This window comes from Paenibacillus sp. Marseille-Q4541 (assembly GCF_018310695.1).
GTDB lineage: Bacteria > Bacillota > Bacilli > Paenibacillales > Paenibacillaceae > Paenibacillus.
On record NZ_JAGXCY010000017.1, the window covers coordinates 57,672 to 101,345 of the forward strand.

At 42.8% G+C, this 43,674-nt stretch carries 34 protein-coding genes and 2 riboswitches (1 of these 36 cut by a window edge); of the genes, 26 read left to right on the forward strand and 8 right to left on the reverse strand.

The annotated features are described in order from the left end of the window. Together KFT32_RS16760 and KFT32_RS16765 are read right to left on the reverse strand one after the other, a co-directional pair. Positions 1–115, reverse strand: the beginning of a protein-coding gene (locus KFT32_RS16760) for a Fe-Mn family superoxide dismutase (RefSeq protein WP_211748383.1). The gene continues 1,136 nt to the left of window position 1, outside the view; only the first 115 of its 1,251 coding nucleotides appear in the window; its start codon is at positions 113–115; its stop codon lies off the left edge, out of view. A gap of 220 nt (positions 116–335) precedes the next feature. Further along, entirely contained in the window at positions 336–1,331 is a 996-nt protein-coding gene (locus tag KFT32_RS16765) for an alpha/beta hydrolase (RefSeq protein ID WP_211748384.1), read from the reverse strand. 412 nt (positions 1,332–1,743) lie between these two features. On the opposite strand from KFT32_RS16765, the gene KFT32_RS16770 reads away from it, so the two are divergent. Both KFT32_RS16770 and thiC read left to right on the forward strand, forming a co-directional pair. Next, on the forward strand, positions 1,744–2,493 hold the full coding sequence (locus KFT32_RS16770) for an IclR family transcriptional regulator (RefSeq protein ID WP_211748385.1): 750 nt from the start codon (positions 1,744–1,746) through the stop codon (positions 2,491–2,493). 133 nt (positions 2,494–2,626) lie between these two features. Beyond that, positions 2,627–2,737: riboswitch (TPP riboswitch) on the forward strand. Between the two features lie 287 nt (positions 2,738–3,024). Further along, positions 3,025–4,794 (forward strand): phosphomethylpyrimidine synthase ThiC, encoded by a 1,770-nt coding sequence (gene thiC / locus KFT32_RS16775; protein ID WP_211748414.1) that lies wholly within the window; start codon positions 3,025–3,027, stop codon positions 4,792–4,794. Between the two features lie 99 nt (positions 4,795–4,893). On the opposite strand, the gene KFT32_RS16780 is transcribed toward thiC, so the two are convergent. Further along, positions 4,894–5,928 carry a hypothetical protein gene (locus tag KFT32_RS16780; protein ID WP_211748386.1) on the reverse strand — a complete coding sequence of 345 codons (1,035 nt, stop codon included), beginning with the start codon at positions 5,926–5,928 and terminating at the stop codon, positions 4,894–4,896. A 118-nt stretch (positions 5,929–6,046) separates the two neighbouring features. On the opposite strand from KFT32_RS16780, the gene KFT32_RS16785 reads away from it, so the two are divergent. After that, positions 6,047–6,901, forward strand: coding sequence for a manganese catalase family protein (locus KFT32_RS16785; RefSeq protein WP_211748387.1), 855 nt, complete (start codon positions 6,047–6,049; stop codon positions 6,899–6,901). A gap of 145 nt (positions 6,902–7,046) precedes the next feature. On the opposite strand, the gene KFT32_RS16790 is transcribed toward KFT32_RS16785, so the two are convergent. Both KFT32_RS16790 and KFT32_RS16795 read right to left on the reverse strand, forming a co-directional pair. Then, positions 7,047–8,486 carry an amidohydrolase gene (locus KFT32_RS16790; protein WP_211748388.1) on the reverse strand — a complete coding sequence of 480 codons (1,440 nt, stop codon included), beginning with the start codon at positions 8,484–8,486 and terminating at the stop codon, positions 7,047–7,049. 21 nt (positions 8,487–8,507) lie between these two features. After that, a complete protein-coding gene (locus KFT32_RS16795) occupies positions 8,508–9,800 on the reverse strand; it encodes an MFS transporter (RefSeq protein ID WP_211748389.1) in 1,293 nt (430 codons plus the stop codon). A gap of 186 nt (positions 9,801–9,986) precedes the next feature. On the opposite strand from KFT32_RS16795, the gene KFT32_RS16800 reads away from it, so the two are divergent. Then, positions 9,987–12,092: a helix-turn-helix domain-containing protein gene (locus tag KFT32_RS16800; RefSeq protein ID WP_211748390.1), complete on the forward strand. Its 2,106-nt coding sequence runs from the start codon at positions 9,987–9,989 to the stop codon at positions 12,090–12,092. A gap of 83 nt (positions 12,093–12,175) precedes the next feature. On the opposite strand, the gene acnA is transcribed toward KFT32_RS16800, so the two are convergent. Beyond that, the gene (gene acnA, locus KFT32_RS16805) at positions 12,176–14,902 is read right to left on the reverse strand and encodes an aconitate hydratase AcnA (protein WP_211748391.1); all 2,727 of its coding nucleotides are present in this window, start codon (positions 14,900–14,902) and stop codon (positions 12,176–12,178) included. A gap of 339 nt (positions 14,903–15,241) precedes the next feature. Between acnA and KFT32_RS16810 the strand changes: the two genes are divergently transcribed. From KFT32_RS16810 to KFT32_RS16855, 10 genes are all read left to right on the forward strand, one after another. Next, positions 15,242–16,249: an amidase domain-containing protein gene (locus tag KFT32_RS16810; protein WP_211748392.1), complete on the forward strand. Its 1,008-nt coding sequence runs from the start codon at positions 15,242–15,244 to the stop codon at positions 16,247–16,249. Positions 16,250–16,379: 130 nt separating this feature from the next. Further along, on the forward strand, positions 16,380–17,474 hold the full coding sequence (locus KFT32_RS16815) for a D-alanine--D-alanine ligase (protein ID WP_211748393.1): 1,095 nt from the start codon (positions 16,380–16,382) through the stop codon (positions 17,472–17,474). A gap of 78 nt (positions 17,475–17,552) precedes the next feature. Next, positions 17,553–17,873, forward strand: a complete 321-nt coding sequence (locus tag KFT32_RS16820) for a hypothetical protein (protein ID WP_211748394.1) — start codon at positions 17,553–17,555, stop codon at positions 17,871–17,873. 88 nt (positions 17,874–17,961) lie between these two features. Next, positions 17,962–18,963, forward strand: a complete 1,002-nt coding sequence (gene uvsE / locus KFT32_RS16825; protein WP_211748395.1) for a UV DNA damage repair endonuclease UvsE — start codon at positions 17,962–17,964, stop codon at positions 18,961–18,963. Between the two features lie 133 nt (positions 18,964–19,096). Further along, positions 19,097–19,969 carry an inositol monophosphatase family protein gene (locus KFT32_RS16830; protein WP_249435943.1) on the forward strand — a complete coding sequence of 291 codons (873 nt, stop codon included), beginning with the start codon at positions 19,097–19,099 and terminating at the stop codon, positions 19,967–19,969. A 15-nt stretch (positions 19,970–19,984) separates the two neighbouring features. Then, a complete protein-coding gene (locus KFT32_RS16835) occupies positions 19,985–20,263 on the forward strand; it encodes a hypothetical protein (protein WP_349304920.1) in 279 nt (92 codons plus the stop codon). 126 nt (positions 20,264–20,389) lie between these two features. After that, the gene (locus KFT32_RS16840) at positions 20,390–21,652 is read left to right on the forward strand and encodes an SGNH/GDSL hydrolase family protein (protein WP_211748396.1); all 1,263 of its coding nucleotides are present in this window, start codon (positions 20,390–20,392) and stop codon (positions 21,650–21,652) included. A gap of 362 nt (positions 21,653–22,014) precedes the next feature. Beyond that, complete coding sequence (locus KFT32_RS16845; protein ID WP_211748397.1) at positions 22,015–22,458, forward strand: helix-turn-helix domain-containing protein; 444 nt, start codon at positions 22,015–22,017, stop codon at positions 22,456–22,458. Between the two features lie 33 nt (positions 22,459–22,491). After that, the gene (locus tag KFT32_RS16850; RefSeq protein ID WP_211748398.1) at positions 22,492–23,646 is read left to right on the forward strand and encodes a rhamnogalacturonan acetylesterase; all 1,155 of its coding nucleotides are present in this window, start codon (positions 22,492–22,494) and stop codon (positions 23,644–23,646) included. A 53-nt stretch (positions 23,647–23,699) separates the two neighbouring features. Beyond that, positions 23,700–24,083 carry a sensory rhodopsin transducer gene (locus KFT32_RS16855; protein WP_211748399.1) on the forward strand — a complete coding sequence of 128 codons (384 nt, stop codon included), beginning with the start codon at positions 23,700–23,702 and terminating at the stop codon, positions 24,081–24,083. A gap of 104 nt (positions 24,084–24,187) precedes the next feature. Here the strand turns inward: KFT32_RS16855 and KFT32_RS16860 are convergent, their stop codons facing one another. Together KFT32_RS16860 and KFT32_RS16865 are read right to left on the reverse strand one after the other, a co-directional pair. Next, positions 24,188–25,504 carry a glutamate-1-semialdehyde 2,1-aminomutase gene (locus tag KFT32_RS16860; protein WP_249435939.1) on the reverse strand — a complete coding sequence of 439 codons (1,317 nt, stop codon included), beginning with the start codon at positions 25,502–25,504 and terminating at the stop codon, positions 24,188–24,190. Positions 25,505–25,641: 137 nt separating this feature from the next. Continuing rightward, complete coding sequence (locus KFT32_RS16865) at positions 25,642–26,658, reverse strand: LCP family protein (RefSeq protein ID WP_211748400.1); 1,017 nt, start codon at positions 26,656–26,658, stop codon at positions 25,642–25,644. Positions 26,659–26,852: 194 nt separating this feature from the next. Between KFT32_RS16865 and bcp the strand changes: the two genes are divergently transcribed. From bcp to KFT32_RS16925, 12 genes are all read left to right on the forward strand, one after another. After that, positions 26,853–27,317 carry a thioredoxin-dependent thiol peroxidase gene (gene bcp / locus KFT32_RS16870; protein ID WP_211748401.1) on the forward strand — a complete coding sequence of 155 codons (465 nt, stop codon included), beginning with the start codon at positions 26,853–26,855 and terminating at the stop codon, positions 27,315–27,317. Between the two features lie 387 nt (positions 27,318–27,704). Continuing rightward, positions 27,705–29,081: a polysaccharide deacetylase family protein gene (locus KFT32_RS16875; protein ID WP_249435940.1), complete on the forward strand. Its 1,377-nt coding sequence runs from the start codon at positions 27,705–27,707 to the stop codon at positions 29,079–29,081. A gap of 291 nt (positions 29,082–29,372) precedes the next feature. Further along, positions 29,373–30,197, forward strand: a complete 825-nt coding sequence (locus KFT32_RS16880) for a TerC family protein (protein WP_211748402.1) — start codon at positions 29,373–29,375, stop codon at positions 30,195–30,197. Between the two features lie 164 nt (positions 30,198–30,361). Next, positions 30,362–31,321: an AAA family ATPase gene (locus KFT32_RS16885; RefSeq protein ID WP_211748419.1), complete on the forward strand. Its 960-nt coding sequence runs from the start codon at positions 30,362–30,364 to the stop codon at positions 31,319–31,321. 4 nt (positions 31,322–31,325) lie between these two features. Beyond that, a complete protein-coding gene (locus KFT32_RS16890) occupies positions 31,326–32,600 on the forward strand; it encodes a DUF58 domain-containing protein (RefSeq protein ID WP_211748403.1) in 1,275 nt (424 codons plus the stop codon). Between the two features lie 23 nt (positions 32,601–32,623). Then, positions 32,624–34,897: a transglutaminaseTgpA domain-containing protein gene (locus KFT32_RS16895; protein ID WP_211748404.1), complete on the forward strand. Its 2,274-nt coding sequence runs from the start codon at positions 32,624–32,626 to the stop codon at positions 34,895–34,897. Between the two features lie 163 nt (positions 34,898–35,060). After that, positions 35,061–36,599: a glutamine-hydrolyzing GMP synthase gene (guaA, locus tag KFT32_RS16900; protein WP_211748405.1), complete on the forward strand. Its 1,539-nt coding sequence runs from the start codon at positions 35,061–35,063 to the stop codon at positions 36,597–36,599. 242 nt (positions 36,600–36,841) lie between these two features. Next, the gene (gene deoD / locus KFT32_RS16905; protein WP_211748406.1) at positions 36,842–37,555 is read left to right on the forward strand and encodes a purine-nucleoside phosphorylase; all 714 of its coding nucleotides are present in this window, start codon (positions 36,842–36,844) and stop codon (positions 37,553–37,555) included. A gap of 214 nt (positions 37,556–37,769) precedes the next feature. Beyond that, entirely contained in the window at positions 37,770–39,164 is a 1,395-nt protein-coding gene (locus KFT32_RS16910; protein ID WP_211748407.1) for an MFS transporter, read from the forward strand. Between the two features lie 18 nt (positions 39,165–39,182). After that, complete coding sequence (gene deoB / locus KFT32_RS16915) at positions 39,183–40,361, forward strand: phosphopentomutase (RefSeq protein WP_211748408.1); 1,179 nt, start codon at positions 39,183–39,185, stop codon at positions 40,359–40,361. Between the two features lie 245 nt (positions 40,362–40,606). Further along, on the forward strand, positions 40,607–41,350 hold the full coding sequence (locus KFT32_RS16920) for a GntR family transcriptional regulator (RefSeq protein WP_211748409.1): 744 nt from the start codon (positions 40,607–40,609) through the stop codon (positions 41,348–41,350). 294 nt (positions 41,351–41,644) lie between these two features. After that, a riboswitch (purine riboswitch) is annotated at positions 41,645–41,744 on the forward strand. Positions 41,745–41,914: 170 nt separating this feature from the next. Further along, complete coding sequence (locus KFT32_RS16925; protein ID WP_211748410.1) at positions 41,915–43,282, forward strand: NCS2 family permease; 1,368 nt, start codon at positions 41,915–41,917, stop codon at positions 43,280–43,282. Positions 43,283–43,674 lie beyond the last annotated feature (392 nt).

The following is a 43,674-nucleotide window of genomic DNA, read 5'->3' on the forward strand; positions in this document are numbered from 1 at the left end:
CTAGATTAGGCACAACAGGGATGATGATTTGGGTGTATTCCTTTTCAGCATCTTTCCAAGACCTTATCTCCTCAAGGACGCGCAGTGGCAAATAGGGCCCATACTCCAACTCCATACGCTAGTTACCTCCTGTTATTTTGTCTTATTGTTTTACGATCGCAGTAGCACAATAGACGTTATCTCTTTTTTATTTCTATTCTTGTTGGGGCTTGGACTATGATGACTTGTCAAATAATAGGAAACAGGCAGGTGAGGTGTATGTAAAGGTGCGTAGATACATGGAAATATACAAAAAAGACACCTTGGTTCAAGGTGTCTTGGATTAAAGTACGATATTATTGCTGAGCTAGCTTAATATTACCGAGGAACGTAGATACTTTCCGTAAATATTCCTTAGGATGTTCTCTGAATATGAGTTCATGGTGTGCGTCATCAACGATCCATACATCTGACTTCGGATTTGTTTGGTTACTAGCTAAAAGCTCAGCCATTGGATAAGGGGCTTTGTCATCCTTCGTTCCATGAATGAACAGGATAGGGATATCATAATCCTTTGTTTTTACTTCCTGATACGGTATCGAATTCAGACTTGTGCCATTGAGAACCGGGAATAACATGGTAAGAAGCTGTAATGTCGGTTGTCTTGGTAGGTTGATCTGATTCTGAATGTTATGGTAAAGCGTATCTGGCTCAAGTAAGAACGTACTATCCAGTATCATGGCATCAATATCTTTGGATACGAGTGCTGCCTGCAAAGCGGTTCCAGCTCCCATGGAGAAACCCCAGACGACGACTTCTTGTGAACCCTTCTGCTTAGCGAGTTGTACTGCACCGAGCAACTGTTTGGACTCTGCTTTTCCTCCTGTTGCAACACCGCGGCTGTTCTGGGAAGCAAAGCCATAGTCAAACATAATAACATTAAAATTTTGCTGATGAGCATAATGTGCCAGGTCATACATTGGAACCCAGGATTCCTCGCGGTTCGCACCATAACCATGACTTAAAACGATAGTTTTGCTACTCTGGCTTTCTGCGGGAATATACCATCCATTCACGTTACGACTGCCGTCGATCGCAGGGAAGGTAACCTCTTCATAGGCCATCCCTTTCGCAAGCATTGGATTAGAATACACCGGTGCCACCGTAGGATTCGAAAGAACCCAGGCGATGAAAGCATGAAGAGCGATAAAGCAAAATACAAGGAAGAAAATAATGGATAATACAAGGGCTACAATAATATGTTTAAAACGAATCAGCCTTGGCGAGATTGTTGGAGGAATCGTTGATACGTCTCGTTGAAGATGGCTATTGCTCTTGGATGTAGGAAACATACAGGATTCCCTCCTTCTTGTTAGTATCTTATGCAATCTCTTTCCATCATGACCGAAGAACTAGTTATCAGATGAGTTCGGGTGAAATTACGACAAAGTATGACAAATGTATCTGAGAGATAATTCGTAACTCTCTTACTATTATTTTTAATCCTATGATGTAAAAGTAGGAAAGTCAATCGGATGAGTCGATTTGTTACACAGATGTAATATTCGACAATCTAGTAGCTTAAATAGCTTGTCAAGTGAAGCAAGCCCTATTCCCAAATGGTGAGATAAGTGCTGCACATCGTAATATAAAAAGAACTAAATGAGATTGATTCTCAATAATTTTCTTTACATTAAGTATAAGTTCTCATATAATTTATGTAACCAGGTTTCACGTGATGAAACACGAGAGGGGGATGGTTCTATGGAAGATCAGGATCGCAAATCAACAGTTCGAGCGGTCGAACGAGCACTGGACATTTTGCTCACTTTTACAGGCCAGACTGACCTTGGGCTAACGGAAATATCCAGCAAGATTGGATTACATAAAAGTACGGTACATCGGCTGTTGTCGACGTTGGAGGAAAAAGGTTTTGTCATCCGTAATCCCTCTACGGAAAAATATCGGCTTGGGATTCGGATATGGGAACTCGCCGCGCATATGTCGCAAAGTGATGACCCCGCCGTGCTGTTGCTACCAGCAATGGAACGGTTGCGTGACAATTTAGGAGAGACCGTTAGTTTGTATTTAAGAGATGGGAACGAGCGTATTCGAGTTCAGGCAGTACAAAGTAACCAAGCGATCCGCCGGGTTGCCCCAGTGGGAGCGAGACTTCCCTTGTCTGTTGGTGCTTCTAGCAAAGTGCTTGTTGCTTTTGCACCTAACGAAGAGCAAGAACAATTAATTACAGAGTTCGATCCCCAGATTCCTTTTGACAAACCAACGTATTTGGCGCAGCTTCAGGAGATACGAGTACAGGGTTTTGCCACAAGCTATGAAGAAAGAGAGCCAGGGGCAGCGGCAGTTTCTGCACCTATTTTTGATCGTAAGGGAAATGTGGCAGCGGCTTTATCCGTTTCAGGACCTGTTAGCAGATTATCTCCTGAGACCCTTTGTGTATACGGGCCCGTGCTTGTGGAAGCAGCGGCGCAGATGGGCCTCATGTTACGATAAAGACAGGATTCAAACTAGGGAATTGTAAATATAAGGTTGTATTTCTCACATACTTGAGATACCCTTATAAAGATCGTTAGTACCAGTTAGACGGTCAAGCAATATGAATTTGCAGTTACATTACAATGTAATAACAACTTACTAGGGGAGCCCGAAATGCCGGGCTGAGATGGTATCGCAAGATGCCGGACTCTTTGCACCTGATCTGGATCATACCAGCGTAGGGAAGTAATTGGCGATAACATTAGGATCTTATTTTATTCCATTTGAAGTGGCATCATGTTTTGGATTCCAGATATGGTTTGACTGTATATCTGGAGCTCTGTCACAGTTTTAATGGAATGATTAAGAACAGTCTATTGTATAGAAGCCGGTTCCCCTTGCATGGGAATCGGCTTTTTTTATTGTCGTACACTTCTAGCAGCGAAGGTTCATGTGATTCTTTTTCGGGGGCAGTAAGCCACTTTGAAGGAGGATGAAACAATGAAGTTGCAACAACAGGGGAATAGGGATAATGATAAGGAAGTAAAAATGGTGGGAGAGGCGAAAGAGCCTATGTTCACACCCTTTCCAGCAAGCCGTAAAGTGTACAAGACAGGATCTAGGCCAGACCTAGCTGTCCCAGAAAGGGAAATAGAATTAAGTGTTACGCATACCCCGCAAGGGGTGGAGGTCAATGAACCTTTTCGAGTCTATGATACAAGTGGACCGATGGGAGATGCTGCATATGAAGCTGATATTTCCAAGGGACTTCCTGGGCTTCGGCATCATTGGATTTGGGAGCGTGGCGATGTAGAGTATTATGAAGGGCGAACGGTAAGACCCGAGGATAATGGGCTCAGATCAGAACGGAGTGCTCAGCAAGCAGCAGATGTTTTCCCTGGGGAATTTAGAAGTCCACTACGAGCTAAATCTGGTCAAAACGTGACCCAGCTGCATTATGCACGAAAGGGGATTGTCACACCAGAGATGGAGTTTGCGGCCATTCGCGAAGGACTGGAACCTGAATTTGTACGTGAGGAAATCGCAAGTGGACGAGCGATCCTTCCATCCAATATCAATCACCCTGAAGCTGAGCCGATGATGATCGGCAGGAATTTTCTCGTGAAGATCAACGCTAACATCGGTAACTCCGCTGTTTCTTCTTCAATAGAGGAAGAGGTAGAGAAAATGACATGGGCCGTACGCTGGGGAGCAGATACGGTGATGGATTTATCAACCGGCCGTAATATTCATACAACACGGGAGTGGATTATTCGTAATGCACCGGTTCCTATTGGGACTGTTCCGTTATATCAAGCACTTGAGAAAGTGAATGGGGAAGCAGATAAGCTGAGCTGGGAAGTTTACCGTGATACGCTGATCGAGCAGGCAGAACAAGGAGTGGACTATTTTACGATCCATGCAGGGGTACTGTTAAGGTATATTCCGTTGACGGCCAAACGGATGACAGGAATTGTATCGCGAGGCGGATCTATTATGGCTGCATGGTGTTTGGCCCATCATCAGGAGAACTTTTTATATACTCATTTTGAAGAAATTTGCGAAATTATGAAGACCTATGATGTTGCTTTTTCCTTGGGGGATGGGCTGCGTCCAGGAAGTATATATGATGCAAATGACGAAGCACAAATGGCAGAGCTTGCTACTTTAGGAGAGCTCACACAAATCGCTTGGAAGCACGATATTCAAGTGATGATTGAAGGACCGGGTCATGTACCCATGCATAAAATTAAGGAAAATGTTGATCTGCAGATGGAAATTTGCAAAGAAGCGCCATTCTATACACTCGGACCACTAACGACAGATATTGCACCAGGATATGACCACATCACTTCAGCTATTGGAGCTGCCATGATTGGGTGGTTTGGCACATCGATGCTCTGTTATGTTACGCCGAAAGAACATTTGGGTCTGCCAGATAAAAATGATGTTCGTGAGGGTGTTATTGCCTACAAAATTGCAGCACATGCAGCGGATTTGGCGAAAGGACATAAAGGGGCACAGCGACGTGACGATGCATTATCCAAAGCGCGTTTTGAATTCCGCTGGCGAGACCAGTTCCATCTTTCGCTCGATCCGGAGCGGGCGATGTCTTATCATGATGAGACACTCCCTGCGGAAGGGGCAAAGACCGCTCATTTCTGCTCCATGTGCGGACCTAAATTCTGTAGTATGCGTATCACCCAAGATATCCGAAATCTTGCCGCTGAAAAGGGAGTAAGTGAACAGGAGGCTGTTCACGCCGGAATGCAGGAGAAAGCAGCAGAGTATCGCGGCGAGCTTCCTCTAGTAGAATAGAATTATTATAGTAGAGAAGCCGTTAGTAACTCCCTTAGGGGGTACTAACGGCTAATTTGATTTTTAGTGTGCTGATCTTCTACTTTGCATCACGCAATATTAAATGACTTCCTTATTATCATCGATAATCTGTAAGGCAGCATTCCATAAACCAGGAAGGAACTCAAGTAATTGCTGGGAACGCAGCTCATAATCTTGAGAGGTTGTTAGACCGAGATCAGACATGAGGTCATGGAATGCAGGTTCATATTTCTTCTTATCTTCTTCCAAAGCGTCCGATGCCATGATTTTATGACACCGGGCAAAGGTAGCGACGATCCAGAATACAGCTTCCTGATGATTACCGCTGTGAATCAGTTCCCTGCTACCGTCGATCGCGATATGTCTGGCTTCTTCTGTAATATCGCTGCTGAAAAAATAGGGAGTAGAGGATACTTTGACCGCAGCATCAAAAACTTTCTCAAGCTCCGTCAAATGATGTTCTACCCTCTGTGGAGTTAGATGAGTAGACCCTAGTAGTTCAAGTAGTTCTTCGTATAGGTCCAGCTGATTATACTCCGTCAGCATTTGCCGTGTTTTTAGGTAGCGTAGCCGAACTGTAGGGTTCCAGAGTGCTGCCACGAGAAGGACATGTGTCGTAATCCCAATGGGGAACACAAGTGAGGGAGCTAGGTCATGCATGGGTGCTGAAGTGTCCAGATGCTTTATACCGTTAATTATTTTTTGATATGCTTCCTGACAGCGGCACAGTACCCACTTCCGCTGTGCATATTGGGTGGATATCTGTTCATAGAGATTCTGTAGATGGCCCGTCTTGTCCAGAATGATGCTATTGTATCGGAAGCCCCCGGCCAGATGATAGGAACATAGCACCTTTTCTACTTCATTGATTTGTTCCATGGAGAGGTAAGTAACTTCAAGCAATACGCCTTGATATGTGAATTTCCCAAGCTTCATAGAAGGTTCCTCTTCAACCACAACGACAATATCGATGTCAGAAGCAGGGGGGAGTTCGGCATCCTCAGACAAAGTGATCGTGGAACCACTGAAATAAGCACCATAAAATCCTTCGATTTGTTGAGCTGTCTCTTTGACCCAGTCACTAGCTAATTGTCTTGCGAGCTTTACATTCATCCTCGTTTCCTCCAGTGGAATAAGAATTTAAGTGCTCCAAGTATAGTCTCTTATGTATAAAGTATGTCTTTCTAGAACAAAATAGGGCGTCTAAATTTTCGGTATAGGAGGCCCATCCATGTATTTTTACAAAGAAGATTTAATTAATATTATTGTACCAGATAAACCTGATCCAGCGGCAGCCAAAGTGATTCAGGAAGCGCTTGGCGGACAATTCGGTGAAATGCGTACCATGATGCAGTATTTTTTTCAAAGCAGCAATTTTCGGGGGAAAGCAACCCAGTATCGTGATTTGATTCGTGGTGTTTTTCTAGAAGAAATCAGCCATGTGGAGCTTGTGCAACAAACGATCAATCAACTTCTCAGTGAGAGTGGAGAAGCGGTTCCCGGTAACGCAGGGGTAGATGAAGCGCCTATTGACGAAGCTGTTCGATTTGCGAATCCACATCACTTCATTATGGGTGGACAAGGTTCACTTCCTGTAGATGCAGGGGGGAATCCATGGCTTGGAAGTTATGTGTATAATCACGGCAATCTTGTTGCGGATTTGCTCAATAATGTGGTATTAGAATCTACTGGAGTTCTGCAGAAGACACGTATTTATGAAATGAGCTCAAACAAAACTCTTCGTGAAACCCTTGGGTTCCTGATTGTTCGGGATAATGCTCATCAGAATGCCTTTGCAAAAGCGCTAGAGACACTCGGAGTAGATTGGGGTAACATTTTTCCTGTTCCTAATTATGACATTAACAAGTATCCGGAGTGCCGGAAATATATCGACATGGGTTATCATAACGCCCAGTTCAATTTCAGACTGGATCCAACCCGGATCGCAGAGATCTATTCAGGAACCTCTCCAAGCCGCAATGGAGGGGAACTTCAAGTGATTGATCCACCAGAAGGTTTCCCGCTGCCTGAACTGCCTGAATTGCCTAATATGCATAGCCCTGGGCTTTACGATCTGAATCATTAAAATAGAGAACTCCAAAGCTATCGGATTTTTGTTCTCCATGCCATCGAAACTGAAATAACATAACAAAAACCACCCATTAATGGGTGGTTTTTGTTATGTTAACACGCATTTCTTTTTAACAATAAAATTATCAAAAAGATCCTTCTTATTGAATGGTTACGGCGTTCTTAATTCCTTCGGGTACAGGGGGTTTGACCTCTTCTGGTATGCCTGCCTTGAAAGTAATCCCTTTTCTAGATGTACTCTCTGCAAACTCGGATTTTGCTTGTTCCAAGATGCCATCTTTGTTCAGTAAAAGGTCGTATGCAGACAGCGCCATAATCTGAGCTGCATAATGCATTCCCTTCATCCCAATCGAAGAACCGAAGGAAGCTGTCGCCTGCCATGTATGGACCTGAACACCAACTGGGGCGCAAGTGGTTGTAATCTGGCCCATAGGAGTAATCCAAGACACATCACCAATGTCAGAAGAACCGCCAATGGTTTTTCCATACAATGTTTTCTCATTAATGAAAGGTGTTGCAAGCAGTGTTCCTTCCGGCAGAATGGAAGCTTCCATACTACTCGCTGCGAGGACATCGGGATGGATGCTATTTCGCAATTGTTCTGCAAACTTCTCTTCTTCTGCAGTGAATTCAATGGGATCTGTGTGCTCTCCTTGGGCATGCATAAGATCATTGAGTACAGCATTCGGCAAAGTGTCATAGCAACCGGCTTTAATATGCCAAGAAACAGTCGTTTCAGTCATCATGGCTGCACCTTGCGCTACTTTGATGAGTCGCTCGAAAAGATGGTCTACTGCTTTACGGTCTGCTCCTCGAAGGAAGTAATAGACACTGGCCTGATCGGGAACGATATTCGGAGCCTGGCCTCCGTTCGTAATCTGGTAATGAATACGTGAACCATCCGGCACATGCTCTCTCAAATAGTTCGCTCCTACATTCATCAGCTCCACTGCGTCGAGGGCACTTCTGCCCAGATGAGGAGCACCTCCAGCATGGGCAGTACGTCCAGAGAAGAAGAACTCTACACCGGTAAGTGCCTGCATACTGTAGTTGGCGGCAGCATTCATGCTGCCTGGATGCCAGGTAAGTACACAATCCAGATCATCAAATACACCGTCACGTGCCATAAAGGTTTTGCCTGACAGCAGTTCTTCTGCTGGACAACCGTAGTAACGGATGGTGCCTTGCATCTTATCCTCTATCATTTGCTGCTTAAGTGAAATGATTGCTTCTACCCCCGCTGTACCAAGCAAGTTATGTCCACAACCGTGGCCGGGCCCTCCCACTGTGATAGGATCATATATCGGACTGACTTGCTGAGATAAACCAGGCAAAGCGTCAAACTCGCCTAAAATGCCGATAATCGGTTTTCCTGCTCCGTACTCTGCAATAAAAGCGGTTGGGATTCCCCCGACTTCCATCGTAAGAGAGAAACCTTCTTTTTCAAGTAAATGTGCCTGCAAAGAGGACGCGTAGGATTCGGTATAGCCAAGCTCTGGTTTTTCCCAAATTTGTTTTGCCATCCGCGTGAATAACTCTTCCTGAGTACGGAGTTTGCCTAGTAACGTTGATTTGCTCATGATATCAGCTCCTTATGATTATTATTTTATGGGTAGGGTGGGTGACTGAGTGGAAGCTTGAGTAGAAGCTTGAGTAGTAGCTAACGCCCCTGTTTGATTTAGAGTAGACCGAACTCCAGGCAGCGTCAATGAAATGACTGCAGCAACGAGACAAGATACCGTGAGAAATAAAAATGCGTTGTTGTAAGATCCTGTGGCGTTAATGAATATTCCCATGATGGTGGGTGATAAGATTCCTGCCGCCTGTCCGCCGAAATTCACCATGCCGAAGGCAGTGCCGACGAATTTTTGGCTAATGAGCCGGTGGGGAAGTGTAAACACAAAGGATAGGGTGAAAGACCCGCAGATCATGGCAAGGCTCATGAAGATAATGACTTCCGTTATACCTGCCGAACGTGTAATAAGAAAAAGGAATAGACCGTATAAGAAGAGGCATGCGGTTACAAAAAACTTTGCTGATAAACCGATTTTATCAATGATTCTTCCGCTAATCAGCATTCCGATTGCCATTAAAAATGCAGGAATCGCTGTTAATAGTCCCACATCTTTTAGATTAATCCCTCGAACCTCCATAAGATATGTTGGCATCCAGGAAGATAATCCCCAACTGGCAATGTTAGCAAAAAAGAAAAGTAGCATCACTTTCCATAGAGTGGAATTACGGAGCAGTTCTTTATAGGCTCCTTTGTTTGCTGTTTTGGCAGAAGTAGAAGCAGAAGCGTCCGTGTCTTGTTTCACAGGGGCTTTGCGGGTAGCATACAGGAACCAAATAACAATGACAATACCTAGTAGAGAGATGGCTAGAAACGTATGACGCCATCCGAGCCATAGGAGAAGCGGGGCACAGAGGATTGGGGCAATAGCTCCGCCAAGTGCATTGGAGGACATCATAGTCGATTGGGCTTTCGTTCTTTTTTCTTTGGAGAAATAGTCAGAGATGGCTTTGGTACTGGCAGCGGGATAGGCTCCTTCTCCAATTCCGAAGAGAAAACGAATAAGTAGAAGGGAAGTGAGGGACCATGCAAATCCAGACAGGCCCGTAAATAGTGACCAGAAAAGAACAGCAATGACAATGACCTTACGTGAACCAAACTTGTCGGCTAACCATCCTCCCGGAATTTGCATGAGTGCATAACCGAGAAAGAAACTGCTGAGCACAATCCCTAGTAGTGAGGCATCGAGAGACATATCTTTGCCCATCTGGCTGAGTGCAAGACTGATCACAGTACGGTCAATGTAAGAAACAATCCAGGCTGTGAAGAGGACAGCAAGTATCATTTTGCTGTTAGGTTCCTTGGTTAGTGAGTCTTTCATTCATATCACTCCCTGATTGTTTTGTAAAGTATAGTCACATTTTATAATGTTAATTAATAGAAGTCATTGTGATAATAGACAGAGTTCAAAGGGTTTTATTGTATTTTCATACAATTTCTTATTTATAGAGGGTGGATGCATATATCTATTTGTTATATAAACTGACATAAGAGGTGGATTATCATTTTGGAGAACTCCAGTGTTTCTATGTTACTAAAGCAGATGTATGGACGAGCAGCTGAATATGGAATTTGTTATATAGATGAAGCTGGAATGGATATCTATCTATGGAAGGGAACAAGTAGAGCGGAGGAATTGGTTTCGAGATACAGACAATGTCTGCAAGCAGATGATTTCGTATCCATTGAGGAAAATGGAAGAGGAGAGGGATATAGACGATTACCCGAGAGTCATCTTCATTATTTTTGTTTTTTTCTAGGGGAGCCGATTCAGCGGCAGATGTTGCTTCTTATAGAATCGGAGCAGTTCCTTGACCTTACGTTGGATCAAGAGGAAAAACTGCAGTTTCACCTAAGAGATGAACTTTTGCAGGAGATGGTAGAGAAACAGAAACTTGATCATTCACGCTGGCTGGAAGGGCTTGCGGCTATGACATCTTCACTAGATCTAACCCAATTACTGCTAAACATTATGCAAAATGCACTCATGGTCATTCCGTCTGCGGATTGTGGTTTTTTTATGATGTACGAAGAGGTGAAGGATAAGCTTGTTCCCAAAGCAAGTATCGGAATAGGGAAGCATATTTATGATTTTATTGTCGAGCGTAGCGAGGGGATTACGGGGAAAGTATTCAGCAGTGGAAAAGGCAAGATATATAACTCCAGTTCTGCCATGTTGGAGATGGATAATGTAACACCAGAAAATATGAGGAGTCTTGTGTCTGCCTTTGGTGGACGCGTACAAGCTGCTAAAGGTGTGATGGCGGTTCCTGTTACGATGAAAGGCAACAAGATTGGGGTGATGCTTGTCCATCAGCTGAACGAAGCTAAACTACCTTTTCAAAATCAAGATTTACAACAACTGCAAGGTTTTGCCGATCAGGCTGCTATTGCCATTACGAATGCTAAGCTATACTCAGAACTGCAAGAGACCAATCGCTACCTAGTAAAACGCAGTGAAATTCATAATGAATTTACGAAATTGTCCGTTCGCCAGGATTCTCTAGAGGTCATTATTACTACTGTGAGTGATATGATCGAAATGCCTGTTTATTTTTATGATCTAATCGTAAACCATGGATATCCCTCAATAAAGTATATACGAGATCTTGCATCTCTCGATTTGTTTCAGCGGCTTGAAAATATGATGTCTCCGATGACGATCGAAAGAATAAATTTAACTCCATGTTATTTGTATCCGGTCGTGAATGGGAAGGTACTTCTAGGCTCCTTTGTGGTTCCGCTAGAGAGGCCATTAGAACAGCTGGATCATGTTGTCTTGGAACAGGCTGGAGCTGTCGTTGCTCTTCAAATGATGAATACACACTCGGCAACGGAAATGTATTATAAACGAAGTTATGAGTTTTTTAATGAGCTGGTACAGTTTAAAGAACCGGAGCGAGTGGAGGCAAAACTGTTAGGTTATGGGTTATCTAAAGATGCGCTCTTATTTGTTAGTGTGATTCACTTACTTGGTGAGAATGGGGATTTAAAACAGCGTGAGATTTATTTGCGTAAGTTAATATCTGATCTGGAAAAAGAACTTGGGACTACAGAGAAACTTTTGTTTGGATCTCATGACAAGGTGACGATCCTAGCCTCTGCAAGGAGTGCGGCAGAACAGCAACATCTGATATCTAGAATGACCGTAGCAACCGAACGTTGGGCACGTTTCACTGGCAAAGATGTGAGTGGTGGAATTGGAGGGTTATATAGAGGGCTTACACGGGTATCTCAGAGCAACGAGGAAGCGGCAGACGCGCTTACCTTCTTACTGCGAAGAGGAGAGACGGGGCTAACAAGATATGAAGACATCGGAGTCAACCAGTTGTTTTTAAATCAAGAACCTGCAAAGATCAGAAGTTACATTGATGGGGTTTTTGCTCCGCTTCGTACATCCAAATTACAGCAGGGGGATGAACTCGAGATCACGCTAAAAGTATATATTTCCACAGGGCGCTCCGCTTCTATTGCTGCAGATAAGCTACATATTCATATCAACACCTTGTATCATCGATTGCGAAAAATTGAGGAGCTTCTGCGGATTGATCTCCATGATTCAGATGATTGGCTGAAAGTATCTCTCGCCTGTCATCTGAGTGAGTCATACTAACGGAAAAAGCTAGATGAAAATAGAAGCCGCATCTCATGCCGAAAGGCAAGAGGTGCGGCTTCTTCTATTTTATAGATGAGTGATTAGACAGTTTTACCGTCATTTTGCATCAACTGACGAAGAACCGTTTGCAGGATACCACCATTGTGGTAGTAATCTACATCCACCATACTATCAAGACGCGCAATCACTGGGAAATCAAATTGCGTTCCGTCTTCGCGAGTTGCGGTAACGGTCAGTTCTTGTCCCGGTGTAACTTCATTGCTGAGACCTACGATGTCAAACGTTTCACGACCGTTTAGACCCAAACTGGACCATCCGTAACCTTCTTTGAATTGAAGCGGAAGAACGCCCATACCCACAAGGTTACTGCGGTGAATACGTTCAAAGCTCTCAGCGATAACAGCTTTCACGCCAAGAAGGAGTGTACCTTTAGCTGCCCAGTCACGGGAGCTTCCTGTACCGTATTCTTTACCTGCAAGTACGATTAGGTTTCTGCCTTTATCTTGATATTTCATGGAAGCATCATAGATGGACATCACTTCATCGGTTGGAAGGTAAGTCGTTACTCCTCCTTCTGTTCCAGGTGCAACCTGGTTACGAATACGGATGTTAGCGAATGTACCGCGCATCATAACTTCATGGTTACCACGGCGGGAACCATACGAGTTGAAATCTTTGCGCTCAACGCCATGTTCTTTCAGGTACAATCCAGCTGGACTCGTTGGAGAGATATTACCTGCCGGGGAGATATGGTCCGTTGTTACGGAATCGCCCAGGAGTGCAAGAACACTTGCATCACGGATATTCTGAATGTCATTCAGTTCGTCACCGAGACCTTCAAAGAAAGGAGGGTTCTGAATGTAAGTGGAGTTTTCATCCCACTCATACAGTTCGCCTTCCGGAATTTCGATGGCATTCCAGCGTTCATTCGCTGTAAAGACATTTTCATATTTATTGCGGAACATATCTCTGTTCAATGAAACGTTAATTGCTTCTTGAATTTCCGCAGAAGAAGGCCAGATATCTTTCAGATATACAGGCTGATTGTTTGTGTCATAACCAATTGGATCGTTCTGAAGATCGATGTTCACTGTTCCAGCTAGTGCATAAGCAACAACCAGCGGTGGAGAAGCCAGGTAGTTTGCTTTTACTTGAGCGTGAACACGGCCTTCAAAGTTACGGTTACCGGAAAGAACAGCAGCTACAGTCAAGTCGTTATCTGTAATTGCTTCGCTGACTTCGTCTGGAAGTGGACCGGAGTTACCGATACAAGTTGCACAGCCATAGCCTGCAACGTTAAATCCGAGTTTCTCAAGCGGGTCGAGTAGACAAGCTTTGGTCAAATACTCGGTTACAACGAGAGAACCTGGAGTCAAGGAGCTTTTCACATAACCTGGTTTCGTAAGTCCGCGCTCCACTGCTTTTTTCGCAAGAAGTCCAGCACCAACCATTACGCTTGGATTGGACGTATTCGTGCAACTAGTAATTGCAGCGATTACGACGGCACCAGCAGCGAGTTCACTCTTAGAACCATCTGGATGAGATATAGATACTTTCTCAGCAATCTTCTCATCGCTAAGTCCATAACCACCTTTATCTACTGGTGTACGAACGATGGCTTCCCAGTTTTCCTTCATACGAGTTAGTTCAATACGATCTTGAGGACGTTTTGGTCCTGCAAGGCTCGGTACTACAGATGCAAGATCAAGTTCAATTGTATCTGTAAATGAAGGATCTTCTGTATGATTTGTACGGAACATACCTTGAGCTTTGTAGTAAGCTTCAACCAGCTCGATTTGCTCTTCTGGACGACCGGTATTGCGAAGGTAGTTCAGCGTTTCTGTATCAACTGGGAAGTATCCAACTGTTGCGCCATACTCAGGTGCCATGTTAGCTACCGTTGCACGGTCAGCAAGGCTGATGTTGGAAAGTCCTGGACCGTAGAACTCTACGAATTTACCAACTACACCTTTTTTACGAAGTATTTCCGTAACGGTAAGTGCAAGGTCTGTTGCTGTTGCGCCTTCAGTGAGGCTGCCAGTAAGTTTGAATCCGATAACTTCAGGGGTTACAAAATAAAGCGGTTGTCCGAGCATTCCAGCTTCTGCTTCAATACCACCAACACCCCAGCCGACTACGCCAAGACCATTGATCATCGTAGTGTGGGAGTCTGTACCTACAAGGGAGTCAGGGAATACAACGGTTTCGCCATCGATTACTTTCGTTGCCGCTACAGAAGCGAGATACTCAAGGTTAACTTGGTGAACAATCCCTGTGGAAGGGGGAACTGCACGGAAGTTATCAAATGCCGTTTGCGCCCAGCGCAAGAAGCGATAACGTTCTTCATTACGTTCAAATTCCACTTTAATATTGTAATCAAGTGCGTCCTTTGTTCCGAAAGCATCAACCATAACGGAGTGGTCAATAACGAGATCAACAGGAACCAATGGGTTGATTTTTTTCGGGTCGCCGCCTGCTTTTTTAACTGTATCACGCATAGCTGCGAGATCTACAACTACCGGTACGCCGGTGAAATCCTGCAAAACGATACGTGCAGGAATGAATGGAATTTCTTTGTTGTTATCTTTGCCTTCAGCCCAGCCCATAAGCTGGCTTACATGTTCTTCAGTAATTGCGCGTCCGTCAAACTGACGAACAGCTGCTTCAAGTAATACTTTAATGGAAAATGGAAGTTTAGAGATGTCACCAAGACCTTGATCTTGCAAAGACTTGAGACTGTAGTAACGGTACGTTTTGCCTCCGACTTCAAGCGAGCTTGCAGCAGAGAAATGGTTCTTTTGAGACATGCATGTACCTCCTAAATGATAGTATTCGGTTGAGTTCATTCACCGCAAGTTTCACTATGTGAAACGCAATTTCAAAAACGAACTTTTGAATTTAGTATACCGTTTTCAAACTTGTACGTAAAGGTTTTTTTCATGTCTGGAACGCCCAATTTAAGAGGGATAGAAGCCAGAATGAAGAGCTTGGCTTATAAAATAAACAGACTTTATGATCTGCTTATGAGCAATAATCTATTGGATCAGGGCCTGAACATACCCCAGGTTACTTTGTCATATAAATGAAAGAGAAGGTTGCTTTGAACGTTGATAGTTGCTTAGGCGAAAGAAAGGGGAGGAACAGGCGTGGAACGTGAATGGAAGCAAACGTTATACTCCTATGTTAATTACTACAATGCTAGTGAAATCAGCCATAAAATTCATAAATTAGTGAAACAGCAGGTGATTACGGACCAGGTGACGATTGAGGAGAGAGGGAGGCGGCAACTCTTGCTTGCACAGTGGTATCATGAGCGTGAGTCCTTCCCTGTTCGAAGTGAGACCGATGCAAAGCTGCTCAGGACGTTATCAAACGAGCCAGACAAAGTCGTTGTAGACGTACAACTGTATCGTCGTCTTTTCTACTCCAAGATGGGAATCACGCACAGGGAAGATCGGATTGAAAAGGAGCGGCTTACTTTTTCCAAACAACAGGGCGGCTGGGTCGTTTCTAGTATTGTTCATGATGTCCCTGAGCGGAGGCCAATCGTTTTAGGGGATGGTCCTGGCGGTGAGGGCGAATCTTACGTTAATAAGCCGCTTCTAAACAGAGAATTACTATATCCAGGCAGTCCAACAAGACCTTCTAGGTATCGCAGAGAGGATGCGGTAGCCTACGCAGATCAATGGTGGAATTCCGGTAATCCTGAGTTCGAGGAATTTGATGTGAATTGTACCAATTATATCTCCCAGTGCCTCTTTGCAGGGGGAGCGCCGATCAACTATACTGGTAGGAGAGAATCAGGCTGGTGGTATAGAGGTTACGTGGGTGGAAGGGAACTATGGAGCTATAGTTGGGCTGTTTCCCATAGTTTGGAAGGGTATTTGGCTCACGGTCGTTCTGGTCTTACAGCAACCCTTGTTGACAGTCCAGATCAGCTTCAGCTGGGTGATGTCATTTTCTATGACTGGGACGGTGATGGCAGATACCAGCACAGTACCATTGTGACTGGTTTTGATGTGGGAGGAATGCCTCTCGTGAATGCAAATACAGTCAGCAGTCGGCATCGCTATTGGGATTACAAAGATTCTTATGCTTGGACAGACGCGACCAGATACCGTTTTTTCCATATCGCGGACACTTTAGGAACGTAGAACGTAACGATCATCATACTTGATGAATATACTGCTGGCATATATACGGTGGGCCTTGGCGGATGCAATATCATCTTAAGAATATTTAACTTCTCCAAGACCTGGCCGCTTAAGAAACCGGAGGTTAGGCATGGTACAGAATAAAATGACCGTAGGTATCGTATACGGTGGTAAATCAGGGGAACATGAAGTATCCCTCCAGACAGCTTTTGCTGTTACAAGTGCGTTTGATTTTAATAAATATGAGCTCGTTCCTTTTTATATTTCGAAGCAGGGGACTTGGGCAAAAGGGGACATACTTACAGCTCCGCCCGCAAGCGTTGATGAACTGAAACTTAGCGGTAATCCTGAGGATACTCGCGATGCATTGAATTCCCTGTTCAGCCGTTTATACGGCGGTGAAAGTGAAATTGACGTCATGTTTCCACTCTTGCATGGCACTTACGGAGAAGATGGTACGATCCAAGGGCTGTTTGAAATGGCAGATATGCCTTATGTAGGTGCAGGCGTGTTGCCTTCAGCAGCGGGCATGGATAAAGTAACGATGAAGAAACTTTTTGCGATTGCCGGCCTTGATCAATGTGAATATGCGTACTTTAACCATGTTCAGTGGAAACGTTCAAGTGATGAACTGATTGTCGGCATGGAAGGTCAGCTTGGTTATCCGATGTTCGTGAAACCAGCGAACCTTGGCTCAAGTGTTGGAATTTCCAAGGCACGTAATCGGGAAGAGTTAATTGAAGCAGTTGATTATGCACTTCGCTATGATATCAAAGTCATCGTTGAAGAGTTCGTTGATGCAAGAGAAGTGGAAGTCAGCGTGCTCGGAAATGAAGAAGCCATTGCTTCTGTTCCTGGCGAGATCGTGTCTTCCAGTGATTATTATGATTATGCAGCGAAATATACAGATGGACAATCCGAAATGCTGATTCCAGCTCCGCTGGATGAAGAGAAGGTAGATCAGGTTCGCGAAGCAGCACTCAGTGCTTTCCGTGCTATTGAAGGCAATGGGATTACTCGTGCAGACTTCTTCGTTCGCCGTTCGGATGGAAAGATTCTTATTAATGAAGTGAATACAATGCCAGGGTTTACCCCGTTCAGCATGTATCCCCTTTTGTGGCGGGAAACAGGCGTATCCTACAAGGCACTCCTTGATCGCATGATCGATCTTGCTTTAGAGCGCTATGAACTGAAGCATGCTCTGCAATACGAAAATAATAAGTAAGAAATAAGCAGGAAGGGGAGTGAATCACTCTCCCTTTTTGCTATAACTACAAATACATATTATATAGGAGGAATCACGATGGGATTTCAGACTGAATTTAATTCGGTATGCAAGTTTAAAAGTGAGCAGGAGTTGTACGAGCTCCTTGAATACGGACGAGGCAAAATGGTCAAACAAGGATTTCGTGTTTTTCCAACGGGTCAAAAAGTAATTGCCTACACTCCAGATAACGTGGCGGTTGCGATTGTGAAAATTGTGGGCTGCATTGCCGAAATTAATTTTCAGAATCAAGAGGTTACGGAGGTTGAAATGATTCTTGAACGCAAACTGACAGAAGAAGAGTCACGTATTCAGACTCAACTTGCGGATGAAATGTTTTTTGGGGAGCAAACGAAGTAGTAGAAGCTTATTCTACAGGTTTTTAACCGGTCCCTTACGGGTATAATCTGTACTATTAGGGTTACCTTGAAGGGAAGAATAGATCACTATGATAGTACGCTTCGGTTATGTGGCCATGTCCGTTATGGTGAGCAATGCCTCGCCTTCCAAAACCATGACAATGGCCAGTTTCAATAAAATTGGAGACAGGGAAGCAGCCATTCGTAAATTAGAACGTATTGCTGCCGAAAATCTACATAATACGCTTCGGCTGCTTAGACACAATTTGGCCAGTCAGATCAAGGTGTACCGTTTCTCATCGAAACTGATTCCACTGGCAACACATGGGGATTTACAGGATTGGAACCCCTTTGAAGTGCTCACCCCTTCTTTTGAGGAGGTAGGTGATTTTGTGAAAAAAAATAAGATGCGAGTTTCTTTTCACCCGGATCATTTTACCGTGCTCAGTACGCCTCGCGAAGATGTCCTAGCAAGTTCCATCCGGGATCTGCAGCACCACAAGGCGATGCTGGATGCGATGGGACTAGATGCTACTGCGAAGAATAATATACACATCGGGGGAGCTTACGGTGACAAAGAACGCTCAGCCGAACGTTTTATTGAAAATTTTGATACACTTACTCCGGATATCCAGAATCGAATTACATTAGAGAATGATGATAAGACTTTCAATGCCTTGGAGACACTCGCTGTCTGTAAGAAAACAGGTCTTCCTATGGTTTTAGATATTCATCATCAATGGGTAAATAATGAAGGAGAGAAGCCTTGGGAGCTGTGGAAAGAGATTTTGGATACCTGGAAAACTCCTTTCGCTCAGGCGGATGCCCCTGTGACAGTACCTCTTGCTCCTAAAGTGCATATTTCCAGTCCGAAAAATGAAAAAGACATTCGCAGTCATGCCGATGGTGTCGAACTGGAACCGCTGCTTACTTTTTTACGGGAGATTGCCACGGATACGCCTGCCTTAGATGTCATGATTGAAGCCAAACGTAAGGATGAAGCGTTGTTTGGGCTCATGGACGCCTTCAAAACATTCTCTGGTGAAGGTATAGAAATACTGGACGGCGCTTCGATTCGCTTACATCCCTGAACTTGATATCGCACAAATTTGTGAATTTGGGCGATTTATAGGTAACGGATGTGGCTGTGAAACGTTACTATTATAGTAAGTTGAATCTCTATAATGATGTTCTTTTAGATATGAGGAAAGTAGTGTGATAGTTTTGAATGAGAATCAGAAGATTCCGTATGTAGTTTCAAGTAAGAGTTATACCGCAGTTGCCATTAATGCTGCTGCTAAAGCAGGTGAATGGATTAAGAGCCGTGTTGGTTCCAACCTAAAAATGTCGACAAAATATTCTTCACAGGATCTTGTTACCGAAGTCGATAAAGGTGCAGAACAAATGATCCGCAGACTCATTATGACCCATTTTCCGGATCATGCAATTCTCGGTGAAGAGGGAGTAGAGCCAGGACCGGAGGCTTCAAGCCTCGCGATACAGGCTGTGCAGGATGAAGAATTTTTATGGATTGTAGACCCGGTAGATGGTACAACGAACTTTGTTCACGGTTTTCCGTTTTTCTCTGTATCGATTGCACTCGCACATCACGGCGAAGTGATTGTTGGAGTTATTTATGACCCAATTCGAGACGAACTGTTTGTAGCTGAAAAAGGAAAAGGGGCATATGTGCATGGAAACCGTATGCAAGTCTCGGGAGAAGAGCATCTTTCCGATGGACTTGTGGCAGTTGGTTTTCCACCAGATCCAAGCTTTGCCCTCCCTGTGAATATGGCGGCAGTGCAGGCGTTGGCACCAAAAGTGCGTAATTTACGAGCAGGAGGATCTGCTGCCCTTCATCTTGCATATGTTGCCTCTGGCAGACTGAGTGCTTATACCGAAATTGGCCTGAACCCATGGGATATCGCAGCAGGTGCTCTGCTCGTTCAGGAGTCCGGCGGTATGGTTACGAACACAATAGGGCATCCTTATGATTTGTCCGTCCGTCATGTGACAGCTAGTAACGGAACGCTGCATAATGAACTGATTACTGTGCTGAAAGAAGCGAAAGCTACAGGCATCGCAGGGGACGAATGAAGGAGGTTTGTTGATGTGAAAGATTCACATGAACTAGAGAAGAAGCTGAGCGATATGCTCACAGAAGGCGAACCCGATTACGGGGATCGTGAGAAAAGGGAAAGGGAGCAAGTTTCTCCTAAATACGAAATTCGAATTCAGACCGAGTTTGATCCCATCTTAGAAGAGACACTTAAATTTCGTAGTATGGCAAAAGAAGTAGACGATCGTTATGATGCCTATATGGAAAAAGCGAGTCGTTCTTCCTCTGAGAATCTGCTAGAGAAAAACACGAATTCCGAGAAAAAAGAATAGAAATCTATAATCTAAAATGAAAAGAAGTTCTCTCAGGTGTTGAGGGAACTTCTTTTTTATTTGTATCAGTGATCACCTCCTGAGTGGTAAAATAAGGAATTATGTAAGGGAGGCGACAAATGATCTATGTTGAAGTGGGCAAAAGTTAGCAAGGTGTTAAGAAAAAGTTCGGTATCTCTTATTGCCATTATGCTTATCCTAGGAACAGGGCAGGTAGGAGCAGGGGCACAGGGTGTAACGAAAGAGTTCCGTATGGTAACTTTGGGAGACTCGATTACGGTTGGATATGAACCAGGTATGGAGGATTTGAAGACGAATCCTTATGGTTATGTAGAAAGACTTGAGGAACAAGCGTTGCTGCATGGTCGTACGAAAGTCAATAATTACGGAATCGCTGGGCTGAAGACATCCGGACTTAATCAGTTTGCGGATGCCATTCGTAAGGGAGAAAAAATATCTTCTGAGGCAATTCAACCAGAATTGCCCGATCCAAGAGTTGAAGATATTACGGATCAGATGAAGCAAATTCAGACAGAGGTTGCGGCAGCGGATGTCATTGCCATTACGATTGGAGGAAATGATGTTTCAGAATTACTCGTGACGGGAAACAGTTTAACTAACGAACAGCTGAGCGAGAAAGTGCAGGAACTGCTGACCCGTTATTCGGAACAGGTAACCTCTTCTGTGAACCATCTTCATTCCTTAAATAAGGATGCTTTGTTTGTTATAGCTGATCAGTATCAGCCGTTGCCTAAAGTGGGAAATGAAGCTCTCTATAACAAACTGATGGAAGCAACTTCTTTATTTACCGAAACCGTAGATAGGGTTGCTACTCAGCTGAATGAACAAGGAGTGAAGGTGAAAGTAGCTCATGTTGCGAAGGAGTTTGTCGGTGGAGAAGGAACGATGACACATATGATCAGTGATCGTGACTTTCATCCGAATCAATACGGTTATGAAGCAATTGCGGAGGTATTCTCCAAAGTCATCTGGGGGAATTATGTGAAGTTACAGGTTCCTGATGCGGAAGAGCCTATGAATATCATTGTGAGCGGCAAGCTGCTTACCACTCCTAACAAGCCTGTACTAAAGAAAAATCAGAATTACATTGCGATACAAGATATAGTAGATGCCATTTCAGCGAAATCTGTGTGGAACAACAATGCAAAATCGACGGTGATCACATACGGCGATCAAGCAGTAGAGATCAAAATGGGAGCGAAGACCGCACTTGTGAACGGGCAAACAATCCAAGTAACTACCCCTGCGTTCTTACAGAAAGTTGGCAAGGAATCCAAAACCTATGTTCCACTTGCACTTGTTGCGGAGGGGCTTGGTTTTGATGTGCAGTACCAATCCAAACTAAAAACGGTCTTTATTAATCCATAAATGATAGGGGGGAACCCCAAAATAAAAAAAAGGTGATCCCTAGGGATTGTCTTTTTTTATTTTAATCAAATCTAAACTGTACAACATACAGGAATTGGGTTTATAATCAAAATAAAGAAATTTAAAGGTAAACACAGATTTAAATGTTGTAAGTTGTTATTTTTCCAAATTTCAATTCATAAATATGGAGGAGGTAACGGGGTATCTTTTTCTGCCTACAATTTAAAACGCTTACAATTATATTTTAGGTAGATGTTAAATGATTGACTATATCCATCTTTGATGAGTTTTTCTCAAGGAAGACAGCAGAGAGTGTTTTTCGTACACAATGTACTGTTCCTTAAAAGGAGGGGTTTTTGTACATGAACGATTTACTGCGAATGGAACATAAGAGTCAGGGTTCACCCTATTCATTTTTAGATCCTTCTTCCCTCATTTCAAAAGACAAAAACTTGGAGGCGGTCAGCAGACAATCTGTGATCGTATATCAATTGCTTGAACTTGTTCATCGTCATTATGCAGATTCAGATATTTCGCTAAGTACAATTGCAAGACAAAGGCTATATATGAACCCTGATTATCTCGGAAAAGTATTCAAACGAATTACGGGAATGGGTTTCTCACAGTATTTGAATCAATATCGGATACAGCAGGCATGTAGCTATATGCGGCAGAAGGATCAGGATGCCAAAATTTTTGAACTTGCAGAATGGTTCGGCTTTGGAGGGAATCCACAGTATTTCAGTCAGGTCTTCAAAAAGTGGACCGGGGTTACCCCCTCTGATTTTCGAAGCAGAGCGAGGTAAGGGAAGGAAGAAGAAAGGAGATGAGCTCACTTCATGAATCATTACAAATTTGATTTTGGTCCTGGAATTGTTGCAGAAGGTTATACGAAGGTTCTTCCTGATACACTCTATAGTGCAGAAACCGGCTACGGATTTGAATCCATACATAGTGTTTATGGGAGAGATCGATCACACGAACGGATTGAATCTATCGTTTCTTCATCAAAGGTTTCTTCTGTCAGGACACAACTTCAGGATCGTTTTTGCATCCCACTAAATGCGGTTTTTGTGCTTGATGTTCCCCAAGGTACCTACCGTGTCCATGCACTGATGGGTGATGAAAATACGGAATCCAGAACGAGTATTAGGGCGGGTGAAGGAAGATTGATGTTACCGCCTGTTCATACACACCCTGGACAATGGATCGAGGAACAGTTCAGTGTTGTGGTGCGTGAAGGTGAATCGTTAAAACTTTCTTTCTCAGGTGCAGCTCCTAGAATTAATGCTCTGGAAATTATGGAAGCAGGTTCGACACTGACGGTTTACATTGCAGGAGACTCCACTGTGTGCGATCAGCCTACTTCAGGGTATCCGTATGCTGGATGGGGACAGATGCTTCCGGCTTTTTTCAAACATGATGTTGCTGTAGATAATCATGCCTATTCGGGACGAAGTACGAAAAGTTTTATTGAAGAGGGCAGGCTAGATGCCATTCTAAGTAGAGTCAAATCGGGTGATTTTTTATTTATTCAGTTCGGTCATAATGACGAGAAATCAGATGCGCTCAGGGGAACGAAGGCTTTTACAACCTATCAAGAATACCTGAGCAAATACATTCATGCTGCCAGAGAACGTGAGGTCCACCCAGTGCTCATCACTCCCGTTCATCGCAGATACTTTCAAGAAGATGGCTCTCTGATGGATACTCATGGGGATTATATCGTCGCGATGAAGGAACTTGCAGATCAGGAAAAAGTACCTCTGATCGATTTGGCTGCCCAAAGCAAAATTCTGTTTGAAGAGGCAGGAGTCGAAGGCAGTAAACTTGATTTTTTATGGGCCTGGCCTGGGGAGTATGTCCATTTTCCTGCTGGAGTGGAAGACAATACGCACTTTTCTCAGCGCGGTGCAAGAAGAATGGCCAAGATTGTTGCTACATCTATTTCAGAGCTTGCGATCCATCCGCTTTCCATGTTTTTACGTTCATGAATAACGCCTAAGGATAGAAACAAGTACCTAGGATAGTAGGAAGGGGATACTAGATGAGTGCACAAATAGCAGAAGGGGCCAAAGGTAACACGGTATGGGTGATTCCCGATGGGTATATTCCGCCAAAGAGTAGCGGAGTGCTTGAGAGTCACGAAAGCATCTGTGTCTTAAATACAGGAAGTCAGGATGCGCATCTCCGTATTGCCGTTTTTTTTGAAGATCGGGATCCGCTAGAGAAGATCGAGGTTATCGTATCTGCAAGGCGCACCTATCATATAAGGACGGCGGGCCTGAAGGTAAATGGGGAGTTCATCCCACCAGGTGTACCTTATGCTCTTATGGTGGAAAGTGATACTCCCGTCATTGTCCAATACAGCAGGCTGGATACAACCCAGCCGGAACTTGCGCTGATGAGTGTGATGGCTTACCCCGTCTAGTTTGAACCGCCATTCTGGTTTAGGAAGGTATTCAATATAAATATATATGAAAAAAAGGACAGCTGTTAGGTATAAAACCTGAGGCTGTCCTTTTGGCATTGAATTTATTTTTCTTTAGCCATAGCTTCAAATGATGCATTTGCTGCTTCAATCGTTTCATCAATATCAGCATCCGTATGTTTGGTCGTAAGGAACCAAGCTTCATATTTGGAAGGAGCGAGGTGGATTCCTCGGTTCAGCATATGACGGAAGAAGGAAGCAAAAGCTTCACCATCGGTATCTTGAGCTTCTTCATAGTCAGTCACTGGATGATCGCAGAAATGAGTCGAGAACGAGCCGCGAATACGGTTAATTGTAAGCGGAATCCCGTGCCGATCTGCTGCAGCTTGTATTCCCTCTGTCAGCTTAATCGTGAGACGTTCCATCTCTTCATATACACCAGGCTGAGCAAGTACTTCAAGACAAGCGATTCCGGCCGAAATGGAAGCTGGATTCCCAGCCATTGTTCCTGCTTGATACGCAGGTCCGAGCGGAGCTACCTGCTCCATAACTTCTTTTGATCCGCCATAGGCACCGATAGGTAGACCGCCGCCAATGATTTTACCAAGTGCTGTAAGGTCGGGTTTAATTAAATCATGGTTTTCAAGCCCTGCATAGGTTTGCGTCGAGCCGTAATGGAAACGGAATGCGGTAATTACCTCATCGTAAATAACGAGTGCTCCGTGATCATGTGCCAGCTTGCAAAGTCCTTCAAGGAAACCCGGTTTTGGCATGACCATTCCGAAATTCCCAACGATCGGTTCTACCATAACGGCAGCTACATCATGACCCCATTTTTGCAGTGCTTCTTCGAGGCCACCAAGATCGTTATAAGGAACGGTAATAACTTCTTGTGCAATACTTGCAGGAATTCCAGCGCTATCTGGTATGCCCAGAGTAGAAGGGCCGGAGCCAGCAGCGACGAGCACAAGGTCAGAATGACCGTGGTAGTTTCCAGCAAACTTAATAATTTTATTACGTTTCGTATAAGCACGCGCTACGCGAATTGTCGTCATTACTGCTTCCGTTCCTGAATTCACAAAACGAACCTTGTCCATGGAAGGAATCGCTTCTTTTAGCATTTTCGCTAATTTGATTTCAAGCTCGGTAGGCGTTCCAAAAAGCGTACCGTTGGATGCTGCTTCTGTAATTGCTTTTGTAATGTGAGGGTGTGCATGACCAGTAATGATAGGTCCGTATGCAGCGAGGTAATCAATATATTTGTTATCATCTACATCGTAAAAATAAGCACCTTCTCCGCGCTTCATGAAGACGGGGGCTCCGCCGCCAACGGCTTTGAACGAACGGGAAGGACTATTAACGCCTCCTACGATGTGTTCAAGTGCTTCTGCATAATGCTGTTCAGACTTGGAACGATTCATTTGTATTCATCCTTTCTTTGAAACAAGTTATGACCTATGGTATATACAATGTAAAAGGGCAGCTTTACGCTGCCCTAACAAGTTCTTGTCTATTATAACATTTCCTTTTTCTGAAACCATAGCTCTAAAAGGTATCTTTATTGTTCTTCTCCACTTGCAGATTTATCGATGGTGGATTTGTTATCCTGTTCCGGTTCCTGCGGGTTTAGGATTTCTTGAATATACGATTTGAGCTCATCCTCATCTCCAACGGTAAGGACAGCTGCACCACCAATTCGCTCCTCGACGAGAAGTTCCATAGGCGGGACCTGCTCACTTGCCTGCATACTGCTCTGATAGCCCACAGATGCTAATTTCCACATATCATTAAGCGTTAGATTTGTATCAATGTATGGATTAACTTCACTAAGAATGGATGGTAGTTTTGCTATAGAAGTTGTTGTCTGCATTTTATCTGCGATCGATTTAAGCAGCTCGCGCTGACGTTCTGTTCGGGAAAAATCAGACATAGCGTCATGTCGGAAACGAACATACATCAATGCTTTTTGACCGTCGAGATGTTGCATGCCTTTTTTTAGATCAATGTCATACTCATGGTTATCAGCCTTGCTCACATAGCTCATATCTTTTTCTACTTCAAAATCAACGCCCCCAACGGCGTCAACGAGTTCAATGAAACCTTGAAAATCGGTGTATATATAATACTGGATCGGAATTCCTAGCAGGTCACCCGCCGCCTGCATAGCTACATTCGGGCCATGGGTAATCGCTGTATTAATTCGGTCTCTTCCGTATCCGGGGATTTCTGTATATGTATCACGTAGGAGGGAGAAGAGTGATATTTTTTTGCTGACTGGGTCAAGTGAGGCAACGAGCATCGTGTCGGATCTAGGCACTTCACCATCTGAAAGACCTCTGGCATCTACACCCATAAGCAAAATGTTAACAGGCTCCTTGCCTTCCCATTTTGGCGGATCGGGGGTAATTTCCTGATCGACTTTCTCTACATTATAGAAGGGGGAATCTTCTCCTTCTTTGTTCAAATCTTGCAGTTCGTTCACAACAGAAGTAAAATAATAAACTGCGAGTAATGCGGCAGTAACTGCGATTACTGCTAGAACCGTCCATACAGTTCGTTTAGTCTTCCTGGTCATTTAACGTTCTTCCTTTCCATAATAAGGAATAAAACCGGTTGTGTAACGGGCCGTTTGACTGCCTGCTCAGAAGTGTTGTGGTATAATTTTGAATTAATTAACACAATTTTCATACGACATTTCTACATTATAATTTTTTTTACGGATACAATCAATTGATAAGAGTTTTGTATCTTTCAAAGGAGACATGCATCATGAATATACAAATAGGTTCAAAAGCGCCAGATTTTGTCTTACATGCGACCGGAGGGGAAGAGATAAAACTGTCTGATTTCCGCGGGAAACGCGTTGTATTATATTTCTATCCAAAGGATATGACGTCCAGTTGTACGGCTGAAGCTTGCCAATTCCGGGATGAACATGCCACTTTCGAAGATTTGAATACAGTAATACTAGGAGTAAGTACAGATTCATTGAAACAACACGAGAAGTTTATAGCGAAGTATGAATTGCCTTTTCTCCTGTTATCGGATGAAGAGCATAAGGTTGCTGAATTGTATGATGTGTGGCAACTAAAAAAAATGTACGGTAGAGAATACATGGGTATTGTGCGTTCGACATTTGTTATTGATGAAGAAGGCATATTGGTTAAAGAATGGAGGAAAGTGAAAGTCAAAGGTCACATAGAAGAAGCGCTGGAATATATCAAACAAATGTAAGAAAGCAACCATAGTTGAGATTTCCTATATTGCCTATATAGAACAAACCAAACCGACTCTTACAGAGGCGGTTTTTTTAATTTCCTTATTTATTCTTCAACCCGCAGACGAAGGTCTGAAACGTAAGGGAGATAAAAAAGATTGCTGATTCCTATTCCTAATAGTGTGGATAATGTCTTAATCAGTATGTATGTACAAGACCTCTATCAAATAGGGGAACTCAGCATCAAATACGGGAATCTAAACGTACTTCTGTGAACCTATAAATCTCTTTTTAAATTTAGAGGATACAGTAGTCTTTTTTACTAGTCGCCCTCATAGATTAATTGTGTGAATCTCAAATTCTATGAAGAAGATTTCATATAAAAGTGATGGGGGCGAAAAGAAATGAAAAGGTTAGCAAAACAAAACAAATGGCAGAATTTTAGTTATAAATTAATGGCTGGGCTGGTCATTCTTTTACTATTTGCGCTTACGGGAAACGTTGTCCCTTCAAACGTTGTGAATTCGGAGGCAGTGAATATTCAGGAAGCAGTTAATTCGGCGAGCGTAGAAACTGCATCACTAGCTGTACATACCGTGTTAAATAGAACGATGACTCATTCGAAGCAAGAAAAAAATGACCAATCTCAAGAAGTACGTACCTCTTACAATACTAATAAAAATAATGAAGGTCCTCTTGGATCAAAACAGGGATTGGGTGCAGCTTCAACTTCAACAGAAAAATCAAAGCGTAACAAAGTATTTTTAACTTTTGATGATGGCCCTGGCAAACATACAGTAGAAGTGCTGGATATTCTCGACAAATATGATGTACCAGCCACATTTTTTGTGCTCGGTCAGCAAGTAGAAATATACCCGGAATTAATTAATCGTATGTATGAAAATGGTTATGTTATTGGAAATCATACTTATGATCACGAATATGATGAGTTATATGGCTCTTTCCCAGATTTCTGGAATCAGATCAAACAAACAGAGGAAGCAGTGAGACGGATCACGGGGGAAAGACCACAACTCGTTCGAGCACCTGGAGGAACATCAGGTCATTTTGATTCCACTTATTTCGATTTAATGGAGCAAGCGGGTTACACCGTTACGGATTGGAATGTGGACAGTGGTGATTCACTGAGGAAAGGTGTTCCCGCCAAAGAAATTATTAAAAACGCAACCAAGGTAACTGCCAGTGGGGATCTGGTTGTGCTAATGCATGATGGAGGAAACCATGCAGAGACGGTCAAAGCTTTGCCAGCGATAATAGAGTATTATCAAGCACAGCAGTATGAGTTTGCAAGCCTTGATCCTGCTGAGAAACCGGTCCAGTTCAAAGTTAAGTCTCAAGGTTCTACCGATAAGAAGATTCAGCCAAGCAAAGAATGGATAAATAATCATATCGCTCCTAATCGCGCTTTATTTGGTGCTGGGCCTTCGCTTGTCATTGAAGCAGGTAAACTTGTGACTAAACTTGCGCCTGGTGAATATCAGGAAAAGCAAGATCAGCTTCTTGTTCCGCTTAGAGTTATTGTGGAGAGATATGGAGGTACAGTGAAGTGGAACGGTGCAGATCGGATCGCTACCGCAACATGGGCTGGAAATGAGATTAAAGTGAATCCAGACAAACAGTTACTTGCCGGGGAAGAAGGGCGAGTAGAGATGAAGTCTGGTGCCATATGGGTCTCTTTGAGAGATCTGCTTTCAGCCGCAAATTATACGGTGAAATCCATCGAGCGTAATCAAGGTGAACTAATCGTAAAGGCTAGTTGAATCATATTTATCCCATTGAAATAGTTCTTGACTTCAAGCTTTGATTTTTATATGTTTATTACACGGTTTAGCTGATCATCATATCAGTTAAGCAGGAACGTGAATAAAGGGGAGTAGCTGTTACAGCAAAGTCGTCAGTTCGGGAGAAAATCCCCGGCTTTGTTGGCAACCATTCGTTGTTAGCGAGACCTTTACCACACTCTGTGGTAGAGGTCTCTTTTTTGATGGAGACCTTTGCCAAGCCGGCAAAGGTCTTTTTGTTTTTATTAAATTATTTTAGGAGGATGCTTTATGGATTTATTTTTAGAGTATGGATGGGTACTACTGGTACTCATTGTACTAGAAGGACTACTTGCTGCAGATAATGCACTAGTCCTTGCAATCATGGTTAAACATCTGCCTGAAGAAAAACGTAAAAAAGCATTGTTTTACGGTTTGCTTGGCGCATTTATCTTCCGTCTGGGATCACTGTTCCTTATCTCTTTCTTGGTCGATGTTTGGCAGGTACAGGCGCTGGGAGCGATCTACCTCCTATACATCTCCATCAACCACACAGTCAAGCACTTCCTCAAAGGAAGAAAGCAGACAGACGAGGCAAAAGCAAAACCAGAGAAACCAAAGAAACAATCCGGTTTTTGGATGACGGTTTTCAAAGTAGAAGTTGCGGATATTGCCTTCGCAGTCGATTCGATTCTGGCTGCGGTAGCTTTGGCCGTAGCGTTGCCGCCTAGTGGACTTCCAGACATTGGTGGACTGGACGGAGGACAATTTATTGTCATCTTCCTTGGCGGTTTTATCGGACTGATCATTATGCGTTTTGCAGCAAGCTTTTTCGTTAAATTGTTGCAACAGCGTCCAGGTCTTGAAGTAGCTGCCTTCCTAATTGTAGGTTGGGTAGGGGTTAAGCTTGCAGTAATCACTTTGGCACACCCTGATGTAGCTGTAATTGATTCTCACTTCCCGCATAATGCCATCTGGAAGGGATCATTCTATTTTGTTCTAGTGGCTATTGCTGCACTTGGATGGTTCCTGTCTTCTAAGCAAGAAATTTCGGATGATGAAAATGCAATCAAAGAAGTCGAAGAGCAACAACCGGCGAAAGATACATCTAAATAATCTAAAATGCATTTTTTACAAAAAAGGTCTGGGGCTTTTCTCCAGGCCTTTTTTGTTGTGCTTCCTATGTCTATTTACTCTATGAAAGGGAATACTAGCAAAAATAGAGTGAACAAAAAGTGAGTAGGACTGTGGATTAAGGAGGAGTTATCGCCATGGAATATATGAAATCTAGTGAATATGCTTCTGGTCTACTTGAGAGAGTAATTCAGCGTGTGGAGACCGTTATTGTTGGTAAGAAGAAAGAAATTAGGTTAATTCTTATCGCTATGCTCTCCGGGGGGCATGTATTGCTGGAGGATGTGCCTGGTACAGGAAAAACAAGGTTGATTCGTACACTGGCTTCCTGTCTATCCGCGAATTTTGGACGAATCCAGTTTACATCTGACGTCATGCCTTCTGATGTAACAGGAACATCCGTTTATAAACCGATGACTGGAGAGTTTGAGTATCGTCCTGGACCTATCATGGCAAACATCATTTTAGGTGATGAAATAAACCGCGCGTCACCTCGAACTCAGTCTGCCTTACTTGAAGCAATGGAGGAGAAGCACGTTACAGTGGATGGAGTTACCTATGCTTTGCCACGTCCATTTTTGCTACTGGCTACCCAAAATCCTCTACAGTTTGAAGGTACCTATCGTCTTCCTGAAGCACAATTGGATCGGTTTCTTATGAAGCTGAGTTTAGGATACCCGGATATTGATGGTGAGATCGAGATTATGAATCGGCAGGAGTTTGTGTCTATTTCCCCTGTGAAACCCGTTATGTTAGCAGAAGAACTTGTTAAAATGCAACGTGAAGTTGCTGGTGTTTTTGTCGATCCTTCATTAAAAAAATACATCGCTGAATTTGCTGCTGCATCGCGAAAACACAAGGATTTGGTGCTCGGAATCAGCCCACGGGGAAGTCTTGCGTGGATGATGGCTTCTCAAGCAGCTGCTTATTTGAATGGAAGAACTTATGTCATTCCTGATGATGTGAAAGAAGTTGCTTTACCCGTTTTGTCTCATCGAATACGTACTCGCTATGAACTCTTGCAATCCTCGGATGCAGAGCGGATTGTCGTTTCTTTGCTTCAACAATTACCTGTTCCCGTACAGTCCTCAAGAATGAGGGGATAAGCATATGTGGAGAACATTTATCAGTCCACTGGTTATGTTGCTAATCACAAGCCTTCTTTTTTTCGTATATCAATTACAGGGTGGAGAGACCCTTCTGTTCCTGATTGTATGCTGTATCATCCTTACTGGCTACGGCATCTTTGCACAGATCGTCGGTCCAAGCAGGATACATATATCGAGAGACTTTCAGCCAAATCGGGTTACTGCAGGAGAGAAGGCTGAGGTGCGAATTCAGGTAACGGTAGAGTCCAAGATCCCCTTATTGTGGTTGAAGATTGAGGAGGCTGTCCCTTTTAAACATACACATATCATTTTTCCCCGCAGACGCTATTATCAAAGTTCCTATTCTTATCATCTAAAGGCAATTCACCGGGGGGTATACTCCTTTGAACACTGCAAAATTACCTGGGGGGATGCATTTGGTTGGTTTACTCGAAGTAAACAGGTCGAAGTGCCAGGCGAATTCATTGTCCATCCATCTTTTCATCCACATTATACAGACTCACAGGAAGAGTATGGGAAAACGCAAGATGGACAACGAACCCGAAGCAGCTACCTAGAGGAATGGAAAGGTTATGAAGTGAGGGAGTATAACACGGGAGACTCTCTCCGCTCTATTCATTGGAAGAGCTCGGCAAGACGGGGCAAGTTACAAGTCCGCATTCCAGAAGAAAGCCAAGCAAACAGGCTATATCTTATTTTGGATAATGAAGCTTACTCTTATATGTACAAGGGCAAAGATGGTTTAGATGAGCTTTCATGGGAAGCGTATGATACTGCGATTTCGCTTTGTGCTGTTGCTCTGAAAAAGGCATATAACAATGGGATTTCACCCTATATAGCTACCTATTCTACTCAAGCAGGAAGACATACTTGCCACTGGGCGAAGACGAAGGAATCAATGAATGGGTCAAACGAGAAGCTAATTAATCAATTGGATTATTTGTCACGACTGGAACCGGAAGGGAAAACGGAGAGGAATGCCAAGGAGAATCGTTCACTCGCAGGGAGTAGTGTAGAAATGGTTTGGCCTACCACAAGCACTCACTCCTTTCCTGTTGGCTCACAAGTTTATGTGGTAACAGGTTGTTTGAATGAACAGAACGTAGAGCTGGCAAAAGAGCTCAGTAGGCAAGGATTACGGGTACATTTTTATGAGATGACAGATTGGAAGAAGAAGCACAAATCGCAGAAAGTCAAAGAACATTTCTTGGCGGCTGAACTGGAAAAGGAACGAATCTGGGTACAGGCGGTACCATCTATTTTGGAGAGTGTCTGACGTAAAGGGGAGGAGGAACTTGTGTGGTATCGACTGAGGTAAGCGTGAAAACAAACGGATATAGTGAACCCTGGCTGTACCGGTTGGGAGTATCGTTTTTACTATACATCATGTTTATAGACTGGTTTATGCCTGCAGGTATAGGAGAGCAATCTCATCTTTCTCCTTCTATGGTGACAATGATCATCCTTACGGCTGTACTGCTTTTTATCGGGAGTCTGCGAATTTCTTTGAAATATACGATTGGTATGAGAGTAGTTTGTGCACTGATTGGCCTGTGGTGGATGCTGCTGCCATCAGCGGGAGAGACATGGGTACTGGATTATGGAAATACGCTTCAAAAGGACATTGAGAGTTGGGTGGGCTCTGGGCATTTTCGTGATGTCAGTGAGGAATCAAGAGCGCTTACCATCGTCATAGGATGGACGCTTTTTGTAACTTCTGTTCAGATGTTGGCTATTCAGCTGCGAACCGTCTTTTTGTTTGGTATAGTTACCGTCGTTTATTTACTTTGCATGGAGCTATTGAATGGTATTCACTCTCCCGGCGGAATGATTCGGACTGTATGCTGTTTTTTATTGTTGCAGTCTTTATTGCAGCTACCGAGGTTATTAGGAATAGTGGAAGAGTCTATCGCGAGCAAAAAACCACATGTAAACTGGGCGGGAACAGCAGTTGCTATTGTACTGATGACTACATTTACGACGACATCCATTGCTTCTGCGATCCCTGCAAAATCGGGAGATAGTGAAGTACTTACAAGTATTTGGGATAAGGTTTCTGAGTGGGCAAGTTCTAAGCCAGATCGAAATGCAGCAGCTACTTTTGCTACTACGGGCTACGATCCAGCCGGGAGGGATATGGGAGCACCGCTTGTGCAAAGCAATGCAGTTTATTTTACGGCGACGAGTCCTACTCCCGCCTATTGGAGAGGGCAATCTCGAAGTATCTATGACGGCAGAAGTTGGCAGCGTGCGGGAGCAGCATTTGAAGCCTATGAGTACATTAGCACGAACGGAAGAATTAGGGAGGAAGAGATTGAAGAAAATCCATATTTTCGTTTGGTAAAACAGACGATTACTCTTCAGGAGCCAGCAAAGGGAGGATCGGATATCTTTGCCGGGGGAGTACCTTTGCGCCTATCATTTAACGATGTTAACGGAGACGGTACAACGAATGAGAATCATCTGTCTGGACATGATAAAAATGGTTCTAGCCTTTATATATGGAGCGACCCTTCTTCGGGAAACTTGAGATTTGATGATAAACAATTAACCGAACCTGTTCAGAATTACAGTATGGATGTGCTACTGCCTGTTCAAGATTTGACAGTGCTTCGTAAAGCAAAAGGAGAAGATCCAGCTTCCGTCCGCAAGACAGATCTTCAGCTTCCTTCTAGTTTGCCGAAACGAGTTCAGGATCTCGCAGCTTCCATTACAAGCGGTACAAACAATCGGTATGATGCGGTTATGTCCGTGTCCCGGTATTTAAAAACAAACTATACTTATACACTAAACACACGAGTTCCTGGGATTGATAAGGATTTTGTAGATGACTTCCTATTTGTAACGAAAAAAGGATACTGCAACCATTTTTCTACAGCTATGGTTATTCTACTTCGAAGTGAAGGGATTCCTGCCAGATACGTGCAGGGATTTGCGCCTGGTGAACGTGATGAGCAGCAATCAGGCAAGTATACGGTCACTCAAGCCGATGCGCATTCTTGGGTAGAAGTTTATTTTCCGGGGGCCGGATGGTTTCCCTTTGAAGCAACCCCGGGTTTTGAAATGGCACCCGAGGAGCAAGCTGTGTCTACCGTTGATAAACCAGAAGCCGGCATTTCGAAGACGAGTGGATTTCAAAAAACAGCGAGCGATTGGATCGATGTTTTACGTACATGGATCGCTGGCGGAGTTCAGCCGCATGTACTGGCATGGACTGCAGCCGTAATGCTGTTGCTCACGGCTGTGGTTGTGGCGGGGCGTACATATGGCCCCGCCTTACGGCTCCGGCTGCGGCTGATTTGGCCGCGCCGTGCCTTCCCAGACCGCGATCGCCTGCTTCACATCGGCGCTCCGGTTTGGGACTTGCTCGCGCAGCGCTATGGCAAGCGCGAGAGTGGGCTTACGCTGCGGGAATATATCGCAGCGCTGCCCGTTATGGATGACGCCGTACGCGATGAGGTACGGCGGTTCGCCGCGGACTGGGAAGCCCTGGTCTATGGACCAGCTGGCCCTTCCCGCGGCGAGAGCACTGCTTTTTTACAGCGCTGCCTGCGTATCGCTAAATTCCTGTAAAGAAAGCGCTGTTTATTTACTGGCGAAAGATAGCAGAATCCTCGTCTAGGTGAGAAGACTTTTTTTGACAATATTTTATTAATAAGAAGAAAACGAGCTTTCCTTGACGTCAGGTTTTGTCGCCCAGTATAATTAGTCTCATTGAATTGAGGGAGGCACGGTAATGATAAAGCCAAATGAAATTGTCGTTGTTCTAGATTTCGGGGGACAATATAACCAATTAATCGCAAGAAGAATCCGCGATCTCGGAGTATACAGTGAACTGCTTCCATATAACACACCAGCAGAGAAAATACGTGAACTTGCTCCAAAAGGTATCGTTTTTTCCGGCGGCCCTTCCAGTGTTTATGCTGAGAATGCACCGCATGTAGATCCTGCTGTGTATGACCTGGGCTTGCCGATTTTCGGTATTTGCTACGGTATGCAGATGATGGCCCATCAACTTGAGGGTAAAGTAGAACGTGCTCATAAACGTGAGTATGGTAAGGCAGATGTTCTTTTTAACGCAGGTTCTGACCTGATAGCAGGTCTCGAACAGAATCAAACCGTTTGGATGAGTCATGGAGACCACGTTGTTTCCTTGCCAACAGGATTTAAACTTGATGCAGGAACGGAAAGTGCTCCGATTGCAGCAATGAGCCACCCAGAACGTAAACTGTATGCAGTTCAGTTCCACCCAGAAGTGCGCCATTCATTGAATGGTAACGACATGATTCGTAACTTCCTCTATAACGTGTGTGGTTGTGAAGGTAACTGGAGCATGGAGACTTTTATTGACGACAAGATTCGCGAGATTCGTGAGCAAGTTGGCGATAAAAAAGTACTTTGTGCCCTGAGTGGCGGCGTTGATTCCTCGGTAGTTGCAGCATTGATCCACAGAGCGATCGGTGACCAACTGACTTGTATGTTTATCGATCACGGTCTTTTGCGTAAAGGTGAAGCAGAAGGCGTTATGGAAACTTTCGTAGGTAAATTCGATATGAAAGTGGTTAAAATTGATGCTCGTGATCGCTTTATGTCCAAGCTAGCAGGAGTAGAAGATCCAGAACAAAAACGTAAAATTATCGGTAACGAATTTATTTACGTATTTGAAGAAGAATCCAGCAAATTTGATGATTTCGCATTTTTAGCACAAGGAACGCTTTATACAGATATCGTAGAGAGCGGTACGGCTACTGCGCAAACGATCAAATCTCACCACAATGTAGGCGGACTTCCTGAAGATATGAAGTTCGAACTCATTGAACCGCTGAATGCACTCTTCAAGGACGAAGTTCGTAAAGTCGGCGAAGAATGTGGATTGCCTTCAGAGATCGTATGGCGTCAACCATTCCCAGGACCAGGTCTTGCGATCCGTGTACTTGGTGAAGTAACAGAAGAGAAACTGAAAATTGTTCGTGATTCTGACTATATTTTACGTGAAGAGATTGTTAAAGCAGGTCTTGATCGTGAAATTTGGCAGTACTTTACGGCGCTTCCTAACATGAAGAGTGTAGGGGTTATGGGCGACGCTCGTACGTATTCCTATACCGTAGGTATTCGTGCAGTTACTTCCATCGATGGAATGACAGCAGACTGGGCGCGTATCCCATGGGATATTCTCGAAAAAATCTCAGTACGTATCGTTAACGAAGTGGATAACGTAAACCGTATCGTTTATGATGTGACTTCCAAACCACCTGCAACGATTGAGTGGGAATAGAATAAATATTTGATATTGTTAATTAACTACAAATCCTTGGTCTATAAGGGTTTGTGGCGTTAATAGCATGAATAATTAAACACTCCCTTTTATTTGCGTTATATAGCAAATAAAAGGGAGTGTTTTTTTTATACGACTCTTTGAAAGTGCTTGCATAAACCGAAAAGTTATGATAAATTTTACTTGTCTAAAAAACATACAAGTTAAAACTAGCATATTTTCTACAAAAGGAGCAGATGAAAATGATTACTACCAAAGAGACACCTCATATTAAACCAAACGGAGTAGAAATAGCTGAAACGGTTCTGTTGCCTGGCGATCCTTTAAGAGCAAAGTTTATTGCAGAAAACTTCCTAGAAGATTACCAGTGCTTTAACGAAGTAAGAGGAATGCTCGGGTACACGGGCACTTATAAAGGGAAGAAAATCTCTGTAATGGGTACCGGCATGGGACCAGCAAGCATGGGGATTTATTCTTGGGAATTAATCAATGTATTTGGAGTTAAGAATCTAATCCGAATTGGTACTTGTGGTGCAATGCAAGAAGATATTGAACTCTATGATGTTATTTTTGGTATGGGAACCGCAACAGATTCCAATTACGGTCATCAATTTAATCTGCCTGGACAATATCCACTAACTGCTTCTTTTGATCTTTTGCAAAAAGCAAAGAAAATTGCAGATGATAAAGGTCAAAAAGTTCATATCGGAAATATTTTATCAAGTGAAATTTTCTACAATGCGGATCCAACAGCGAAAGATAAATGGCGCGAGATGGGAATACTAGCAGTTGAGATGGAATCTGTAGCACTTTATTGGAATGCCATCCAAGCACGTGTAAATGCACTATGTATTCTAACTGTTAGTGACCATGTAATTACTGGAGCAAGAACAACTCCTGAGGAACGCCAAACTGCATTCACTAAAATGATGGAGATTGCCTTAGAGTTAGCGTAAACTACTTCTTTCATACAAAAGTAAATGATATAAAAGTCTAGATAAGGCTTCCTTCACTATGCCCTTAGTGGAGTAAGTGAAGGAAGCCTTTAATAACAAAGGTATTTTCCGGTCCGTTGCTTAAGAAGAAAAAAGATGTTTTTCTTCTACGCCATATATGTAAGCGCTATTATTCATCTTTGTATTATGCAGCAGGAGATTTTGGAGGTATGTTATGAATAGTTCAGCTGAAAATAAACCGGCAGTTAACTTAGGGAAAATCGTTCCGGTTATATTGCTCTTAATGATTTTCTCACTCGTAATCGATAACTCGTTTAAGATTATCTCTCCAGATTTAGTAGAGTATTTTGGCGTTTCAGCAAGTACGGTAAGCTGGCAAGTGACGCTTGCAGGATTAGTCATTGGTATTGGAGCAGTCGTTTATTCATCTCTATCTGATTCGATCAGTATACGAAATCTACTGACGGCAGGTATTTTACTCATTTGTATAGGATCTTTACTTGGTTATGTTACACATACGAATTATTGGTTAATTGTTTTTTCGAGAATTGTCCAGGCTGCTGGGTTAGGGGCAACAGAAACCCTTTACCTCGTATTCATTACGAAATATGCATCTGAAGCAGAACAGAAAAAATATATGGGATATAGTACAAGTAGTTTCCAACTTGCTACCGTTATTGGTACATTAACCGGCGGATTTGTTGTTACGTATCTAGCATGGCAAAACTTGTTTCTAATTCCTTTGCTCAGTTTGTTACTGTTACCTTCTATTCTTAAGTATTTACCAAAAGAAGAAAATAAGAAGAATAATCTAGACTTTATCGGACTTTTCATCGTTGCGATAATTGCTACTTCTATTATGCTATATATGTCTTCATTCAATTGGGGACTGTTCATACTCTTTATTGTCTCTGTGATTGCGTTTTTACTCTATATTAGCAAAAGTAAGAATGCTTTTATCACCATTGATTTCTTTAAAAATAAACAATTTTTATTTGCATTAGTGGTCGCATTTATCATTAATACGCTATATTCTGCTTATGCGCTGAACACACTTTCGTTTTTGCTAACAACCGTATATGACATTAAACTAGATACGGTGTCCTTAATGTTCATTCCTGCGTGTTTACTAGCTGCATTTGTTGGTGCTCTATCTGGTAAAATAGGAAAGTATTTAAACAGTAAGCAATGTGTTTATCTAGCCTTTAGTTTAATTTTAGTTAGTTTATTGCTTGGTGCCTTCTTCATAGAAGCATCCATCGTGGTATTCGTTATATCTCTAATTTTGTTTTCTTGCAGTTTTGCACTGTTGTATGCTCCGCTTATCGATATTAGCCTTAGAAATGTACCAACTGAAAAATCTGGAACTGCACTCGGATTCTACAATTTATGTCTCAATATCGCGATGTCCGTTGGTTTTACCTATTCCGCTTTGTTGATCGATAAGAAGGATTTACAATTCGAATTCTTACGTTTTATAACAGATGAACCAACCGCATTGAATTATAGCAGTATCATCATTATTCTTGCAGCGATTGCTGTAGTATCGATTGTATTGTTCTGGTTATTATTAGGTCGTAAAGTAGATAAACGTACTCCACAGAACTAGAGAAAGGAAGAGAGTCTTATGAAAAAATTTAAACGTGTACATTTGATCGTCATGGATTCAGTCGGAATTGGAGAAGGAAAAGATGCGGCTGAGTTCAATGATGTTGGTTCCCATACTCTATTACACATTGCAGAACACATGAACGGATTAAAACTGCCTAACCTAGCGAGATTGGGTCTGTCCAATATTGAAGAAATCGTAGGGGTGCCGAAAGCGGAGAAACCTCTTGCTTATTACACTAAATTACAAGAAAAATCAGTGGGTAAAGATACAATGACTGGTCACTGGGAGATCATGGGTCTTAATATTGATAAGCCATTTAACGTGTACCCAAATGGATTCCCAGATGAATTAATTAAACAGATTGAAGACATAACAGGGCGAAAAGTAGTAGCGAATAAGCCTGCAAGTGGAACAGAGATTATAGATGAATACGGCGAACATCAGATGAAAACAGGGGATCTGATCGTTTATACATCTGCTGACCCAGTTCTGCAAATTGCTGCTCATGAAGAAATCATCCCACTTGAAGAGCTATATGATATTTGTGAAAAAGTACGGGAAATCACGAAAGACCCTGCATATTTGATCGGCCGGATCATCGCGCGACCTTATGTAGGTGAACCAGGGAACTTTAAGAGAACATCCAATCGTCATGACTATGCATTAAAACCTTTTAATAAAACGGTCATGAACAGCCTACAAGACGGAGGCTACGATGTAATCGCTATTGGAAAAATCAATGATATCTTCGATGGCGAAGGCGTTACGGAATCTGTTCGTACGAAAGATAACATGGATGGTATGGATAAATTGCTTGAAGTCATTAATAAAGATTTTAGTGGAATGAGCTTTTTGAATTTAGTTGATTTCGATGCTTTATACGGTCATCGTCGTGATCCCGAAGGGTACGGTAAAGCATTAGAGGAATTTGATAAGCGATTAGATGAGGTATTAGATTCCATCCGCGAAGATGACTTATTAATTATTACGGCTGACCATGGGAATGATCCAACTTTCCCTGGTTCAGACCATACTCGTGAATTTATTCCTGTATTGGCCTATTCGAAGCAATTAAAGGATAGTGGAAAATTGCCTGAAAATGATACATTTGCTGATATTGGTGCAACCATAGCAGATAATTTTGAAGTGGATATGCCAGAATACGGTGAGTCTTTCTTGAAATTTCTTAAATAATTGATTATGCACAAACCTCCAAAAATCTTTTTTGGAGGTTTGTACAATTTCTGATTTAGACAAAATGAGTGTCCTTGTGTCCAACTTCGACCCAAAAAAAATGGATTGAGGAAGAGAATGACATTTCTTGTCGTCTAGAAAATGATGTGTCATAATGGGTCAAAATACGGATGTGATTTCTTTTCCATTTGGCCAATAAACCATTCTAGTAACACTTTGAATTTATAGAAAAGGACACTAAACGAATGAATACTAATAATATAGATAAATTGAAACGTCCACTCTATATCAATGTATATGACGAGCTTCTTCTCCAGATTACGAAAGGAGAATATCGCGTAGGCAGTCAGCTTCCTTCAGAGCCTGATTTAGCAAGAGAACTAGGGGTTAGTCGTGCAACGTTAAGACAAGCTTTAGTCCTTTTACAAGACGATGGATTAGTGAGAAATATACGTGGTAAGGGAAACTTTGTACTGGAATCTTTCTATAAACAAAAGGACGTTCAATTAGAAAAACTAAGCAATCCCATGCATAAATGCCATATAAGTACCTTTGACCAAATTGATTTACATTATCGGCTGGATCCGCAAACGGAACATACGAAACAAGTTCTAAAGAGGGATTCATCTACCGTTGTAGCTTTAGAACGTTTGTATAGAAAGGGAAGTGATTTACTTGCTTATGCCTTTACTTTTATGTCTATGCAAACAGTAGAAAGTTTATCTTTGGACCTCGATAATAAGGAACAACTATTGGGATTTCTAGAGAATGAAGCCTATACAATCGCTAACCATGGGGATATTGAAATAAAATATACACATACCGTTAATCTAGCTGATCCGAAGGAAAAATTAATGGGTCAAAACGAGTGTTTCTTACTGCTAGAAACTCTTTACAATAAAACAGAGGCTGATTATCCCTTAATGTATAATAAATTTTATATACCACAGCAGTTCTCTAAAATAAAATTAAATGCATATAAATCCTAACTGAGACTTGAACAGAGATGCTTGAATATGGCCCCGCAGAAACGTGATATAGGTAGATTTACATCATTTATTGTTTCATAGGCTAAGGAGAAGAAGCCCTAGACTTGCGGCTTCTTTTTTTAGTTCTATTTTATATCTCTTCATACATAATTTAGTTTCATGAAAAAAGATTTATTGTTTTCACGACTTTCGTAAAAATGAAAGATACGAACGTTACATACAAAGTAACTTTGAATCATTCGTATTTTTTTGTTGACAATCCTATCTATCCCTCCTAGAATGAAACTTGGAAAAACTAATAAACACATGCTTTTTCGTATAATCTCGGGAATCGGCCTGAGAGTTTCTACGAGATCACCTTAATGATCTGGCTACGAAAGAAGATATGCTACTGAACTCACTAACTGTTACCAATATCTGGTCGCTTAGGGCGAATAAGATGATGGTGCTTTTAGGGATTCCAGCGTATCCTTTTAGCGTAAGCCCTTGAAGATCAATTTCTTTGAAGGGCTTTTTGTCGTTTTGAAGTTAACCGACTTATCTCTAAGGGGGAATATTCGGATTATGGAGAGTTTCTTTAAATTAAAGGAACGCGGGACAAATGTCAGAACAGAAGTTATTGCAGGTTTAACTACGTTTATGACCATGGCGTACATTCTGATAGTAAACACGATCTTTTTAGGGGAAAGTGGAGCGGGTATACCAGATAATGCCGTCTTTTTTGCAACAGCTGTAGGTGCCGGACTCATGACGATCCTGATGGGACTGTTCGTTAATGTTCCGATTGCTCTAGCCCCGGGTATGGGTCTTAATGCATATTTTATGACGGTTGTACTGAGCTCGAATGGTACAATTACTTGGCAAGCTGCGCTAGGTGCGGTCTTCATCTCAGGTCTAGTGTTCATTCTGCTGACCGTAACAAAGATTCGTCAAAAACTTCTCGTAGCAGTACCAGATAGTATTAAAACGGCTATTACTGTAGGTATTGGGCTGTTTGTAGCGGTAATTGGACTTAAGTTAAGTAACTTAGTTGTAGCCAACGTAAATCCTGGAACAGATATAGCACATCCTGTAGCGGGTGGAAGTTTCAATCTTGCGTTTGGTAATCTTACGCACGCAGACGTTATTCTTACTCTCATTGGTCTGCTTATTATCGCAGTGCTTATGGTACTTAATGTGAAAGGCGCTATGCTGATCGGTATCGTAGCTACTACGATCATTGGTATCCCAATGGGAGTAACGAATTTGAGTGGACTTAGCGGATCCAGCTGGATTCCTGACTTTAGTGGTCTTGCAGTAGGTCAACTGGATATTATGGGTGCACTAAAACTTGGATTATTTGAAATCATTTTTGTTTTCACTTTTGTAGAGTTGTTCGATACATTCGGTACTTTGGTAGGGACATCTACACGGATGGGGCTAATGAAAGACAAGGAGAAAGGCGAGAAGATCGTCGGTAAGGCGATGCTCGTTGATGCAGCCGGTGTCAGTGCGGGTGCTGTACTTGGTACAAGTACGATTACGGCATTTGTAGAAAGTTCAGCTGGTGTAGAAGCGGGTGGACGTACAGGACTGACATCTGTAACGACAGGTATTATGTTCCTCCTAGCACTTCTCATTGCTCCGTTAGCATTAATAGTACCTTCTGCAGCGACTGCACCTGCTCTTATTATCGTAGGTGTGCTAATGATGAGTCAGGTTCGAAACATTGAATGGGATGATTTCCTGCAAGCTTTCCCTGCATTCTTGACGATTGTTATGATGCCATTTACCAACAGTATTGCTAACGGCATTTCACTAGGTATTATCTCTTATGTTGTGCTTGCTGCTTTTTCTTCTGTAGCAACAAGCCGCAAAGTGAAAATTCATTGGTTGATGTGGATCTTGTTTGTTATCGTTCTTGCAAGATACATCTTCATCGGTTCCGAATAAAGATAGAGTGGATAGTCAGTTATAGCCTTGCTCTCCGGAGTGAGGCTTTTTTTTGTTTCTTCTATATAATAGAAATGTAGATGATGCATAGGTGATTCTTTATATGAAAGTTGTTGAGCGGTAGTTGTATTTGTGATTGAAGATGAGGAGTGGAACGCGCATATTATAAAGAAGATTCTTGAGTCTATGAATCTGATAGAATTATATTTAATAGTTTTTTAGAAAAAAGGGTTGCAATCTACTTATCAGCATGGTATATTCTAATTCCGGCCAAGAAAGTTAGCCAGTAAGCAATACACTGAATAACCTGCTTTTCTAACGAAGTCGAAAAACTTCAAAAAAAAGCTTGCATTTCTAAACCGGACATGATATGATATAAAAGTTGCTGACGA

Bases quoted from the DNA above. Each gene is read 5' to 3' on its own strand.
- KFT32_RS16765 (WP_211748384.1), bottom strand. From the start codon at position 1,331: ATGTTTCCTACATCCAAGAGCAATAGCCATCTTCAACGAGACGTATCA.
- KFT32_RS16770 (WP_211748385.1), top strand. From the start codon at position 1,744: ATGGAAGATCAGGATCGCAAATCAACAGTTCGAGCGGTCGAACGAGCA.
- thiC (WP_211748414.1), top strand. From the start codon at position 3,025: ATGGTGGGAGAGGCGAAAGAGCCTATGTTCACACCCTTTCCAGCAAGC.
- KFT32_RS16780 (WP_211748386.1), bottom strand. From the start codon at position 5,928: ATGAATGTAAAGCTCGCAAGACAATTAGCTAGTGACTGGGTCAAAGAG.
- KFT32_RS16785 (WP_211748387.1), top strand. From the start codon at position 6,047: ATGTATTTTTACAAAGAAGATTTAATTAATATTATTGTACCAGATAAA.
- KFT32_RS16790 (WP_211748388.1), bottom strand. From the start codon at position 8,486: ATGAGCAAATCAACGTTACTAGGCAAACTCCGTACTCAGGAAGAGTTA.
- KFT32_RS16795 (WP_211748389.1), bottom strand. From the start codon at position 9,800: ATGAAAGACTCACTAACCAAGGAACCTAACAGCAAAATGATACTTGCT.
- acnA (WP_211748391.1), bottom strand. From the start codon at position 14,902: ATGTCTCAAAAGAACCATTTCTCTGCTGCAAGCTCGCTTGAAGTCGGA.
- KFT32_RS16815 (WP_211748393.1), top strand. From the start codon at position 16,380: ATGGTACAGAATAAAATGACCGTAGGTATCGTATACGGTGGTAAATCA.
- KFT32_RS16820 (WP_211748394.1), top strand. From the start codon at position 17,553: ATGGGATTTCAGACTGAATTTAATTCGGTATGCAAGTTTAAAAGTGAG.
- uvsE (WP_211748395.1), top strand. From the start codon at position 17,962: ATGATAGTACGCTTCGGTTATGTGGCCATGTCCGTTATGGTGAGCAAT.
- KFT32_RS16840 (WP_211748396.1), top strand. From the start codon at position 20,390: ATGTTGAAGTGGGCAAAAGTTAGCAAGGTGTTAAGAAAAAGTTCGGTA.
- KFT32_RS16845 (WP_211748397.1), top strand. From the start codon at position 22,015: ATGAACGATTTACTGCGAATGGAACATAAGAGTCAGGGTTCACCCTAT.
- KFT32_RS16850 (WP_211748398.1), top strand. From the start codon at position 22,492: ATGAATCATTACAAATTTGATTTTGGTCCTGGAATTGTTGCAGAAGGT.
- KFT32_RS16855 (WP_211748399.1), top strand. From the start codon at position 23,700: ATGAGTGCACAAATAGCAGAAGGGGCCAAAGGTAACACGGTATGGGTG.
- KFT32_RS16860 (WP_249435939.1), bottom strand. From the start codon at position 25,504: ATGAATCGTTCCAAGTCTGAACAGCATTATGCAGAAGCACTTGAACAC.
- KFT32_RS16865 (WP_211748400.1), bottom strand. From the start codon at position 26,658: ATGACCAGGAAGACTAAACGAACTGTATGGACGGTTCTAGCAGTAATC.
- bcp (WP_211748401.1), top strand. From the start codon at position 26,853: ATGAATATACAAATAGGTTCAAAAGCGCCAGATTTTGTCTTACATGCG.
- KFT32_RS16875 (WP_249435940.1), top strand. From the start codon at position 27,705: ATGAAAAGGTTAGCAAAACAAAACAAATGGCAGAATTTTAGTTATAAA.
- KFT32_RS16880 (WP_211748402.1), top strand. From the start codon at position 29,373: ATGGATTTATTTTTAGAGTATGGATGGGTACTACTGGTACTCATTGTA.
- KFT32_RS16885 (WP_211748419.1), top strand. From the start codon at position 30,362: ATGAAATCTAGTGAATATGCTTCTGGTCTACTTGAGAGAGTAATTCAG.
- KFT32_RS16890 (WP_211748403.1), top strand. From the start codon at position 31,326: ATGTGGAGAACATTTATCAGTCCACTGGTTATGTTGCTAATCACAAGC.
- guaA (WP_211748405.1), top strand. From the start codon at position 35,061: ATGATAAAGCCAAATGAAATTGTCGTTGTTCTAGATTTCGGGGGACAA.
- deoD (WP_211748406.1), top strand. From the start codon at position 36,842: ATGATTACTACCAAAGAGACACCTCATATTAAACCAAACGGAGTAGAA.
- KFT32_RS16910 (WP_211748407.1), top strand. From the start codon at position 37,770: ATGAATAGTTCAGCTGAAAATAAACCGGCAGTTAACTTAGGGAAAATC.
- deoB (WP_211748408.1), top strand. From the start codon at position 39,183: ATGAAAAAATTTAAACGTGTACATTTGATCGTCATGGATTCAGTCGGA.
- KFT32_RS16920 (WP_211748409.1), top strand. From the start codon at position 40,607: ATGAATACTAATAATATAGATAAATTGAAACGTCCACTCTATATCAAT.
- KFT32_RS16925 (WP_211748410.1), top strand. From the start codon at position 41,915: ATGGAGAGTTTCTTTAAATTAAAGGAACGCGGGACAAATGTCAGAACA.